General features: G+C 72.4%; 48 protein-coding genes and 1 pseudogene (2 of these 49 cut by a window edge). 27 read left to right on the top strand and 22 right to left on the bottom strand.

Translation table 11 applies throughout. From position 1 onward, the window contains the following. The 3 genes from ACFYMM_RS28870 to ACFYMM_RS28880 all read left to right on the top strand — a co-directional run. Positions 1-1,609, top strand: partial view of an alginate lyase family protein gene (locus ACFYMM_RS28870; RefSeq protein ID WP_388391545.1) — the 3' portion only. It extends 1,511 nt beyond the left edge of the window; only the last 1,609 of its 3,120 coding nucleotides appear in the window; its start codon lies beyond the left edge, outside the window; the stop codon is at positions 1,607-1,609. 27 nt (positions 1,610-1,636) lie between these two features. Further along, the gene (locus ACFYMM_RS28875; protein ID WP_388391547.1) at positions 1,637-2,884 is read left to right on the top strand and encodes an alginate lyase family protein; all 1,248 of its coding nucleotides are present in this window, start codon (positions 1,637-1,639) and stop codon (positions 2,882-2,884) included. Between the two features lie 113 nt (positions 2,885-2,997). Beyond that, positions 2,998-4,605 (top strand): carboxylesterase/lipase family protein, encoded by a 1,608-nt coding sequence (locus ACFYMM_RS28880; RefSeq protein WP_388391549.1) that lies wholly within the window; start codon positions 2,998-3,000, stop codon positions 4,603-4,605. On the opposite strand, the gene ACFYMM_RS28885 is transcribed toward ACFYMM_RS28880, so the two are convergent. Beyond that, the gene (locus tag ACFYMM_RS28885) at positions 4,589-5,665 is read right to left on the bottom strand and encodes a LacI family DNA-binding transcriptional regulator (protein ID WP_388391551.1); all 1,077 of its coding nucleotides are present in this window, start codon (positions 5,663-5,665) and stop codon (positions 4,589-4,591) included. The two genes, ACFYMM_RS28880 and ACFYMM_RS28885, sit on opposite strands and share 17 nt — an antisense overlap. A 126-nt stretch (positions 5,666-5,791) precedes the next feature. After that, complete coding sequence (gene mmuM, locus ACFYMM_RS28890) at positions 5,792-6,715, bottom strand: homocysteine S-methyltransferase (protein WP_388391553.1); 924 nt, start codon at positions 6,713-6,715, stop codon at positions 5,792-5,794. Positions 6,716-6,843: 128 nt separating this feature from the next. Here mmuM and ACFYMM_RS28895 point away from each other — a divergent pair, with 128 nt between their 5' ends. After that, complete coding sequence (locus ACFYMM_RS28895; RefSeq protein WP_388391555.1) at positions 6,844-8,283, top strand: amino acid permease; 1,440 nt, start codon at positions 6,844-6,846, stop codon at positions 8,281-8,283. Here ACFYMM_RS28895 and ACFYMM_RS28900 read toward each other — a convergent pair. Beyond that, positions 8,280-10,397, bottom strand: a complete 2,118-nt coding sequence (locus tag ACFYMM_RS28900) for an autotransporter (RefSeq protein WP_388391557.1) — start codon at positions 10,395-10,397, stop codon at positions 8,280-8,282. The two genes, ACFYMM_RS28895 and ACFYMM_RS28900, sit on opposite strands and share 4 nt — an antisense overlap. A 199-nt stretch (positions 10,398-10,596) precedes the next feature. Here ACFYMM_RS28900 and ACFYMM_RS28905 point away from each other — a divergent pair, with 199 nt between their 5' ends. Further along, complete coding sequence (locus ACFYMM_RS28905; protein ID WP_388391559.1) at positions 10,597-11,661, top strand: family 43 glycosylhydrolase; 1,065 nt, start codon at positions 10,597-10,599, stop codon at positions 11,659-11,661. A 49-nt stretch (positions 11,662-11,710) separates the two neighbouring features. Here ACFYMM_RS28905 and ACFYMM_RS28910 read toward each other — a convergent pair whose 3' ends face one another. After that, positions 11,711-13,390 (bottom strand): rhamnogalacturonan lyase B N-terminal domain-containing protein, encoded by a 1,680-nt coding sequence (locus tag ACFYMM_RS28910; protein WP_388391561.1) that lies wholly within the window; start codon positions 13,388-13,390, stop codon positions 11,711-11,713. 190 nt (positions 13,391-13,580) lie between these two features. On the opposite strand from ACFYMM_RS28910, the gene ACFYMM_RS28915 reads away from it, so the two are divergent. The 5 genes from ACFYMM_RS28915 (at position 13,581) to ACFYMM_RS28935 (ending at position 17,932) form a co-directional block, all read left to right on the top strand. Continuing rightward, positions 13,581-14,648, top strand: coding sequence for a rhamnogalacturonan acetylesterase (locus tag ACFYMM_RS28915; protein ID WP_388391563.1), 1,068 nt, complete (start codon positions 13,581-13,583; stop codon positions 14,646-14,648). Between the two features lie 66 nt (positions 14,649-14,714). Next, positions 14,715-16,460, top strand: a complete 1,746-nt coding sequence (locus ACFYMM_RS28920; protein ID WP_388391565.1) for a DUF2264 domain-containing protein — start codon at positions 14,715-14,717, stop codon at positions 16,458-16,460. Between the two features lie 79 nt (positions 16,461-16,539). Next, a complete protein-coding gene (locus ACFYMM_RS28925; RefSeq protein ID WP_388391567.1) occupies positions 16,540-16,908 on the top strand; it encodes a VOC family protein in 369 nt (122 codons plus the stop codon). Positions 16,909-17,103: 195 nt separating this feature from the next. After that, positions 17,104-17,586: an SRPBCC family protein gene (locus ACFYMM_RS28930; RefSeq protein ID WP_388391569.1), complete on the top strand. Its 483-nt coding sequence runs from the start codon at positions 17,104-17,106 to the stop codon at positions 17,584-17,586. A gap of 22 nt (positions 17,587-17,608) precedes the next feature. Next, the gene (locus ACFYMM_RS28935; protein ID WP_388391571.1) at positions 17,609-17,932 is read left to right on the top strand and encodes an isocitrate lyase/phosphoenolpyruvate mutase family protein; all 324 of its coding nucleotides are present in this window, start codon (positions 17,609-17,611) and stop codon (positions 17,930-17,932) included. Here ACFYMM_RS28935 and ACFYMM_RS28940 read toward each other — a convergent pair. Both ACFYMM_RS28940 and ACFYMM_RS28945 read right to left on the bottom strand, forming a co-directional pair. After that, the gene (locus ACFYMM_RS28940; RefSeq protein WP_388391573.1) at positions 17,863-18,564 is read right to left on the bottom strand and encodes an alpha/beta fold hydrolase; all 702 of its coding nucleotides are present in this window, start codon (positions 18,562-18,564) and stop codon (positions 17,863-17,865) included. The two genes, ACFYMM_RS28935 and ACFYMM_RS28940, sit on opposite strands and share 70 nt — an antisense overlap. Beyond that, positions 18,557-19,141: a TetR/AcrR family transcriptional regulator gene (locus ACFYMM_RS28945; RefSeq protein ID WP_388391575.1), complete on the bottom strand. Its 585-nt coding sequence runs from the start codon at positions 19,139-19,141 to the stop codon at positions 18,557-18,559. The genes ACFYMM_RS28940 and ACFYMM_RS28945 overlap by 8 nt, the downstream gene beginning before the upstream one ends. A 157-nt stretch (positions 19,142-19,298) precedes the next feature. Here ACFYMM_RS28945 and ACFYMM_RS28950 point away from each other — a divergent pair, with 157 nt between their 5' ends. After that, positions 19,299-20,561: an MFS transporter gene (locus ACFYMM_RS28950; protein ID WP_388391781.1), complete on the top strand. Its 1,263-nt coding sequence runs from the start codon at positions 19,299-19,301 to the stop codon at positions 20,559-20,561. An 18-nt stretch (positions 20,562-20,579) separates the two neighbouring features. Here the strand turns inward: ACFYMM_RS28950 and ACFYMM_RS28955 are convergent, their stop codons facing one another. The 10 genes from ACFYMM_RS28955 to ACFYMM_RS29000 form a co-directional block, all read right to left on the bottom strand. Then, positions 20,580-21,380 (bottom strand): ABC transporter permease, encoded by an 801-nt coding sequence (locus ACFYMM_RS28955; protein ID WP_388391577.1) that lies wholly within the window; start codon positions 21,378-21,380, stop codon positions 20,580-20,582. A 5-nt stretch (positions 21,381-21,385) separates the two neighbouring features. Then, positions 21,386-22,189 carry an ABC transporter permease gene (locus ACFYMM_RS28960; RefSeq protein WP_388391579.1) on the bottom strand — a complete coding sequence of 268 codons (804 nt, stop codon included), beginning with the start codon at positions 22,187-22,189 and terminating at the stop codon, positions 21,386-21,388. A gap of 1 nt (position 22,190) precedes the next feature. Beyond that, positions 22,191-23,201: an ATP-binding cassette domain-containing protein gene (locus ACFYMM_RS28965; protein WP_388391581.1), complete on the bottom strand. Its 1,011-nt coding sequence runs from the start codon at positions 23,199-23,201 to the stop codon at positions 22,191-22,193. Between the two features lie 138 nt (positions 23,202-23,339). After that, positions 23,340-26,219 (bottom strand): glycoside hydrolase family 2 TIM barrel-domain containing protein, encoded by a 2,880-nt coding sequence (locus ACFYMM_RS28970; protein WP_388391583.1) that lies wholly within the window; start codon positions 26,217-26,219, stop codon positions 23,340-23,342. Positions 26,220-26,231: 12 nt separating this feature from the next. Further along, the gene (locus ACFYMM_RS28975) at positions 26,232-27,098 is read right to left on the bottom strand and encodes a carbohydrate ABC transporter permease (protein WP_388391585.1); all 867 of its coding nucleotides are present in this window, start codon (positions 27,096-27,098) and stop codon (positions 26,232-26,234) included. Further along, the gene (locus tag ACFYMM_RS28980) at positions 27,095-28,063 is read right to left on the bottom strand and encodes a carbohydrate ABC transporter permease (protein WP_388391587.1); all 969 of its coding nucleotides are present in this window, start codon (positions 28,061-28,063) and stop codon (positions 27,095-27,097) included. Before ACFYMM_RS28980 ends, ACFYMM_RS28975 begins: the two co-directional genes overlap by 4 nt. A 20-nt stretch (positions 28,064-28,083) precedes the next feature. After that, positions 28,084-29,355 (bottom strand): ABC transporter substrate-binding protein, encoded by a 1,272-nt coding sequence (locus ACFYMM_RS28985; RefSeq protein WP_388391589.1) that lies wholly within the window; start codon positions 29,353-29,355, stop codon positions 28,084-28,086. 255 nt (positions 29,356-29,610) lie between these two features. Continuing rightward, entirely contained in the window at positions 29,611-31,455 is a 1,845-nt protein-coding gene (locus tag ACFYMM_RS28990; protein ID WP_388391591.1) for a glycoside hydrolase, read from the bottom strand. An 11-nt stretch (positions 31,456-31,466) separates the two neighbouring features. Further along, on the bottom strand, positions 31,467-32,735 hold the full coding sequence (locus ACFYMM_RS28995) for an ROK family transcriptional regulator (RefSeq protein WP_388391593.1): 1,269 nt from the start codon (positions 32,733-32,735) through the stop codon (positions 31,467-31,469). A 118-nt stretch (positions 32,736-32,853) separates the two neighbouring features. Then, positions 32,854-34,098 (bottom strand): FAD-binding protein, encoded by a 1,245-nt coding sequence (locus ACFYMM_RS29000; RefSeq protein WP_388391595.1) that lies wholly within the window; start codon positions 34,096-34,098, stop codon positions 32,854-32,856. 106 nt (positions 34,099-34,204) lie between these two features. Here ACFYMM_RS29000 and ACFYMM_RS29005 point away from each other — a divergent pair, with 106 nt between their 5' ends. The 6 genes from ACFYMM_RS29005 (at position 34,205) to ACFYMM_RS29030 (ending at position 41,353) form a co-directional block, all read left to right on the top strand. Then, on the top strand, positions 34,205-35,212 hold the full coding sequence (locus ACFYMM_RS29005) for a hydroxyacid dehydrogenase (RefSeq protein WP_388391597.1): 1,008 nt from the start codon (positions 34,205-34,207) through the stop codon (positions 35,210-35,212). Between the two features lie 88 nt (positions 35,213-35,300). Then, on the top strand, positions 35,301-36,368 hold the full coding sequence (locus ACFYMM_RS29010; protein WP_388391599.1) for a LacI family DNA-binding transcriptional regulator: 1,068 nt from the start codon (positions 35,301-35,303) through the stop codon (positions 36,366-36,368). Positions 36,369-36,472: 104 nt separating this feature from the next. Then, the gene (locus ACFYMM_RS29015) at positions 36,473-37,792 is read left to right on the top strand and encodes a radical SAM protein (protein WP_388391601.1); all 1,320 of its coding nucleotides are present in this window, start codon (positions 36,473-36,475) and stop codon (positions 37,790-37,792) included. 210 nt (positions 37,793-38,002) lie between these two features. Next, on the top strand, positions 38,003-39,475 hold the full coding sequence (locus ACFYMM_RS29020) for a cellulose-binding domain-containing protein (RefSeq protein ID WP_388391603.1): 1,473 nt from the start codon (positions 38,003-38,005) through the stop codon (positions 39,473-39,475). Positions 39,476-39,572: 97 nt separating this feature from the next. Next, complete coding sequence (locus ACFYMM_RS29025) at positions 39,573-40,859, top strand: MFS transporter (protein ID WP_388391605.1); 1,287 nt, start codon at positions 39,573-39,575, stop codon at positions 40,857-40,859. A gap of 224 nt (positions 40,860-41,083) precedes the next feature. After that, the gene (locus tag ACFYMM_RS29030; protein ID WP_388391607.1) at positions 41,084-41,353 is read left to right on the top strand and encodes a hypothetical protein; all 270 of its coding nucleotides are present in this window, start codon (positions 41,084-41,086) and stop codon (positions 41,351-41,353) included. 245 nt (positions 41,354-41,598) lie between these two features. Here ACFYMM_RS29030 and ACFYMM_RS29035 read toward each other — a convergent pair whose 3' ends face one another. The 3 genes and pseudogenes from ACFYMM_RS29035 to ACFYMM_RS29045 form a co-directional block, all read right to left on the bottom strand. Beyond that, positions 41,599-42,918, bottom strand: coding sequence for an acyltransferase (locus tag ACFYMM_RS29035; RefSeq protein ID WP_388391609.1), 1,320 nt, complete (start codon positions 42,916-42,918; stop codon positions 41,599-41,601). 133 nt (positions 42,919-43,051) lie between these two features. Next, complete coding sequence (locus tag ACFYMM_RS29040) at positions 43,052-44,077, bottom strand: hypothetical protein (protein ID WP_388391611.1); 1,026 nt, start codon at positions 44,075-44,077, stop codon at positions 43,052-43,054. Positions 44,078-44,231: 154 nt separating this feature from the next. Then, positions 44,232-44,474 (bottom strand): annotated as a pseudogene (locus tag ACFYMM_RS29045) (response regulator transcription factor); the annotation flags it as partial. On the opposite strand from ACFYMM_RS29045, the gene ACFYMM_RS29050 reads away from it, so the two are divergent. The 6 genes from ACFYMM_RS29050 (at position 44,457) to ACFYMM_RS29075 (ending at position 50,320) form a co-directional block, all read left to right on the top strand. Next, positions 44,457-44,702: a Smr/MutS family protein gene (locus ACFYMM_RS29050; protein ID WP_388391613.1), complete on the top strand. Its 246-nt coding sequence runs from the start codon at positions 44,457-44,459 to the stop codon at positions 44,700-44,702. The pseudogene ACFYMM_RS29045 and the gene ACFYMM_RS29050 sit on opposite strands and share 18 nt — an antisense overlap. Before the next feature lie 30 nt (positions 44,703-44,732). Further along, positions 44,733-44,996: a hypothetical protein gene (locus ACFYMM_RS29055; RefSeq protein ID WP_388391615.1), complete on the top strand. Its 264-nt coding sequence runs from the start codon at positions 44,733-44,735 to the stop codon at positions 44,994-44,996. A gap of 389 nt (positions 44,997-45,385) precedes the next feature. Continuing rightward, positions 45,386-46,480 (top strand): ribosome small subunit-dependent GTPase A, encoded by a 1,095-nt coding sequence (gene rsgA / locus ACFYMM_RS29060; RefSeq protein ID WP_388391783.1) that lies wholly within the window; start codon positions 45,386-45,388, stop codon positions 46,478-46,480. A 254-nt stretch (positions 46,481-46,734) separates the two neighbouring features. Next, positions 46,735-47,949 carry an SGNH/GDSL hydrolase family protein gene (locus tag ACFYMM_RS29065; RefSeq protein WP_388391617.1) on the top strand — a complete coding sequence of 405 codons (1,215 nt, stop codon included), beginning with the start codon at positions 46,735-46,737 and terminating at the stop codon, positions 47,947-47,949. A gap of 73 nt (positions 47,950-48,022) precedes the next feature. After that, positions 48,023-49,564: a protein phosphatase 2C domain-containing protein gene (locus ACFYMM_RS29070; RefSeq protein ID WP_388391619.1), complete on the top strand. Its 1,542-nt coding sequence runs from the start codon at positions 48,023-48,025 to the stop codon at positions 49,562-49,564. Positions 49,565-49,867: 303 nt separating this feature from the next. After that, positions 49,868-50,320 carry an ATP-binding protein gene (locus ACFYMM_RS29075; protein ID WP_388391621.1) on the top strand — a complete coding sequence of 151 codons (453 nt, stop codon included), beginning with the start codon at positions 49,868-49,870 and terminating at the stop codon, positions 50,318-50,320. Positions 50,321-50,412: 92 nt separating this feature from the next. On the opposite strand, the gene ACFYMM_RS29080 is transcribed toward ACFYMM_RS29075, so the two are convergent. After that, positions 50,413-51,456: a DUF2637 domain-containing protein gene (locus ACFYMM_RS29080; RefSeq protein ID WP_388391623.1), complete on the bottom strand. Its 1,044-nt coding sequence runs from the start codon at positions 51,454-51,456 to the stop codon at positions 50,413-50,415. 440 nt (positions 51,457-51,896) lie between these two features. Here ACFYMM_RS29080 and ACFYMM_RS29085 point away from each other — a divergent pair, with 440 nt between their 5' ends. Then, on the top strand, positions 51,897-52,730 hold the full coding sequence (locus ACFYMM_RS29085; protein WP_388391625.1) for a GntR family transcriptional regulator: 834 nt from the start codon (positions 51,897-51,899) through the stop codon (positions 52,728-52,730). Here ACFYMM_RS29085 and ACFYMM_RS29090 read toward each other — a convergent pair. Then, positions 52,720-53,487: a hypothetical protein gene (locus ACFYMM_RS29090; protein ID WP_388391627.1), complete on the bottom strand. Its 768-nt coding sequence runs from the start codon at positions 53,485-53,487 to the stop codon at positions 52,720-52,722. The two genes, ACFYMM_RS29085 and ACFYMM_RS29090, sit on opposite strands and share 11 nt — an antisense overlap. Before the next feature lie 167 nt (positions 53,488-53,654). Continuing rightward, on the bottom strand, positions 53,655-55,328 hold the full coding sequence (locus ACFYMM_RS29095; RefSeq protein WP_388391629.1) for a PucR family transcriptional regulator: 1,674 nt from the start codon (positions 55,326-55,328) through the stop codon (positions 53,655-53,657). Positions 55,329-55,682: 354 nt separating this feature from the next. Between ACFYMM_RS29095 and ACFYMM_RS29100 the strand changes: the two genes are divergently transcribed. The 3 genes in view from ACFYMM_RS29100 to ACFYMM_RS29110 are tightly spaced (at most 2 nt apart) and all read left to right on the top strand, a layout consistent with a single transcriptional unit that may run on beyond the window. Beyond that, entirely contained in the window at positions 55,683-56,573 is an 891-nt protein-coding gene (locus ACFYMM_RS29100) for an FAD binding domain-containing protein (RefSeq protein WP_388391631.1), read from the top strand. Continuing rightward, a complete protein-coding gene (locus ACFYMM_RS29105; protein ID WP_388391633.1) occupies positions 56,573-57,157 on the top strand; it encodes a (2Fe-2S)-binding protein in 585 nt (194 codons plus the stop codon). Before ACFYMM_RS29100 ends, ACFYMM_RS29105 begins: the two co-directional genes overlap by 1 nt. A gap of 2 nt (positions 57,158-57,159) precedes the next feature. Beyond that, positions 57,160-57,416, top strand: the beginning of a protein-coding gene (locus ACFYMM_RS29110) for a xanthine dehydrogenase family protein molybdopterin-binding subunit (protein WP_388391635.1). It continues 2,137 nt past the right edge of the window; the window shows 257 of its 2,394 coding nt (coding positions 1-257); the start codon lies at positions 57,160-57,162; its stop codon lies beyond the right edge, outside the window.

Here is a 57,416-nt window from a genome sequence, read left to right on the forward strand (position 1 = left end):
CCACTTCGACGGCGAGCGGTTCCTGCTGGAGGCCTCCGGCACCGCGGACAGCCACCGGCTGGCCCACCTCCCGCTGCGCGGCGACGGCACGGTCACCGCCCGCGTCGTCTGGCCCCTCAGCTCGCAGTACTCCAAGATCGGCGTCACCCTGCGGGCCGGTACGGACCCCGACGCCGCTCATGCCTCCATGCTGATCCAGGGGCTGCCGCTGCACACCTGGAGCGGGGTGTGGACGGTTCGCCCGCGCGCCGGAGCCGCCGTCTCGGCCACCGGCAGCACCCCCGTGCCGCCCACCCAGCAGCAGACGATCACCACCGGTGCCTCCTTCCCCATCTCCGACCTCGGCACGCTCCCCGAGTCGGCGACCCCGTTCGAGGCCCCGTACGTCGAGGGCGCGGGCGACGGCTACCGGCTGCGGGCGCCGTACTGGGTGCGGGTGAGCCGCCGGGGCGACCGCTTCACCGGGGCCGTCTCCCCGGACGGCGAGCGGTGGACCGAGGTGGGCTCGACGATCTGCGAGCTGCCGCGCCTCGCCCACGCCGGTCTCGTCCTGACCTCCTGTCTCGGCGTCGACGCGGACCACGCCCAGAGCGGCACCGGCGCCTTCGACAACCTCACCGTGACCTCGCGGGAGGACGGCGTGGTCTGGCGCGTGCCGCGTCCGGCCCGCACCGCCACCGATCTGCGGGCCACCAGCGGCACCGACGGCATCGAACTGACCTGGACCGACCCCGACCTCTCGGCCCGCTACACGGTCCTGCGCGCCCCGCGCCCCCAGGGCCCCTACACCCCCCTCGCCACCGGGGCCGGCGCCGTCGGCTTCGGCACCCGCGTCCGGTACCGGGACCGTGCCGGCACGCCCGGGACGACGTACCACTACACCGTGGCGAAGACCAACAGCGCCGGGCGCGGCCCCCATTGCGACCCGGTGAGCGCCCTGATGCCGGCCGTCGGGCAGGCACGGGAGACGCGGGAGGCGGCCCCCACCGCTGCCGCGGCACTGCCCGCCCCCTGGACCAACGGCGACCTCGGTGACGTCGTCCGCGACCCGGCCGCCTTCGGCACACTCGGCGTGGTGGCCGTCCTCACGCCCGGGGACACCGGCCACGCCGACGGCACCTTCACCGTGCGGGGCGCGGGCGTCGACCTGGGCGTCAACAACCAGGCGATGACCGGCCAGTTCGTACGACAGTCCGTCACCGGCGACTGCGAGATCACCGCCCGGCTGGTCTCCCGCCACGGAGCCACCGAGGACCGGGTCGGGCTGCTCATGGCCAAGTCCCTGTCGCCGTTCGACCAGGCGGCCGGGGTCATCGTCACCGGCGGGAGCAGCGCACAGCTCATGCTGCGTCCCACCGTCGCCGGAGCCTCCGCCTTCTCCGGCACCACCCCTGTCCGACTTCCTCTGCTGCTGCGGCTGAAGCGCACCGGGACCGCCTTCGCCGCGGCCGTCTCCACCGACGACGGCGCCACCTGGACCCCGCTCGCCACCGGCGAGATCCCCACCTTCGGTGACGCCCCCTACCACGTGGGCCTGGTGGTCTGCTCGCGCGACCCCCTGGCCCTCGCCACCACCGAGTTCGACGGGGTGAGCATTCACCCCGACTGATCCCCCCACGGATTGGAACAGCACGCGATGAGCCGCACTTCCCCCCACCAGGCCCTCCACCACCCCCCGTTGAGCCGCCGCGGTCTGCTCCGGACCGCCGGCGGTCTCACCGCCGCCGCCCTCGGCGCCTTCGCCGCCGCCCCCACCACGGCCACCGCCGCGCCCGCGACGTTCACCCACCCCGGCATGCTGCACAACGCCGGCGACATCAACCGCGCCAAGGTCAGGGTCGCGGCGGGCACCGACCCCTGGCTGTCCGGCTGGCGGAAGCTGACCGCCGACTCCCACTCGACCGCCACCTGGACGCCCCGCGCCACCGCGACGGTCGTCCGGGGAGGCACCGGACAGAACTACCACCTCCTCTACAACGACATCGCCGCCGCCTACCAGAACGCCCTGCGCTGGCAGGTCGGCGGCACCGAGGCGAACGCCGCCTGCGCCGCCAGGATCCTCAACGCCTGGTCGACCACCCTGACCAGCGTCACCGGCGACGCCGACCGCTTCCTCGCCTCCGGCCTCTACGGCTGGCAGTTCGCCAACGTCTGCGAGCTGATGCGCGGCTACGCCGGCTTCGACCTCGCCGCGGCCCAGGAGATGCTGGTCAAGGTCTTCTACCCGCTCAACCACGATTTCCTGACCCGGCACAACGGCGCCTGCGTCACCAACTACTGGGCCAACTGGGACCTGTGCAACATGGCCTCGGTCATGGCCATCGGGATCCTCAACGACGACGGCGCCAAGTACGACCAGGCCGTCACGTACTTCACGTCCGGCGCCGGCAACGGCTCGATCGCGCACGCGGTGCCCTACCTGTACACCGACCCGGCCGGCTACGCCCTCGGCCAGTGGCAGGAGTCCGGCCGCGACCAGGGCCACACCGTCATGGGCATGGGCCAGATGGGCGCGGTCTGCGAGATGGCCTGGAACCAGGGCGACGACCTGTACTCGTACGACGGCCGCCGCTTCCTGAAAGCCGCCCAGTACGTCGCCAAGTACAACCTCGGCGGCGATGTGCCCTACACCACCTACACCTGGGGCACCGGACAGAGCTGCGCCAGAACCTCGCAGACGGTGATCTCGTCGGCGTCGCGGGGCCAGGTGCGCCCGGTGTGGGCGATGCTCCACTACCACTACAACCGGCGTCTCGGCCTCGACGACAAGTACGTCTCCCGGATGTGCTCCTCGGTGGCCCCGGAGGGCGGCGGAGGTGACTACGGCCCCGACAGCGGCGGCTACGACCAGCTCGGCTTCGGCACCCTGATGTACGCGAAGTAACCGTCACCCGCCCCCACCAGCCCTCGACCGGCTCTCGTGCGGCGGAATACCGGACGGTGCTGTGATGCTGTGGTGGTACTGGTGCACGAGCGCTGCGAAGGGCTGGTGGGCGGATGACGGCTGACCGGAGGGACGAACAGGGGGACGACCCGGGGAAGGACCGGCGGGATCCCGTCGTCACGACGCCGTACGGGGCGGTACGCGGCAGGTACGAGCACGGGGTCGCCGTCTTCCGCGGCATCCCCTACGCCGCCCCGCCCTTCGGACCCCGCCGGTTCCGCCCGCCCGAGGAGCCCGAACCCTGGGACGGCGTCCGGGACGCGGGCGCCTTCGGACCCACGGCGCCGAAACCGCCGTACTCGGAGGCGTTCGGGCAGTACCTGTCCGATCCCGTCGTCGCCGGGGACGACTGTCTCAACCTCAACGTGTGGACCCCCGAGCCGGGCCCCGGCGCCCGCCTCCCGGTGCTGGTGTGGCTGCACGGCGGCGCCCTGACCAGGGGATCCTCCGCCGTGCCGGTGTACGACGGGCGCGCCTTCGCCCGCGACGGCGTCGTCTTCGTCTCCGTCAACTACCGGCTGGGCGCCGAGGGCTACGGGCTGTTCCCGGACGCGCCCGCCAACCCCGGACTGCGCGACCAGCTGGCCGCCCTGCGCTGGGTGCACGCCTCGATCGAGGCCTTCGGCGGCGACCCCGGCCGGGTGACCCTGGCCGGCCAGTCGGCGGGCGCGATCAGCGCCGGCGCCCTGGTCGCCGCCCCGCAGGCGCGGGGCCTGGTCCGGCGGGCGGTGCTGCAGAGCGGCGCACCGGAGGTCCTCGAACGCGACAAGGTCCGGCGGATGGTGCGCCGTATGGCGGCCCGGCTGCGGATCCCCGCCACCGCCGAGGCCTTCGCCACCGTCGACCGCGACCTGCTGCTGCGCGCCCAGGCCGAGGTCGGGCGGCTGAGCAGCCCGGTGCTGGGCGGCCCCGCCTTCGGCATCGTCGTCGACGGCGACCTCGTGCCCCGCGACCCCCTCGAAGCCCTGGTCGACCAGGAGGTCGCCCGGGGTGTCGACCTCCTCATGGGCTGGACCCGGGACGAGTACCGGCTGTGGCTGGTGCCCGGCGGGCTGCTGGAGCGCGTCGACCGGCTCGGCCCGGTCGCCCTGGCCGGGGCCATGGCCCGCTGCCACGCCGGCCCCGAGGTGCCGCGCGGCTACCGGGCCCTGCACCCCGACGCCGGCACCGCCGAGACCGTCGGCCAGATGGTCACCGACCACCTGCTGCGCGTCCCCCTGCACCGGCTGGCCGACGCCCGCCCCGGCTCCTCGTACCTCTACGAGTTCGCCTGGCCCTCCCTGCGGCCCGGACTCGGCGCCTGCCATGCCCTGGAGCTCGGGTTCGTCTTCGACACCGGGGAGACCCCGGAGTCGGCGAAACTCGCCGGCCAGGGCGCCCCACAGGAGCTGGCCGACGCGATGCACGGCGCCTGGGTGCGCTTCGTGACCGGCGGCGACCCCGGCTGGCGGGCCTGGGACGCCTCGCATCCGGTGCGGATCTTCGGCGAGGGCGCCCCGCGCACGGCGTACGGCCCACGGGACCGGGAAGTCACCCTCTGGGCGACCGCCGCCCCCCTCCCGGAGCCGGTGCCCGTCACCGACGTCCCGGTCGCCGCCACCGTCGGACGCGCCTCGGCGGTACGCCGGCTGCGCCGCTCGGTTCTCACCCGCCGGCGGTGAGCGAGCCCGGTCCGACGCCCGCCACCGAGTCCCGCACCACCACGTGCGTGCCCAGCAGCAGATGCTCGTCCGGGGAGTCGGCCGTGCGGCCCAGCGCGGTGCGCACGGCCAGCCGGCCCAGCTCCTCGTAGGGCACGTGCACCGTGGTCAGGGCCGGGTGCAGGTCGCGGGCGAAGGGAATGTCGTCGTACCCGGCCAGCGACACGTCACCCGGCACGTCCAGGCCCGCCTCGTGCAGCGCGGTCAGCGCGCCGGCCGCCACCATGTCCGTCGCGGCCGCCACGGCCGTGAACTCCAGCCGCCGCTCCAGTGCCCGGCGCATCAGCCGGTGCCCCGAGTCCCGGGTGAAGTCGCCGTGCAGCACCAGGCCCGGGTCCAGCTCAACGCCCCGGGCGCGATGGGCGGCGGTGTACCCGCGCTCACGGCCCTGGGCCGTGGTGTGGTCCGGCCTGCCGCCCAGGAACAGCACCCGCCGGTGGCCCCGCGCCAGGACGTGCGCCACCAGGGCGTAGGCGCCGCCCTCGTTGTCGTACTCGATCACCGTCACCGGGGCGTCCGGGCCCAGCGGCGGCCGGCCGCACAGCACCAGCCGGGAGCCCGCCGAGGCCAGCGAGTCGGCGATACGGCGGGTGCGCGCCCGGTACTCCGGGGTGTCGGCGCCGCCGCCGACCAGGAGCACCGCGGCGGCCCGCTGGGCGCGCATGACCTCGATGAACTCCAGCTCCTGGCGCGGGTCCCCGTCCGTGCTGCACACCAGGCACAGATGCCCGAGCCGGGCCGCCTCGCGTTCCACCCCGTGCGCCATGTGCGCGAAGGAGGGTCCGGTGATGTCCTCCAGCACGAAGGCGAGCGTCGGGGTGCCCGCCCCGGCGACGGCCTTGGCGCGCGCGTCGGCGACGTAGTCCATCTCGCGCACGGCCCGCATCACCCGGGTCCGGGTCGCCGCGCTCACCGGGTACTCCCCGCCCAGCACCCGCGACACGGTCGAGGCGGACACCCCGGCCCGCGTCGCCACGTCCCGGATGGTGCTCCGCCCGAGGTCCGCGCTCTTCCTAGTCATCGCATCGGCAACCGGTTCCCATGCGCCGAGGCTAGCGCCCCGAAGGGGTGCGGGGAACGGCGCGAGCAACCACGGACAAGCCGCAGTCGGGAGACAACGGGACCCCCACGGCGAGAAGGCGCAGGCTCAGTCGCGCAGTGCCCCGGCGATACCCGCGATGGCCGCGGGACCCACCCTGCAGCACCCGCCGATCAGCCGCGCCCCGGAGGCACGCCACCCGGCCACCTGCTCGGCGGCGAAGGAAGAGCGCCCCGTCCAGGTGCGACCGTCCGCGTCCCAGGCCTCCCCGCTGTTGGGATAGACCACGACCGGCTTCCCGGTGACCCGGGCCGCCGTCTCCACCGCCCGCTCCACCTCGTCGGGGGCGCAGCAGTTGACGCCGACCGCGATGACCTCGTCCACCTCAGCGGCGAGCGCGAACGCCTCCTCCAGCGGCTGTCCGGCACGGGTGCGGCCGCCGGCGACGGTGTAGGAGAGCCAGGCCGGCACCCCCGACCCGCGCACGCCCCGCAGCAGCGCCGCCGCCTCGTCGGCGTCCGGCACCGTCTCCAGCGCCAGCACATCGGGCGCGGCGGCGCACAGCACCTCCAGCCGCGGCCGGTGGAACCGCTCCAGCTCGTCCACGCTGAGCCCGTACCGGCCCCGGTACTCGGAGCCGTCCGCGAGCATCGCCCCGTACGGTCCGACGGAGGCCGCAACCCACAGCGGACGCCCTACGCCCCGGGCATGGGCCTGGCGCACGGCCTCCTGGGCCAGCTCCACGCTCAGCGCGAGCAGCCGGGCCGCCTCCCCGCGGTCGATCCCGCGCTTGGCGAAGCCCTCGAACGTGGCCTGGTAGCTGGCGGTGATCGCCACGTCCGCGCCCGCCTCGTAGTAGGCGAGGTGCGCCTCGGTGACCGCCTCGGGCCGCTCGGCGAGCAGTCGCGCCGACCACAGCTCGTCGCTCAGGTCGTGGCCGGCCGATTCGAGCTGGTTGGACATGCCGCCGTCGAGCACGACGGTCCCGGCGGCGAGGGCGGCGGCGAGACTGGGGGAGGTGTGGCTTGTCATGTCATGACGCTAGTCGAAAGGCGCCGGACGAGGCGCAGTGTGTCCAGTACGTGAACAGATGGACCATCATGTGGGATGGCGGGTTACGATCACGCCCCTCCCCGCCCCGTTCGACCCCGGATGCCACCATGACTGCCACCGATCCCACCGACGCCACCGAGGCCGCCGAGCCCGGGCCGCGCACGGCCACCGCTCCCGCCGCCGCTCCCCGCCGCACCTTCGGCCTGGCCGCCGCCACCGCCCTGGTGATGGGCAACATCATCGGCGGCGGCATCTTCGCGCTGCCCGCCGCCGTGGCCCCCTACGGCACGGTCAGCCTCCTTGCCTTCGTGGTGCTGTCCGTCGCCGCCGTCCTGCTCGCCCTGCTCTTCGGCCGGCTGGCCCGCCGCAGCCCGGTCACCGGCGGCCTGTACGTCTACCCGCGCGACGCCTTCGGCCCGTTCGCCGGATTCCTCTCGGCGTGGTCGTACTGGACGATGTGCTGGGTCAGCATCGCCGCCCTCGCGGTCGCCGTCGTCGGATACGTCGACGTCCTGACACCCCTGCACGGCAACCACCTCCTGGAGGGCCTGGTCGCCCTCGCCGCGCTGTGGCTGCCGGCCGCCGCGAACTTCGCCGGGACCCGCTGGGTGGGCGCGGTGCAGATCGTCTCGACGGTCCTGAAGTTCGTGCCGCTGCTGCTGGTCGCCACGATCGGCCTGTTCTTCGTGCACGCCCGCAACTTCGGCCCGTTCAACGCCTCCGGCGACAGCGCCCCCGGCGCGCTGGCCGCCGCGGCCGCGCTGCTGCTGTACAGCTTCCTCGGCGTCGAGTCGGCGGCGGTCAGCGCGGGCGAGGTGGACGACCCCGAGCGCAACGTCGGCCGCGCCGGCATCCTCGGCACGCTCGGCTCCGCCCTCGTCTACATCCTCGGCACCGTCGCCGTCTTCGGCCTGGTCCCGCACGACGAACTGGTCAAGTCCGGCGCCCCCTTCGCCGACGCGGTGAACGCGATCACCGGCGGGCACTGGGGCGGCACCGCGATCTCCCTGGTCGCCGTCGCGTCGATCGTGGGCTGCCTCAACGGCTGGATCCTGCTGGCCGCGCAGATGCCGTACGCCGCCGCCCGCGACGGACTCTTCCCGGCGCCGTTCGCGAAGGTCGGCAAGGGCGGGGTGCCCGGCTTCGGGGTGTGGGCGGTGGCCGTCCTCGGCACGCTGCTGATCGCCCTCAACTACACGGCGGGCCCGGACACCACCTTCCGCGTCCTGGTCCTGATCACCACCTTCACCGGCTGCGTGCCCTACCTGCTGTCGGCCGCCGCCCAGCTGTACTGGCTCGCCAGGGGCACCCGCGAGCGCGTCCGCCCGGCCGGCCTGGTCCGCGACCTGGTCGTGGCGGCCCTGTCCTTCGCCTTCTCCTTCTGGCTGATCGCGGGCGCCGGTTACGCGGCCGTCTACCAGGGCGTGCTGTTCCTGTTCGCGGGGATCCCGGTGTACGTGTGGCTGCGCGGACGCCGGCCGGACCCGGAGGCCGAGGAGCCCGCGCAGGCCGAGGGGGCCGTCGAGGCGGTGGAGGCGGCGCTCTAGATGTGCTGATCCCGGGCCGCGTGCCGGCCGCCGTCGCGGCGGGTCCGGCCGCGGTGTCCGCGCTGCATGGCCGGGATCACCAGACCGAGGAGCAGTCCGACCGCGAGGAGATACGGCCACCAGGCCAGGGTGTTGCCCGCCGTGTTCGTGGTGCGGGCGTCGGTGGTGGCGGCCGAGCCGGACCCGCTGCGGGCGTCGGCCGTCGTGGCGGGGCCCGCACCGGTCGCGGTCAGGACCACGTCGTCGCCGTCGCCGCCCCGGTAGCTGATGCGATAGGTGGCGTCGGCCAGCCGGACCGCGGTGCCCTCGGCCAGACCGTCGAAGGCGCCGGTGGTCCGCCCCCGGCCCGTGTGCTCCAGCACGGTGATCTCGCGGGCGGGACGGGTGCCGGCCGCCGAGAGGTCCAGGGCCCCGGCCAGCCGGACCGCCCCGCTCACCTTCAACGGCCCTTTGCCCAGCACCAGTTCGCCCTTGCTGCTCTGGGTGTAGGCACCCTGCACCGTGACCCCGCCGACGACCACGCCGTCGTTGTTCACCGCCCCCCGCACGGTGCCCGGACCGCTGAGCGTGGACGCCACCCGCAGCCCCGACGGCCCCGCGTCCAGCACAGATCCCGCCGAGGTGAGCAGGATCGCCCTGCCGTGCATCAGACTGGCCCCGTCGCGCAGGGCCAGCGTGCCCTTGCGCACGGTCGTCGTCCCGGTGTAGGTGATCGCGCCGCCCGTCAGGGTGGTCGTGGCGGCACCGGCCTGGACGAGGGATCCGGAGCCGCTGATCCGGGAGAGCGAGAGGGGGGTCGAGGTGTTCTGCGCGACGAGCGTGCCGTCGTCGACCACGCGCCGTCCCGCCGTGCCCATCAGCAGCGAGCCGTCCCCCCGCGCCGAGCCCAGGCGCAGCACGGCCCCCTTGCGCACGGTGGTCGAGCCGTCGTAGTACTGCGGCGCCGCGAAGGTCACGTCGTTGCCGCGGGTCCCCGCGATCACGACGTCCCCGGCGCCGGGCGCCGCCAGCGTGTCGTGGTACCGGCCGCCGCCGATCGGCGCGCCGAGCGTGACGGGGCCGTCGTAGTCGAAGGTCAGGGTGGAGCGACGGCCGCTCGCCTCGTGCAGGTTGATGTAGACGGTGTCCTTCGTGCCCGGCATGAAGATCTGATGGGTCGTGCCGTCGCCCCACCGCACGTCCGCGCCCTCGATGTTGGTGCCGCGCTTGTTCAACTGATGGGGTATCGCGCGCCAGTTGAGGCCGGGGTCGCTGAGCGAGGGGTCGGTGTCGCCGCCCTGGTCGCTGTAGCTGTACTGGCCGGTGAGGACGACGTGGCTGCCGGGGCGGGTGTGGACGTTGACGTCGCTGCCGTAGGCGCGCTGGTAGAAGTCCTGGCGCAGGGTGATCGTCTGGTTCAGCGGGGTGTCGATGATCCAGGAGCCCTGGTTGAGGACGGCCCGGGCGTTCGGCAGGGCGACCGGGTACTCGGGGCGGCCGGCCGCCGTCCCGGTGCCGTTGTCGATGACCCCCGAGAAGGGGTGGGTGCCGGCCAGGTCCAGGGTGCCCCACATGTTGCGGGGCTGGGTGACCAGGCCCGTGCCGCTGATCGTGCCGATGTTGAAGGTGCGGGTGAGGGACAGGCGCAGGATGCCGTCCACCCGGACGTTGAGCTGGTTCAGCCGGTAGCCCGGGGTGTCGTACGGGAAGTGGCCGAGCAGACCGGTGCCGCCGCCGGTGCCGTACTGCAGGGTCGCCCCGCGCTCCACCGTGATCGCGGGCGGGTCGGGGTTGGTGACCGTCGTGTACGGGTGGTTGCCGCCCTGCGTCCGCACCACCTGCCGCTGCCGGGCCGTGGGGAGCGTGAAGTCGCTGTCCCTGGTGAGGACCAGCGTCCCGCCGCCGCTCACGGTGAGCGTGCCCTCGCCGCGGAACACCCCGTCGTACGTCGTCGTCCCCGCCGGCACCGTGACCACCGTGTCCCCGGTGAGGGTCACGTCCCGGTCGGCGAGCACGTCGGCGGTGACGTCCCGGAGGCCGGCCGCGGCGGACGAAGGGGGAGCGACGGCGAGGAGGGCGGCCACCGCCGCGAGTGCTCCGGCTGCCGCTGTCGTCTTGTGGGTATGGCTGCGCACGTGACCGGAGACGTTCGGGACGGCCCGCCGATAACAGAAACTGGGCGCGTGGCGTGAAGACGGCCGTCACCACCGGAAGAAAGCGCTCTCTCCTTCCTCGTCGAACCCGTTGACCCTCCGGTTACCGGGCCCTTACCTTTTCGGCGTTCGTAATGACAGGTGTCGTTCGTCACCTCGAACGACACGGAGAGGCAGCCGTATGAGCCGCGAGCACGACCTGCCCCACGTCCCCGACCGGCGCCTGGTGCTGAAGGGAGCCGCCCTCGCCGTCGGCGCCCTGGCCCTCACCCCCACCGGGGCCGCCGCCGCGCCCTCCCGGAAGGCCACCCCCTACGTGAACCCGCTGGTCCGGCAGCGCGCCGACCCGTACATCCACCGGCACGGCGACGGCCACTACTACTTCACCGCCACCGTCCCCGAGTACGACCGCATCGTCCTGCGCCGCGCCCGCACCCTGAACGGCCTGTCCACCGCCGCCGAGTCGGTCATCTGGACCAAGCACGCCGACGGGGCGATGGGCGCGCACATCTGGGCGCCGGAGATCCACCGCATCGACCGCAAGTGGTACGTCTACTTCGCCTCCGCGCCCGCCGAGAGCATCTGGGACATCCGCATCTGGGTCCTGGAGAACGCCCACCCCGACCCGTTCAAGGGTGCCTGGGTGGAGAAGGGGCAGATCAAGACGGCCTGGGAGACCTTCTCGCTGGACGCCACCACCTTCTCCCACCGGGGCAGCCGCTATCTGGCCTGGGCCCAGCACGAGCCCGGGATGGACAACAACACCGCGCTGTGGCTGTCGAGGATGGCCGACCCGTGGACCCTGACCGGCCCGCAGATCCGGCTGTCCACCCCGGAGTTCGACTGGGAGTGCGTCGGCTACAAGGTCAACGAGGGCCCCGCGGTGATCGCCCGCAACGGCCGCCTCTTCCTGTCCTACTCGGCCAGCGCCACCGATCACCACTACTGCATGGGCCTGCTGACCGTCGACGCGGACGCCGACCTGATGAACCCCGCGAACTGGTCCAAGTCCCCGACCCCCGTCTTCACCAGCAACGACACCACCAGGCAGTACGGCCCCGGGCACAACTGCTTCACCGTCGCCGAGGACGGCCGCACCGACGTCCTCGTCTACCACGCCCGCCAGTACAAGGAGATCACCGGCGACCCGCTGAACGACCCCAACCGCCACACCCGCGTCCAGAGGCTCGGCTGGAAGGCCGACGGCACCCCCGACTTCGGCATCCCGGTGGCGGACACGGCGTGACGGCGGCACCGGCCGGAGGTGGACGGCGGTGGACGCGCGGGAGCCGGCCTCAGGCCAGCAGGTCGATCGCGTCGACGGCGGTGCCCGCGCTCAGGAAACCCGTCGTCCCCGAACCGCTCACCACGTCGATCCTCAGCACGTTGTACCGGCTGGTGTCCGTCAGCCAGGCACTGGCCGGAACGCTGTAGGTGAACGTGTGGTTGTTGCCCCGGTAGGAGCCCACGGTCAGCGACCGGGTGCTCGGCTGGGCGGGCGGGGAGGGGACGGCGGACGTCCAGGTGTCGTTGACGACGACCCGCGGACGGCCGTTGGCGTAGGCCGTCGTCACCCCGATCCTGAGGGTGTGCGCGGCGGCGGCCTGCGCTGCGGTCAGCTTGAAGTAGACCAGCAGGCCGCTGTTGACGTCCTTCCACAGGTACGCCGGGAACGCCGAGGTCTCGTTCCCGCCGCCGATCACCACGTTCCCGGTCCAGCTCGCCGCCCGCACGTCGGAAGGATGCGCGTACGTCATCAGCTCCGCGTTCTTGAACCCGCTCGGCGAGCCGCTCCAGTCGCCGATCCGCCAGATCGCGGGGGCGTTGGACGGGTCGTCGGAGGAGGGGACGGCGATGGTGTTCAGGGTGGTCGTGGCGCCGGCGGACACGGTCACCGAGGTGGTGTGCACGGACAGCTCACCCTTGTAAACGGTCAGCGTGTACGTCCCCGGCAGCACCCCGCCGATGGAGAAGTGACCGTCCGAGGAGCGCGCCGGACCCCAGTACTGCGCCGCCGGGTTGGCCAGCCCCACGGTGTACGGGAACGCCGTGTCGCGCCCGGAGATGCCGACGCCCGCCACCTTGCCCCGGCCGCCCGCGGCGACGTACCCCGAGATGCCCAGCGCGTCCGCCCACGGGGTCGTCAGCGTGCCCGCGAACAGCGACGAGGAGGGCGCCCCGCCGTCGGTGAAGGCGATGACGTACGGCCCCTGGAGGCCGAACCGCTCCGCCTCGGTCTGGTTCTCGCCGTAGTGCAGGATCTCGTACAGCCCGCCGCCGTCCGCGCTCTGGTGGCGCAGCAGCGAGCGGTAGAACGGGCCGCCGGAGGCCTTCTCGTGGTTGCTGCGCACGATCCACAGGCCCACGCCGCCGCTGGTCCAGCCGATGTAGTCGTAGTCCATGACCCGCAGCCCGGAGTAGTGCTTGGAGCGGGTCTGGCCGTCCGGTTTCGCGAACACGTCCGCGGACTCGACGGTGCTGGTGGTGTACGTGTACGAGTCGGGCTCGTCGTTGAGGAACCTGCCCGCGTTGACGCGCACGATGTACCGGCTCGCGGTGACCGAGGCGTCGGCCTTGTTCGTCCACAGGTAGACGTTGTTCTCGCCGACGCGGGCCGCGTAGTAGTGCTTGAGGGTGCCGTACGCCACCGAGATCAGGATGGTGGACCCGGACTGCCCGATCGTCACCGCGGAGGTGCCGAGGCCGGACTCGACGTGCGAGTTCTTGCCGCCGTAGCCCTGGTACTCGGTTCCCTTGTAGACCAGCGAGGTCAGGTCACCGTTGGTCTTGCTGACCTTGAAGACCAGGTCGGCGCCGGTGTCGACGACGTAGTGGGAGCCGTCGTCGCTCCAGCCGAAGCCCGCCGCGGCCGCGGCGCCGGCGAGCGGGCCGCCCAGGGCCGCCGTACCGGCGGCGGCAGCGGTGCCGAGTACGAAGGTACGGCGTCCTACGGATCTGCCGTTGGATCCGGACATGGGGGTGCCTCCTTCGGGAGGTGAGGGGGTGCGGGTGGTTGGAGAGTGACAGTTGAATCGATTTCGCGAAAGGGCTTTCGCATCCCCCGAGTTGGCAATTTTGTGAAATCGCTTCAGGGACTAGAAAGCGCTTGCCGAGAGCGGTACGGTCCAGCCGCCAGGCCTTGTCGCCGTGACGGAGGAGAACCGAGTGAGACGTTTCAACGGTTCGCGCACTGCGGGTTCGCGCGTCGCCCTGCTCGCCGCGCTGACCCTGGGCGCCACCCTGACCACCGTGCCCGCCCAGGCCCACCCCCGGCAGCCGCCGCTCGGGCTCGGGAACTGCACCGCCACCGCCTGCCACTTCGACGTCCCGCCGGGCACGTACGACGTGACCGTCCGCCTCGGCGGCCCGTCCGCCTCCTCCACCGCGATCAGCGGCGAGACCCGGCGCTCCCTGCTGCCGGAGACGGACGCGGCGGCCGGCCGGCACGTCACCCGCAGCTTCACCGTGAACGTCCGCACCCCCGAGGGCGAGCCGACCGGCCCCGACGGAACACCCGGCCTGGACCTGGCCCTCGGCGGCTCCGCCCCCGCCCTCGCCGGCATCAGGGTGAGGCCGGCCGGGCACGCCCGCCAGATCATCCTCATCGGCGACTCCACCGTCTGCGACCAGCCCGCCGACCCCTACTCCGGCTGGGGCCAGCAGCTTCCCCAGCTCCTGGGCAAGGGACTGTCCGTCGCCAACTACGCGGACTCCGGGGAAAGCACGGTCACCTACCTCCAGAACCCCCAGCTGTGGGCCACCGTCCAGCCGCTGATCCACCCCGGCGACCTGGTCCTCGTGCAACTGGCGCACAACGACAAGACGACGGATGGGACGACGTACCGGGGGAACCTGGAAACCCTGGTGGCGGGCATCCGGGACAAGGGCGGCGAGCCGGTGCTCGTCACCCCGATCGTGCGCCGCTGGTTCAACACCGACGGCACGCTGAACAACGGAACGGCCCTGCTGGTCAACGGCCTCGGCGTCGACCTCCCCGCCGTCGTCCGCCAGGTGGCCGCCGCCGAGGACGTCCCGCTGATCGACCTCACGGCGAAGACCAAGGCGCTGGTGGAGTCGCTCGGTCCGGAAGGCTCCAAGGCGATCTACCTGTACAACGAGAAGAAGGACAACACGCACACGTCCGTGCACGGCGCCACGGTGTACGCGGGTCTCGTCCGTGACGAACTTCTCGCCCAGCACCTGGTGCCCGAGGGCAGGGTGCGGGTGGGATGAAGCCCTGGGGCGTCCCGACCGGAACCGGGGCGCCCCAGGTCACCCCGGGAAGGAAAGACTCTGCCGATGCACCTGCCCGCCGCCGACCGCGCCCTGAGCCCGCACACCGGCTACACCCGCGCCCACTGGGAGTCCGCCGCCGACGCCCTGCTCACCGCCGTCGAGCCGTACGCCACCGCCGACCGCGCCCTCTACCACCTCCCCGGCGACCGCCAGAGCTGGACGGGCCGTCTCTCCGACGGCCTGGAGGGCTACGCCCGCACGCTGCTGCTGGCCGCCTTCCGCCGCGACGAGGGCGCGCTCGGCCGCTACGCCGAGGGACTCGCGGCCGGCGTCTCGGGAGTCTGGCCGCGCATCGAGGACCGCGCCCAGCCCCTCGTGGAGGCGGCCTCGATCGCCCTCGCCCTGCGGCTGACCCGCCCGCTGCTGTGGGACCGGCTGCCGGACGGCGTACGACAGCGCGCGGCGTCCTGGCTCGGTGACGCGCTCACCGCGCAGCCGTGGCCCTGCAACTGGGAGCTGTTCCCGGTCACGGTGGGCGGTTTCCTCCAGGAGATCGGCCACGAGACGGAGGCCTCCGGCAAGGCGATCGAACGGGGCCTCGCACGGATCGAGGACTGGTATCTCGGCGAGGGCTGGTACACGGACGGCGACGGCCGCAAGTTCGACTACTACAACGGCTGGGCCATGCACCTGTACCCGGTGCTGCACGCCTGGCTGGCGGACGACGAGCACCTGCTTGACCTGTACGGCGGCCGTCTGTCCCGGCATCTGGCCGACTACGCCCGCCTGTTCGGCGCCGACGGCGCTCCGATGCACCAGGGCCGCTCCCTGACCTACCGCTTCGCGACGACGGCCCCGCTGTGGCTGGGCGCCCTGTGCGGGCGTACCCCGCTGGCGCCGGGGGAGACCAGACGGCTGGCGTCCGGGGCGTTGAAGTACTTCCTGGAGCGAGGGGCGGTGGACTCCCGCGGTCTGCTGACCCTCGGCTGGCACGGCCCCGACCCCGCGGTGCTGCAGGGCTATTCCGGCCCGGCCTCCCCCTACTGGGCGAGCAAGGGCTTCCTCGGCCTGCTCCTCCCGCCGGACCACCCGGTGTGGACGGCCGCGGAGGAGCCGGCCCCGGCCGAACGCCACGACGCCGTCACGGCGATCACCCCGCCCAACTGGCTTCTCCAGTCGACCGGTTCGGACGGCCTGGTCCGGCTGCACAACCACGGCAGCGAGGACGTCCGCTACGACCCGTACTACACGCGCCTCGCGTACTCGACGGCGACGACGCCCTCCCCGGCAGCCCCTTCGACGTCCGCGTCGACGACTCCTTCGTCGTACGACAACAGCGTGATCGTCGGCGGCGATCCGAGCCGGACGGAGATCGAGCCGCTCGGCGTCGGCGACGGCTGGGCCGCTTCCCGGCACACCGTCCGGGACGGCGTCACGGTGACCAGCCTGGTGGTCGCCGAGGGCGCGGCGGAGGTCCGCGCCCACCTGGTGGCGGGTGCGGCGGCCGGGACGCCGGTACGGGTGACCGGGTGGGTGGCGGGGGAGGGCGTACGAGCCGAACTCACGCCGGTCTTCGGGCTGAACGACTCGCTGGAAGGCGTCACCGGTGACGCCGGGACCCTGTTCGTCGCCCTCGCCCGGCTCACCGCCGAGCCGGATCCCCGGCCCCTCGTGGAACTGGTGACCGTGGAGGTGCGCGACGGACACGGGCTGATGGTGCGCTGGGCCGGGGGTGGTGTCGCGGAGTTCCTCTTCAGCGCCTCGGACGGGCGATCCGAAGCGGTGTCCTGGTCGGTCACGCGCCGCTGAGGGCGCCGACGACCGGTTCGGGTGCGCGGGTCCGTTATCGCGTTGCCCGCTTCCTATTGCGTCCACGACAATCCGGCACATGACTTCCAAGATCCGGCGTGTGACGGTCGACTGCGCCGATGCCTACGCCCTCGCCGCCTTCTGGTCCCAGGCCCTGGACCTGCCCCTGCACGAGGACGACCACCCCGGCGACCCGCAGGCGCTGATCGAGGGGGCGGGCCTGCTCTTCGTCACCGTGCCGGACGCGAAGACCGTCAAGAACCGCGTCCACTTCGACCTCCAGCCCCAGGACCGCACCCGGGACGAGGAGGTCGACCGCCTCCTGGGGCTCGGCGCCACCCTGGTCTCCGACCGGCGCAGGCCCGACGGCACGGGCTGGGCGGTGCTGTCGGATCCCGAGGGCAACGAGTTCTGCGTGGAGCGCAGCGAGGGGGAGCGGGCGCGCTAGGTCCTGTCGTCCGGATCAGGTCGGCTGTAGGTCACGGCGCTTTCCGGGCGACCCGTGCGTGCCAGACCCCGCGACGCCGGGATGATCCAAACGGCAGGGCCTGGGCGCCCGTACGGTCGTGGCCGTGCGACCGATGAGTTCCGCGCCGCCACGCCGTCTGCAGGGGTGTACGAGACGACGAGGAGCGTGCGGACCGTGAACGAGGAGAACGTGAGCGCCACCCTGACGGTCGCCGCGCCCGCCGCGAGGGTGTTCGCGGTGCTGGCGGACCCGACGGCCCATGCCGCCATCGACGGCACCGGCTGGGTCCAGGAACCGGTCGACCGGGAGCCGCTGACCGGAGTGGGGCAGATCTTCCGGATGGCCATGTACCACGCCAGCCATCCCGTCGGTGACTACCGGGTGGTCAACAGGGTCGAGGTGCTCGACCCGCCGCGCGCCATCGGCTGGTGCACCGGGCAGGAGAAGGACGACGGCCGGCTGGAGCTCGGCGGCTGGCTGTGGCGCTACGACCTCGCGCCGCTCGGTCCGTCCCGGACCGAGGTCACGCTCACCTACGACTGGTCGGCGGTGCCGGGGTTCATCCGCGAGCGCGGCATCCGCTTCCCGCCGTTCGGCCCCGAGCACCTCATCAACTCGCTGCACCATCTGGCCGAACTGGCCGCACCGACACCCTGACCGCGTCGGGGACAGGGGCTTAGTGCCGCAACAGGCAACGTTCGCCCCGGGAGTGACCGGCCCCGACCTGATCGGCGCACTGGTACGCCGGCTCGACGTCCCCCTCGACATCCTCTACTCGCCCTCCGGTCCGACCGTCCCCCAGCTCGCCGGCCTCGGCGTGAGCCGGATCAGCCTCGGGTCCCCGCTCTACCGCCGGGCGCTCGGCGCCGCCCTGGACGCGATGGCCGACATCGCGGCAGGACGCGAGGTGAGCGGCGGCCGTGCGACCCCCACCTACGCCGATGTGCAGGCGCTGGCCGGCGGCAGCGCTCCGGCGAGCCGGTCGGCGAACTCGACCGGGTGATCGAGGGTGCCGAGGTGACCGCCGGGGAACTCGACGAAGGCGCACCCGGCGCGCTCGGCCATGAACTCGGTCGTCCGGTACAGCAGCTGCCCGCGCGACCCGGTGCCGGCGGCCAGGGTGAGACAGGCCGCCGGTGACGGCGGTGACGGTCGGTAGGCGGTGAACGGGCTCAGCACGTGCGCGAGGAAGACGCCCATCGGGGTGTCCGGAGCGGGCTGGCCGCCTCCCCGGAGCTGCCCGATCAGCTCGGCCCTCCGCTCCTGTCCGTCCGGCAGCACCGTCACGCACGGTGGTTCGTGCGCGACCACGTGCGCCAGCCGCTCCGGATGCCGGGCCAGCAGGTCGAGGGCGGCGATGCCGCCGGAGCTGGTTCCGAAGACGTACGCGCGCTCGCCCGGCGGCAGCACCGCCTCCAGCACCCGGTGGGCCCCCTCGCTCCAGTCGGCCGGCCGCTGGTCCGTGACCGGCCGGCCGAGGCGGCCGTGGGCCAGGCCCAGCGGGTCGTACGTCACCACCGTGAAGCGCTCGGCGAGACGTTCCGTGAACGGGCCGAGACCCATGGGGTGTCCGGCACCGCCGGGCAGCACGAGCAGGACGGGCCCGCCCCCGGCGGCGTCGTAGTGCTCAGTCATGGCGTGTCCCCTCCCGGGGCCAGTGGGTGAGGGCGATGTGCAGGGCGTCGACCGCCTTGTCCCAGGACGCCTGTACGGCGCGGTCGGCACCGAAGCCGCCGGCGGACTCCAGGACGCAGTAGCCGTGGAAGGTGCTGCGCAGCAGGCGTACCGCGTCCGTGAGGTCGGGTTCGCCGAGGCCGTAGGCGCGCAGCATGCCGTACGTGATCTCGGCCGTGCGGCGCATGGCGGGGGAGTCGGCGATCAGGTCCTGGTCGATACGGATCTGGGTCGCCGCGTACCGGCCGGGCCGCTCGAGGGCGTACTCCCGGTAGGCACCGGCGAAGGCGGTCAGCGCGTCCTTGCCGGCGCGGCCCGCCACGGCCGCCGCGATCCGGTCGATCAGCTCGCCGCCCGCGCGGAGGGCGAGCCGGGTGCGCAGTTCCTGGAGGTTCCTGACGTGCGAGTACAGGCTGGCGTCCTTCACGCCGAAGCGGCGGGCCAGCGCGGACAGGCTGACGTTCTCGAAGCCCACCTCGTCGGCCATCTCGGCCGCCGCCGCCACCAGACGGTCGACGGTGAGTCCCGCGCGGACCATGTGCCGTGCACCTCTCCCTTTGACGCCTTGGGTACCTAGGCTGAATCCTAGGGCATCTAGGACAGGACCGGCGGGAAAATACGGGGCCGGTGCGCAGGGGGGCGGCGTAGGGTTGCCGCGACCGAGGCGGGAGGGGGACCCCGGGGTGACTCATGAGGTGCGGCGCGAGGAAGAGGAGCCGAGGGCGCTCGCGGAGCATGTGTCCGCCCGGCCTCTGTGGCGGCAGCGGAACTTCGGGATCTTCTGGGCCGCCCAGACGCTCTCCGTACTCGGTGACTCCTTCGCCCTGATCGCCCTGCCCCTGCTGGTGCTCCAGGCCACCGGCTCACTGGCCCGTATGGGCCTGCTGACCGCCGTCGGCGGCGCCGCCTCCGTGCTGGCCGCCGTCTTCGCGGGCGTCCTCGTCGACCGGGTGGACCGGCGCCGGCTGCTCATCGTCTGCGACCTCGTCCGCATGGTGCTGTACGGCCTGATCCCGCTGGTCTGGGTCTTCTCGCCGCGGATCTGGCTCCTCTACACGGTCCTGCCCGTCTGCGAGGCCGTCGGCATGCTCTTCGCCGTCGGTTACGTCACGGTGGTGCGCTCTCTGGTCGGGACCGGTCAACTCACCGAGGCCAACGGGCGGTTGAACGCCACCGCCGCCGCGGCCGGCGTCCTCGGCCCGCTGTGCGCCGGACTGGTCGCCGCCTGGACGGGCCCGGCCACCGCCGTCGCGGTCGACGCGGGCAGCTTCGGCGTGTCCGCCGCCTGTCTGTGGTTCGTACGGCTCGCGGAGCGCGGCGGGGACGACCGGCGGCAGGCGGCCGGCCGGGGCACCGGTCTGTGGCAGGACCTGCGCACCGGCGTGTCCTTCCTGCGCGGGCACCCGGTCCTGCGCTCGCTGACCCTGCTCCTCTTCCTCTTCAGCTTCCTCACCCTCGGCCTGACCGACCTGGTCATCTACCACCTCAAGCACGACCTCGGCCACGACGACGGCACCGTCGGCACCGTCATGGCGGCCGGCGCCCTCGGCACCATCGCCGGCGCCCTTCTCGTCGCCCGGGTCCGGAGCCGGCTGGGCTTCGGACCCACCTGGATCGGCTCGATCGCGGTGTGCGGACTGGCCTTCGCGGGACTGGGGTGGGTGAGCCGGGTGCCCTGCCTCGCCCTGCTCAGCGCCACCTTCCTGGCCTGCGTGGGCGTGGCCGGCACCTGCTCGATGTCGCTGCGCCAGGAGGTCACCCCCGAACCCCTCCTCGGCCGGGTCACCTCCGCCTTCTGGACCCTCCAGTACTCCGCGGCGCCCGTCGGCGCGGCCCTGCTCACCTGGACCGCCGAACGCCGGGGCACCGCTCCGGTCGCCCTGGCCGCGGGCGCCGCGTGCGTCCTGATCGCCGCCGCCGGCCTGGCCACGCCGATCCGGCGGGCGGGGCGTTCCTGACCCGCGGACGGCTCACCGTCACCCGTTCACTCCGGTGTAGTGCGCGAGGCTCCACCGCCACAGCAGCCGGGCCCCGAGGTACGCGAGGACCCCGAGCAACGGGGAGGCGGCGGCCAGCCAGTACGGCACACCGGTCGCGTGGCCGTGGCCGGTGAGGACCGCCGCCGGGAAGTACGCGACGAACGCCAGCGGGAGGCCGAAGGTGAGGAAGCCACCCACCGCCTTGGGCAGGACGTTCAGCGGGTAGCTGCCGAAGGTGCCGAGGAGTTCCTCCAGCCAGCGGCCCCAGTAGTCGGCGGCCGGGAAGCGGAGCGCGGCGCAGGCCACCGCCGTGAACAGGGCGGCCTCCAGCAGCATGCCGCCGATCAGACAGACGACCAGGTAGGTGATCCGCCCCGCGTTCCAGTCGAGGTGGCTGCGGGACAGGGCGCCGACCATCAGGCCCACGGCCACGGTCAGGTCGCCGATCGCGTTGGTGGGGAAGTACTGCAGTTGCACCTGGCGGTGCACCGGCATGGGCCGCAGCAGGTAGACGTCGACCAGTCCCTCCTGGATGAACCGGCCGATGCCGTGCACGCGGCCGAGGACCAGCACGAACATCCCGTGCGCGAGCATCCGCGTCGCCGGGATGAGCAGGACGTCCGAGCTGTCCCAGCCGCCCATCCCGGTGAACCGGGTCAGCAGCACGGTCGCGAACACGATCACCGACACCTGCCAGATGGCCCCGATGGCGACCATCAGCAGGAACTCGGTGCGGTACTCCAGCTGGGAGCGGAAGTTCAGGCGCGTGACGCGCCAGGCGATCCGGACGGCGTTCACGAACCTCAGCCTCCCTGGGAGATGACACGGCGGGCGGCCCGCCGCCACAGGAATCGGGTGAACAGGTGGAGCAGCACGACCCAGCCGGCCTGGAGGCCCAACTGCGCGGCCGCGTCCGGCAGTCCGATGCGACCGATGTACAGCGACAGCGGCACGTTGAGGGTCGCCTGGAAGGGCAGGAAGGTACTCAGCGTGCGGAACCACCCGGGGAAGAACCAGAGCGGCGCGTACACCCCGGACATCAGGTTCTGCGCGAAGATCAGGATCAGCATGGCCGCGTTGTTGCGCACGGTCCAGAAGCACATCTGGTCCAGCAGCAGCATGACGTGGTACAGGACCAGCTGCCCCAGCAGCAGACTGAGGACGAACACCCCCGCGACGGCGGCCGACCGGGGCGGCTCCAGCACCCCGGCGGCGAGGCACACCGCGTATCCCGCCAGCGCCCACGCGACCCCGTACACCTGCTCGCCGAGGGCACGCAGGGCGTGGTAGCGGGCGGGCGACAGGGGGCGCAGGTACCAGTACACGATGGTGCCGAAGTGCATGTGCTGGATGACGGTGTCCCGGCCCGCGTACTGGTCCAGCTCCCGCAGCCGGGACGCCAGCACGGCCAGCACCGCGTACGTGATGGCCTGCTCGCGGCTCATGCCCGCGGTGACCGACGTGTGCTGGTACAGGCCGCTCCACAGCGACGCGACCAGGACGACCTGGACGGTCAGCCGCACCAGCACGGCCGTCATCCGGGGCGGGGCGTGCAGCTCCCCGAGCGGGGTGACCCGGGCGGCGCGCCAGGCGTGCAGGACGGCCATGTCAGACCCTCTCCGCGGGCCCGGCGTGGACGTACGCGGCCCGCATCACGTCCTCCAGGTCGGCCTCGTCGATGGCGACGTCCGTCACCTCGTACCGCTCGATGACCGCCTTCAGCGCCTGGTGCACGGTCGGGGCGTCGGGCCCGTCCGGCCCGAAGACCACCTGTGGGCCCTCCCGGCGCAGCACCGTGACGCCCGGCGGCGGCGTGATGTCCGTGTGGGCGTCGGCGAGGGTGGCCCGCACCTGCCAGGACGAGCCGAACGTGCGGCGGATCTCGTCGAGGGTGCCGTCCAGGACCAGCCGCCCGTGGTTGATCAGGACGACCCGCTCGGCGAGCCGCGCCACCTCCGTCATGTCGTGCGTGGTGAGCAGCACGGTACGGCCGCGCTGTTCCACCTGGTGCCGCAGGAACTCGCGGACCTGCTCCTTGACCACCACGTCCATGCCGATGGTCGGTTCGTCGAGGAAGACCACCGGCGGATCGTGCAGCAGCGCCGCCGCCAGGTCGCAGCGCACGCGCTGGCCGAGGGAGAGGTGGCGCACCCGCGTGTCCCAGAAGGCGGACAGCTCCAGCAGGTCGTCGAACTCCCGCAACCGCGCCGCGTGTTCGGCCTTCGGCACGTCGTAGATGTCCCGCAGGATCGCGAACGACTCGCGCACCGGCAGGTCCCACCACAGCTGGGTGCGCTGTCCGAACACCGCGCCGATGTTGCGGGCGTTGCGCTCCCGGTCCTGGTACGGCACCACGCCGGCGACGCGGGCCTCGCCCGAGGTGGGGGTGAGGATGCCGGTGAGCATCTTGATGGTGGTGGACTTGCCGGCGCCGTTCGGGCCCAGCAGGGCGAGGAGTTCGCCGGGTGCCACGTCGAAGTCGATGTCGGAGACGGCGTGCTTGACGGCCCGCTCCGGGTTGACGAGGGAACGGAGCGCGCCGGTGAACCCGGGGCGCCGGACGGTGGTGTGGAAGGTACGGGAGAGACCGCGGACCTCTATGTTACCGGTCACATTCATGGTCAGACCTGTCTCCTTCGGCAGCCGGGGCGGGGGAATCTGTCAGAGGGACAACACCACACCCGCGTACGGCCCCCGCGCCACTCCTTTTCGCGGGAGCGGGGGCGCGGGCGTACGCGGGTGCGGGAGAGGTGCTGGTCAGTGACCTGCCGGGGCGTCCGTCGCGGAGAAGACGAACGAGAACTCGGCGGGCTCGGCACGCAGTTGGTAGCGCGGGAGCACGCCCGGGCCGCAGGACGCGGTGCCGATGCCGTGCCCTCCGTGGTCGAGGTTGACCCACACCGTGTCACCGGGGGTGAGGTCGGTGCGGTGCGCGGCGGCGTCCAGCTGCTCGGTGGTCCAGCGGCGGGCGCTGAAGAAGAACTCCGGGTCGCCCTCCACGCGCAGGCCGCCGATCTCCGCCCAGCGGACGTCGGCCCGGGCGCCGTTCTCCTGGGGGCGGACGTACGGCGTCTGCAGCTCGTCCACCGTGGACTCCCAAAGGCCCAGCCTGGAAGCCGACTTGGTGTCCGGGTAGCCCTCGCCGGGGCCGCCGCCGAACCACTTCACCGAGTCGGCGCGGGCCAGACCGAGGCGCACGCCCAGCCGGGGCAACGGCACCGTCCACTCGCCGTCCGGCCGCACGGAGACGGTCAGCTTCAGCCGGTCGCCGTCGGAGGTCCAGCGGTACACGGTGGCGAGCCCGAACTCCCAGGCGGCGGGCGCCACCCGGGTCCGCACGGTCAGCGCGTCGTCACCGAGTTCCACCGAGTCGAGGCGGTGTCGCATCCGGTGCAGACCGTACTTGCGCCACAGCGCGGCCCAGCGGGTGTCGGTCTGCCACTCGGCGCCCTCGTCGTTGTCGGTGGTCGCCCGCCACACGTCCAGCCGCAGGCCGCTCACCTCGACGCCGCCGACGGCCTGGAGCGCGCCGCTGCGGGCGTCGAAGGAGGCGGGGCCGAGGGTGATCACGCCGTCGTCCGGCACGGGCCGTACGGTCGGGGCGACCACCGGCAGCGGCCGTGCGGAGACCGCGACCTGCCCCCACGCCACCTCGTGGCCCTTCGGTCCCCAGGAGGTGTCCGCCGCCAGCAGCGCCCGCACCGTCCACTGCGTCTCGGCGCCGGCCGGCGGCTGTCCGGCCGGCTCGGGCAGCTTCACGTCGGCCGACTCGCCGGGCGCGAGCGCCGGCACCGACAGGGAGCCGGACTCGACGGTCTCGCCGTCCACCTGGTACGACCACTCGAACGCCAGCGCGGACAGATCGGCGAAGTCGTACCGGTTGGTGACGCGTACGGTGCCGTCCGCGCCGTCGGCCTCGAAACGGACCGGCTCGACCACCTTCTTGTACTCGGCCAGGCCGGGGGAGGGGCGCCGGTCGGGGAAGAGCAGTCCGTCGCAGACGAAGTTGCCGTCGTGCAGTTCCTCGCCGAAGTCACCGCCGTAGGCGTAGTCGTACCGCTCGTCCTTGATGCCGTGGTCGATCCACTCCCAGACGAAGCCGCCCTGGAGCCGGTCGTGGGCCTCGAAGATCCGCTGGTAGTCGGCGAGTCCGCCGGGGCCGTTGCCCATGGCGTGCGCGTACTCGCACAGGATGAAGGGGAGCCGGCGCCGCTTGTGGGTGCCGCCGTCCAGGCCCTGCCCGATCAGCTCGACCTCGGCGTGGTCGGCGTACATCCGCGAGTACATGTCCGTGTCACGGCAGTCGAGGTCGCCCTCGTAGTGCACCAGGCGGCCGGAGTCCCGGCCGTGGATCCACTCGGCCATGGCGGTGAGCCCGCGGCCGGTGCCGGCCTCGTTGCCCAGCGACCAGATGACGACCGAGGGGTGGTTCTTGTCCCGCTCGACCATACGGGCGGCCCGGTCGAGCAGCGCGGGGGTCCAGCGGTCGTCGTCGACGGGGTTGTCCCGCCAGCCCTGCTCGGTGAAGCCGTGGGTCTCCAGGTCGCACTCGTCGATCACCCACAGGCCGTACTCGTCGCACAGGTCCAGGAAGGCCGGGTGCGGCGGGTAGTGCGAGGTGCGCACCGCGTTGATGTTGTGCCGCTTCATCAGCAGCACGTCCTCGCGCATGGTCTCCAGGTCGAGGGCGCGCCCGGTCTCCGGGTGCCACTCGTGCCGGTTGACGCCCTTGAAGAGCACCGCCTCGCCGTTGACCTTGACGAGGCCGTCGGCCAGCTCCACCGTGCGGAAGCCGATGCGCAGCGGCACCCGCTCGCCCTCGGTCACGAGTTCGCCGTCGTACAGCCTCGGGACCTCGGCCGACCACGGCTGGACCGGCACGGTGACCGTGGTCCCCGTCTCGACGTCGATGTCCAGCGCGGGTACGGTCACCCGCCCGTCCACGTCGGAGTCGACGCGCAGGGTGCCCGCGCCGTTGCGGTGGTCGTAGGAGGCGTGCACGAAGTAGTCCAGGACGCTGCCCGCCGGGCGGTGCAGCAGGGTGACGTCCCGGAAGATGCCGGGCAGCCACCACTGGTCCTGGTCCTCCAGGTACGAGCCCGCCGACCACTGGTGCACCCGGACGGCGAGCACGTTGCCGCCCGGCCTCAGCAGATGGCCGACCGCGAACTCGTGCGGCAGCCGCGAGCCCTTGAACTCGCCGATGTCCGTGCCGTTCAGCCAGACCCGGGCGCAGGACTCGACGCCGTCGAAGCGCAGCACGGCACCGCCCTCGGCCGGCCACTCCTCGGGCAGGTCGAAGAACCGCAGGTGGTCGCCGGTCGGGTTCTCGGTCGGGACGCGGGGCGGGTCGACCGGGAAGGGGTAGAGGTGGTTGGTGTAGATCGGGGAGCCGTGTCCTTGCAGCACCCAGTGACCCGGGACCGACACCTCGGCCCAGTCCCCGGCGTCGTAGCCCTCCGCCGCGAAGCCGTCGTCGTGCGCGTCGGCCGTCCGGGACAGTCTGAAGCGCCAACTCCCGTTCAGGGACAGCGACCTGGCGTCGGAGACGGCGTACCAGGCGCGGGGCGCGAGGGCCCCGCTGCCCGGGGAGACGTCCTCGACGTAATCGACGGAGGTCGTGGTGCGGAAGGACATCGGTCTCCTCACTCAGCCCTTGATACCGGTCTGCGCGATCCCCTGCACCAGCCAGCGCTGGAGGAAGAGGAACACGAACACCAGGGGCAGGATGGAAATGGCGGTGGCCATGAAGATCAGATGGAAGTTCACGGTCTGGTTGGTCATGAAGGTGGACAGCGCGATCTGGACGGTCCAGGAACTCGGGTCCTGGCCGATGACCAGTGGCCACAGGAAGGAGTTCCAGGCGCTGATGAAGGTGATCGTGGCGATCGCCGCGAAGAAGTTCAGCGAGTTGGGTACGACGATCCGCCAGTACGCGCCCCAGTAGCCGAGGCCGTCCACGCGTGCCGCCTCCTCCAGTTCCTTCGGGAACCCCAGGAAGTACTGCCGGAAGAGGAAGCAGGTGAAACCACTGAACAGGCCCGGAATGATCAGACCCCGGTAGGTGTCCACCCAGCCGAGTGACGAGACCAGCACGAAGCTGGGCACGAAGGTGACGGCCGTAGGCACCATCAGGGTCGCCAGGACGGCGTAGAAGACCTTGTTGGCGTGCCGGTACGGGATGCGGGCCAGGCCGTAGCCGGCCAGGGAGCAGACCAGCAGGGTGCCGAACGTGGTCAGGACGGCGACGACCAGCGAGTTGATCATGGAGCGGCCGAAGTCGACCGTGGGGTCGTCGAACAGCTCGGAGATGTTGCCCCACTGCCAGGAGGGCAGCAGCTTCCAGTTCTCGCCCGTGATCTCCAGGTCCGTGGAGAGGGAGTTGCGGAGGATCAGGTAGAAGGGGATCAGGAAGAGCAGGGCGGCGACGCCGACGGCGATGTACAGCCCCGTGTTGCCGAAGACGCCCGGGCCCTTCTTGCGCCGCTTGCCGACCTGGGGTGCGGTGGTGGTCACTTGGACTCATCCCCCCTTCCGAAGCCCATGAACTTGCCCTGGACCAAAGTGACGAGGCAGATGAGCAGCGAGAGGATGACCGCGCCCGCGCTGCCGGCGCCGTAGTCCTGGCTCGTGCCGAGGGCCGCCTTGTAGAGCACCATGAGCGGTGTCTGCGCCCAGGTCGCCTTCTGCCCGATGATGTTGAAGAACTCGTCGAACGCCTGGTAAGCGGCGATGAGCAGCAGCAGGATGACGGCGGTCGAGGTGGCCCGAAGCTGCGGCAGTGTGATGTGCCGGAAGGTCTGCCAGCCCGGTTTGGCGCCGTCGATGGCGGCGGCCTCGTACAGTTCGGCCGGGATGTTCTGGAGCGCCGCCAGGAACAGGATCATGTAGAAGCCCGACTGGATCCACAGCCGCAGGGTCACGATGACCAGCCAGTACCAGGGCGGAGTGGGGTTGGACATCCAGGCGATGGTGTCGGCGCCGAACCAGCCGATGACCGTGTTCGCGAGTCCGAAGCGGACGCCGCTGAAGATCGACATCTTCCAGATCAGGGCGGCGGCCACGTACGAGACGGCGGTCGGCAGGAAGAACACCGAGCGGAAGAACGCCCGCATGAACCGCAGCCGGTTGACCAGCAGCGCCAGCCCCAGTGACAGTGCCCAGGTGGTCGGCACGATGAACGCGGCGAACACGGTGAACGTCACCAGCGAGCCGGGGAATTCGCTGTTGGTCAGGATCTGCTTGTAGTTGTCGAAGCCGATGAAATGGCTCGGCGTGACGGTATAGCGGGCGTCGAAGAAGCTGAGCCAGACGCTCCAGACGATCGGCACGAAGACGAAGATCGCCAGGCCGATCAGGAAGGGCCCGGTGAAGAGCCAGAAGTTCAGGGTGGCGTTGCCCCGCAGGCCCCGCCGCGGCCGGGCCGGGGAGGCCTTGGCCGGGGCGGGCTGGGCGACCCCGCGCGCGGTGGTGGTCGACATGTCGTGGTCTTCCCTGGGGCCTATCCGAACAGCTTCTTGAGCTCGACGTTGACCTTCTTGTCGCAGGTGTCGAGTGCCGCCTCGGGGTTGCCGTCCTTACGGACGGAAGCCGCGATCACCTCGGCGAACGCGTTCTGCATGGTCTGGTCGTAGGCGATGTTGTCGAAGTGGCCGTAGTCGGTGAAGAGCTTCACGCCCTCGGCCGCCAGGCCCGACTTGAGCTTGGTGGCCTGGTTGGCTATCGAGGTGCGCGGCGGGATGTGGAAGCCGTACGAGGTGGCCCAGTCCTCCTGGTACTGCTTCTGGTCGATCCACAGCCACTTGACGTACTCCTTGGCCGCGTCGACGTTCTTGCCCTTGGCGTTGACGAAGACCGACCAGCCGCCGTTGTAGACCGACTGCTTGCCCGCGCTGCCGATCTTCGGGAACGGGAAGATGCCGAGGTCGTCGCCGAGTGCCTGCTGCATGGCCGGCATGGACCACATGCCGCCCCACTGGATGGCGCACAGGCCCTGGTTGAGCGAGGACGGGTCCCAGAAGTCGGTCGGGGCGTCGAGGAGCACGTTGCCGCTGGTGAACAGGGTCCGGAGCTTCTTGAGGCCCTCGACGACGCCGTCCGTGTGATAGGCGATCTGGTTCTTCTCGTTGATGGTGTCGGCGCCGGCGGACCAGATGATGGGGTTCTGGATCGCGCTGAAGTCGTTGCCGAGGAAGATGCCCTTGACCTTGCCGGTGGTGAGCTTGGCGGCGGCCTCGATCAGCTCGTCGAGCGTGGTGGGGACGCCGACCTTGGCCTTGTCCAGCATCGACTTGCGGTAGAAGAAGAACTGCGGGTCGTCGATCATCCGGATCCCGTAGACCTTCCCGTCGACCGTGTGGGACTTGATGTCGTTCGGGTTGAAGTCGTCCTTCACCGGGTTGACGATGTCGCTCAGGTCGGCCACCTGGCCGCTCTTGACGAGCTGCAGCTGCGGGTGGAACTCGAAGACGTCGGGCGCCTTGCTGCTGAGCAGGGACGCGAAGAGCGCCGACTCGAAGTTGTTGCCGGTGATCCAGTTGGTGTTGACGTCGGCCTTCTTGTACGCGGCCGCGTACCGCTTGATGGCCTGCTCGGTCCCCGCCTCACCGTAGGCGTGGAAGTACTGGATCAGCTGCTTGCCCGAACCGGACCCGCCGGAGCCGCCGCGGCCGTTGTTGCTGCCGCACGCGGCGAGGGTGCCTGCGGCGGCCATGCCTGCGGCGGCCCGGAAGATCGACCGGCGAGACCAGTTGCTGTTGCTCATTGCCGACATGCTGACGTCCTTGTCTCGAAGTGCGGCTGCGGCTGCGGCTCTCACGGCCGGGGCCTGGTGGCTCAAATCGTGCTGCGGTGCGGGACGTTAACCTTCGGCTAAGGCTTCGGCAAGGGGTTGGACGAAGTCTGTTCGAAGCGTTGTGTCCGGTTCGGAATCCCGAACATTGGACCGAGCAGGGGAGGGGGCGGGGCAGGGAGGGGGTGAGGGCCGCCGGGTCAGGGATGTGGCCGGCGGCCCTCGGTCAGGGGGAGGCTAGACCTTGTTCCAGACCTCGTTGGACCCGCCGTTGCAGCTGTAGAGGATCACCTGGCTGCTGTCGGCGGTGGCCTGTCCGCTGACGTCCAGGCACTTGCCCGAGGCCTCGCTCAGGATCTGGCCGTTGGCGTTCAGCAGCCAGCGCTGGCCCGCGTCACCGGTGTAGGCGGCGGAGGTCGTCAGGCCCGAACTCCCGGCCGTCAGGTAGCCGTTCGGGCCCTTCAGGGCACCCTTCGCGTCGTACGACCACGACTGGTCGGCCGCGCCCGTGCAGGTGCTGATCGCGGCCCCCGAGGCGCCCGCCGTCAGGCACTTGCCGGACTGCTTGCCCTGCCAGGCGCCGGTCACGGCCGAACCGCCGTGCCGCTTCTGGTCGAAGACGTACGTCGTGACGGAACGGGCGGCCAGCGGGGCGGACGCGGTGCCGCCGCTGACCGACGGCCGGGCCACGTCAGCCCAGTCCTCGGTGGCCGACGTGCGCACGGCCCGGGTGGCCCGCACCGGCACCTTGCTGTTGAAGTGCAGGTTCAGCGCGGTGTCGGTCGCGTTGTGGTTGTTGACCACCACGACCCACTTGCCGTCCCGGTCGTAGGAGGACACTTCCACGCCGGCCGGCGCCCCCGTCACGTCGTGCGCGACCGAGCCCGGTGCCACGAACCTGCTGTACTGGCCCAGCGCGTAGTACCGCTTGGTGAAGTACAGCGTCTGGTTGCCGTTCGTCGCGTAGTCGGGGTCGTAGTAGATCAGGCCGTCGTTCCAGCCCGTGTCGTTCCTCTCGGTGGGAGAGGTGCCGTAGCCGCTGGCCAGCGCCACCCACCACTGGAACGCCGAGTCGTGGGAGGAGGCGAAGTCCTTGTAGATGATCCGGGACATCAGCAGGGCGTTGTCGATCGTCGGGTCGTACTCCTGGTTCCAGCCCGTCGTGCCCTTGCCGAAGCAGCAGATCTCGGTGGCCCAGGACGGCTTGCCGACGTTCTTGGCGGTCTCGTAGACATTGCCGAGCTGGCCGTCGTCGGGATTGTTGTACGTGTGGTGCGCCAGCTTGGAGACGTACTGCGCGGTGTCCGGCTGGGAGATCCACTGCGGGAGTTCGCTGGTGAACTGGGTCGTCTTGCTGGACTCGTCCGCGATGATGCCGGTCCGCTGGTGCCGGGCCCGCTGCTCGGCGCCCAGCGCCCTGACGATCTCCGCGCGCTGGCCGACCGGAACCGGCATGCCCTCCTGGCCGCAGTCGCTGAAGCTGTTGTCCGGCTCGTTGAAGGGACTGATGTAGTCGAACCTCGCGCCCTGCCGGGCGAAGTGGGCGGTGACGTCGGCTATGTACTTCGCGAAGTCGGCCTCGTTCTCCGGCTTCAACTGGCCGCCGCAGCTCTGCCCGTTGGTCGTCCACCGCGCGGGCGCGCTGTTGACGAACCCGATCAGGTCCTTGACGCCGTACCGGGCGGCGTACTTGAGGAACGTACGGCCCCCCTTGTCCTTGCTCCAGTCGTAGCTGCCGTCGGAGTTGAGGAAGTCCTCGGCGGCGCGGGCCGGGGTGGTGACCGCGGTACCGCCACCGCCGATGTTGTAGCGGTACGAACTCAGGTTCAGCCCGTCCTTCGAGAACAGCAGCTTCGCCACCCGGGCCTGCACCGCGGGCGAGAAGTGCTGCAGGTCGTTGACCCACCAGGCGCCCGAGGCACCGATGTCGTCGATGGTCTGGGCGGCGTGCGGGGAGACTTCGGCCGCCGTGGGGGTGGCGGCCGAAGCGGTCGGTGCGGATATCAGGGGCCCGGCGACAGCGAACGCGGCGGCGGCTGTCAGGAGGACCGATCTCTTGGTGCGGGGGTGTGACACGTGCATCCCTTCCGTCGTCATGAAGGCGGTGCGGTACGGCTCCTTGCGGGGGTGGCGCGCTTGGTGGTGGTGCCTGTCCTCGGTGCTTGGCCCCGCTGCCCCACCGACTGCAGCGCCCCTTCCAGCGCGAACGTCGCCGCGCCCAGGGACACCGGGTCGGTGGGGATCGGGGAGAGGACGATCTCGGTGGCGGCCAGCGGCCGTCTGAGCGCGTGCCGGGCGACGGCCTCGCGCACCTCGCCGAGCAGCGGCTCGCCCAGCCGGGCCGCGACCCAGCTGCTGAGCACGACCACTTCGGGGTTGAGGAGGTTGATCAGGTCGGAGATGCCGGCCCCCAGGTAGCGGGCGGTGTCCCGGACCACCTTGAGGGCCACGGGGTCGCCGGCGGCCACCGCGCGGGCCAGCGCGTCGATGGTGGCCGTCTGGTCCTCGGGGTGCAACAGCGTGGACCGGGGGCTGAGTTCGCGCAGGTTCTGCATGATGCCGGGGGCGCCGACGTACGTCTCCACACAGCCGTGGTTGCCGCAGTGGCACAGCCGCCCGTCCAGCACGAGCGTGGTGTGCCCCCACTCCCCGGCACTGTTGCTGACGCCCCGGTGCAGTCCGCCGCCCATCGCGAGACCGGCGCCGACACCGGTGCCGAGGTTGACCACCACGGCGTCCCCGTGCCCGCGCGCCGCCCCGAACCACAGCTCGGCGACCGCGCAGGCGCGCAGCGGGTTGTCCAGGTACAGGGGATAGGCGATGTGTTCGGAGAGCAGGTCGAGCAACGGCACGTCGTGCCAGTCCCAGTTGGGGGCGTACTCCGAGATGCCGGTGTCGCGGTCCACCTGTCCCGGCACGCTCACCCCGACGCCGAGGACACGGGCCGCCTCGACCCCGGCCTGCGCGACCACCGAGCCGACGGCGGCCGCGACATGGGCGACCACCTGCTCCGGGCGGCTCTCGCCGGGCCGCATGTCCTCGTCGGCGCGGGCCAGCACGTTCAGTGCCAGGTCGAACAGCTCGACATGGACGTAGGTCTCGGCGATGTCCACGCCGATCAACGCGCCCCCCGACGCGTTGACGGCGACGAGGCCCCGGGGGCGTCCGCCCGCCGAGTCCTCGAAGCCGACCTCGGTGATCATGCGCAGGTCCAGCAGCTCGCCCACGAGCGTGGCGACCGTGGCCAGACTCAGTCCGGTGGCGGCCGCCAGCTCCTGCCGGGAAGTGGGAGACTCGGCGATGATCTGGCGCAGCACCTCGTAGCGGTTCGCGGTACGGATGTCACGTGAAGTGCGCTTCACCGAGCTGCCCCTCCGGTCCCTTCCGGTCCAGGCCGGGGCGAGATCGGCACCGGCGCGGCGCAAGGCTATGGGCTGCCGGTCCCTTTCGACAAGGGGTTAGGAAAGGGGGTTTATAAAGTCAGTCGCCGAGCACCCCGCGGACGAAGACGTTGGCGAATTTACCGCTCGGGTCCAGGGCGCGGGCCAGGGCCCGGAAGTCGTCCAGCCGGGGATGGCGGCGGCGCAGCGCGGCCGCCGGCACGGTGAAGACCTTGCCCCAGTGCGGGCGCGGGTCGAAGGGCTCGAGAACCTCCTCCAGCCGGCCCACCACCGGCAGTACGGCCTCGGTGTCGTCGGTCCAGGTGAAGTGCAGGGCGACCGAGTCCCGGCCGTACGCCGGACTGAGCCACTGCGCGTCGGCCGCGACCGTGCGCACCTCGCAGATCTGCAGCACCGCGGCGACCGTCCCCCGGATGCCGTCGACGGCGTGCAGGGCGTCGACGGCGGCGGACCGGGGCAGCAGGTACTCCGACTGCAGCTCGTCGCCGCTGCTCGGGGTGAACTCGGCGCGGAAGTGCGGCAGCCGCTCGTGCCACGGTCCCGGCACGCCCAGCTGTTCGGTGCAGTTGACGGCGGGCATGCCCGGCACCGGGTGCAGCGGCTCGGTCGCGGGCGCGGCCCACGGGAAGTCCGGGGCCGGCCGGTCGGTGCGCCGTTTGACCCAGACCTGCCTGAAACCCGGCTCGCGCCAGTCGGTGAACAGGCTCACGCTGTACCCGGACCCGGCCACCGCCGCGAAGTCCAGGCCGGTGAGCGGCAGCTCGGTGTAGACGTGCTGCTCCACCTCGAAGGCCGGCTCCAGGTCGAGGGTGAGCGCGGTGACCACGCCGAGCGCGCCGAGCGAGGTCACGGCGCCGTCGAAACGGGCGTCGCCCCGGGCGAGGGTGAGCGTGGTGCCGTCCGCGACGACCAGCTCCACCTCACGCACCGAGGAGGCCAGTGACCCGTTGCCCACGCCCGAGCCGTGGGTTCCGGTGGCCACCGAGCCGGCCACCGAGATGTGCGGCAGGGATGCCATGTTGGGCAGCGCCAGCCCGTGCGCGTGGACCGTGCGGGCCAGCTCCGCGTAACGGACGCCGCCCGAGACCCGTACCGTACGGGCCGCCGGGTCGACGTCGATCACCGGCGGCAGGCCGGCGATCGACAGCAGGACGCCTTCGGCGCCCGGGTCGGCGATGGTGTTGAACGAGTGCCCGCTGCCGAGCACGCGCACCGCCGCGCTCCCGGCCACCAGGGCCCTGAGCGTGTCGAGCGAGTGCGGCCGGTGGAACTCCTTCGCGGTGTACGTGATGTTGCGGGCCCAGTTGGTGACCACCTGAGTCATGTCTGCCCCTCCCGGAGAGTGCTTGTCCATTGACCCTCTCATTCGCCGCCGCCTACCGTAGAGACCGGTTGCTATCCGTGCGTCACCGAGCCGGAAGGTCACTTCCTTGCCCGAGCGTCCCCAGGCACTGTTCGCCATGACAGCCCAGAACATGCCGCACGTCTTCCCGCCGGACGTTCTCGCGGAGCTGCGCGAGTACGTAGAAATCGATCCCACTCTGGTGGCGCACGACCTCGCCGATCCACGGGTCAGGGAGACGCTCGCCCGCACCGAGGTCCTGGTCACCGGCTGGGGCTGCCCCCGGCTGGACGCGGCCGCGCTGGACGCGGCGCCCAAGCTGCGCGCGGTGCTGCACGCGGCCGGTTCGGTCAAGGGCTTCACCACGCCCGAGGTCTGGCGGCGCGGCATCGTGGTCTCCTCGGCCGCCGCCGCCAACGCCCTGCCGGTCGCCGAGTACACCCTGGCGATGATCCTGCTCGCCGGGAAGGACGTCTTCGGCTTCCGCGACCAGCTCCGCACCCGGCGCACCTTCCCCTACGGCGACATCGTCCCCGGTGTCGGCAACTACGGCCGCCGGGTCGGGATCGTCGGCGCCTCCCGCATCGGCCGCCGGCTGATCGAACTGCTGCGCCCCCACGACCTGCGGCCCAGCCTCGCCGACCCCTACGTCGACGCGGCCGAGGCCGCCCGGCTCGGCGTACCGCTGCTGGGCCTCGACGAGTTGCTGCGCACCTCGGACATCGTCACCGTGCACGCCCCGCAGACCGCCGAGACCCGCCATCTGATCGGCGCCCGCGAACTCGCCCTCATGCCGACCGGATCGGTGCTCGTCAACACCGCGCGCGGAGCCCTGCTCGACCACGACGCGCTGGTCGCGGAGCTGCGCGCCGGACGCCTGAGCGCCGTCCTCGACGTCACCGACCCCGAGCCGCTGCCCGTGGACTCGCCGCTGTTCGACCTGCCCAACGCCTTCATCACCCCCCACCTCGCCGGCTCCCAGGGCAACGAGGTGGCCCGGCTCGGGCGGACGGTCGCCGAGGAGGCCGGACGGCTGCTGTCCGGCGGCGAGCTGCGGTACGCGGTCGACGAGGCGGCGCTGGACCGGGCGGCGTGACCGGCATCCGTCCGGCCCGCCCGCGCCGACGCGCCCCGGCCGGCCGTCTCATAGGGTGGCCGACAGGACGAGGAAGGGGAGCCGAACGGTGGCCAAGAGGACGCAGCCGGCCGTGAACGGGGACGCCTCGACCGTCCGGGACGTCGCCGCGCGCGCCGGGGTCTCCGCGTCGACGGTCTCCCGGGTGCTGGGCGGCACCTACCCGGTGGCCACCGCCACCCGCGCCAAGGTGCTCAAGGCGATGCGCGAGCTGGACTACGTGGTCAACGCGCACGCCCGCGCGCTGGGCGGCGCCACGAACAAGACGGTGGCCTTCGTCGTCGACGACGTCACCGGCCCGTTCTACGCGCACATCGCGCGCGGGGTGGAGGAGCAGGCCTCCGCGGAGGGCCGTCTGTGCATGCTGTGCACCACGCACGGCGACCCGCAGCGCATCCTCGCCGTCGTGGAGACCATGCGCGAGCAGCGGGCCGACGCGGTGATCGTCGTGGGCGGCGCCTGGGAGGACAGGGCGTACCAGGACCGGATGACGCACTTCGCGCACGCCCTGGACCGGGCGGGCTCACGGCTGGTCCTGGTGGGCCGGCCGCCGCTCGGCCCGGGCGTCCCGGCCACGGTCGTCGACTACGACAACGAGGGCGGCGCCTTCGCCCTCACCAGCCACCTGCTGTCCGCGGGCCACCGCCGCATCGCCTACCTGGGCCGCGTCGCCGGCCTGTCCACCAGCGCACAGCGCATCCGCGGCTTCACCCGCGCCCATGAACTCCTCGGTCTGACCCCGGACCCCGCGCTGATCGTCGACGCCGCGTTCTCCCGGGCGAACGGCTACCGGGCCACCAGGGAGCTGCTGGACTCACGCCCCGGGGTCACCGCGGTCTTCGCCGCCACCGACATGATCGCCACCGGGGTGCTCCAGGCCCTGCGCGAGGCCGGCCGCCGCGTCCCCGAGGACATCGCCGTGGCGGGCTACGACGACATCCCGGTCGCCCGGGACGTGTACCCCGCCCTCACCACCGTCCACGTCCCGCAGGAGGAACTGGGCCGGGCGGCCGTCCGGCTGGCCCTGCACCGCGCGGAACTGCCGGACAGCCAGCACCTGGTGCTGGGGACGCACGTGGTGCTGCGGGACTCGACCCGCAGACCCGGCGGGGCCTGACCGCCCGGGACACACGCGCGGCACGGGGGGACCCGGCCGGGCCCGCGTCCGGGCGAGGGCATACCGTGAGGAGTCGAACGCCTGAGCCGGGAGGAGAGATCGGGATGGGCAGTCGTACCGCACTGGTCGAGGATCTGATGGAGCGGTTCCCGCACGTACCACGGGAAGCCGTCTTCAAGGAGGACCTGCTGCGGGGTGGCGTCGCCTTCGACCCCTCCGCGCTGAGCGACAACGAGGGCGGCGAGGTCAAGCCCAAGTCGTACTTCATCTTCTCCTTCGACCACGGCACCCTGCCCGAGCTGGGCGAGGCCGCGCTGCGGCGCCCGCCGGAGGAGATCATCCTCACCGGTGGGCCGTACGACCTGCGACGGACCGTCGTGTCGGTGCGGGTCAACCCGTCCTCGCCCTACCGCGTGGCCGCCGACGACTCGGGCATGCTCGGGCTGTACCTGGACGGCAGGCGCGTCGCCGACGTCGGTGTGCCGCCCATGCCGGAGTACTACCGGCACACCCTCTCCAACGGGAAGTCCGTGATGGAGGTGGCCCCCACCATCCAGTGGGGCTACCTGATCTACCTGACCGTCTTCCGGGTCTGCCAGTACTTCGGCGCCAAGGAGGAGTGCCAGTACTGCGACATCAACCACAACTGGCGCCAGCACAAGGCGGCCGGGCGGCCGTACACCGGCGTCAAGGACGTGGAGGAGGTCCTGGAGGCGCTGGAGATCATCGACCGCTACGACACCCAGAAGGCGTCCACCGCCTACACCCTCACGGGCGGCGCGATCACCAAGACGGTCTCGGGGCGGGACGAGGCCGACTTCTACGGCCACTACGCCAAGGCCATCGAGGAGCGCTTCCCGGGCCGCTGGATCGGCAAGGTCGTCGCGCAGGCGCTGCCGCGCGAGGACGTGCAGCGGTTCAAGGACTACGGCGTGCAGATCTACCACCCCAACTACGAGGTGTGGGACGAGTACCTGTTCAAGATGTACTGCCCGGGCAAGGAGCGCTACGTCGGCCGCGACGAGTGGCACCGGCGGATCCTCGACTCGGCGGACGTGTTCGGCGCGCGCAACGTGATCCCCAACTTCGTGGCCGGCGTGGAGATGGCCGAGCCGTTCGGGTTCACGACGGTCGACGAGGCCATCGCGTCGACCACCGAGGGGCTGCGGTTCTTCATGTCCCACGGCATCACGCCCCGCTTCACCACCTGGTGCCCGGAGCCCACCACCCCGCTCGGCAAGGCCAACCCCCACGGGGCGCCGCTGGAGTACCACATCCGGCTGCTGGAGGCCTACCGTGCCACGATGGACGAGTTCGGGCTGTCCTCGCCCCCCGGCTACGGTCCGCCCGGACCCGGCCGCGCCGTCTTCTCCGTGAGCTCCTTCATGGACAGCCTGCCGGCCGCCGAGCCGGCCCAGGCGTGATCCGATCGAGACATTCCGGTCTGAACGTGCGCCGGGTCCCGCTCCGTACAGGAGGCCGGAGTTGTGGGCCCGCGACCGAGAAAACCGCATCTGAATACGCCGCTTGTCAGTTGTGGCGATGACGTGAAAGGCTCGTGCTCTGCCGCGAGGTTCCCCGCAACTCCATTGCCATTATGGTGAGTTGACCTCGCTCGTGGATGCAGGAGTCCGATGTCCGACCTGCCGACCCCCCAGGACGCCGCCGAGGCCGCGCTGTTCTCCGAGTGCTGGGACGCGGTGCTCTCGTACGCCGACCTGTGCACCTCCGGGTCCCTGACGGCCCAGCAGCTGGCCACCGAGGCGTTCACGCTCGGCATGCGCGAGGTCCGTGCCGCCGAGGCCCCGCCCCTGCGTGGCGCCGGCCGCCGCGCCGCCCGGCTGCCGGTGATCCCGACGCTGCTGACCGCCGTACGGGAGACGGCCGCCGCCTGGGAGGCCGTCGGGCAGGGCCACAAACTCGACCCCGACCTGCGGCTGTGGCTCAACTCCGACGCCGCGGCCCGCTACACCGGCCCGCCGCTGCAACGCCCGGTCGCGCTGCGCGGCCTGAGGGACATGCAGGACGCCGACGCCTCCCTGCTGTGGCTGGCCGAGGTCGAGGCGCTGCCGCTGCCCACCGTGGCCCGCCGCCTGGGCCTCGACCCGGCCACCGCGGCCGGTGAACTCGACCAGGTGCGCGCCCTGTTCCGGGACCGCTGCCACCGCGCCCACGTCGACACGCCGATGGACGCGCAGTGCCGCAGCTACGCCCGTCTCCTCGACGCGGTCACCCGCTCGTCGGCCGCCGACACCCCCGAGGACCTCTCCCGGCACCTCGCCACCTGCGTGCGGTGCGCCGAGGCGGCCGCCTGTCTCAGGCTGCACGGCGGCGGCCTGCCCGCCGCCCTGACCGGCGGCGTGATCGGCTGGGGCGGCCTCGCCTACCTGGAGCGCCGCCGCCGCGCCGCCGAGGTCCGCCTCGGCCCCGGCCGCCCCACTGCGGCCGACCCGGACGCCGGCGACCCGAAGGAGGGCACCGGCAGGACCAAGGCGCTGCGCAACGGTCTGCTCGCCGCCGCCGTCCTGCTGTCGCTGCTGGCGCTCGGTGTGTCGATGATGCCGCCCGGCGGCTCCGGCGACGACACCGCCGCCGGCCACGACGACCACCAGCCGGTCGCCGACCGCACCCCCTCCGCGCCCGCCGGCGACCCCCTGCCGACGACCTCGTCCGCCACCACCCCCACCGCCCCCGCCACCACGGCCACAACCACCCGGAAGAACCCCGACCCCGAACCCCAGGGCACCTCCTCCGCCACCACCGGCCCCACCGACGAGCCGTCCGCCACCGCGACCTGCCGGGTCGCCTACGACCTCGTCAACCAGTGGCCCGACGGCTTCCAGGCCACCCTCACCGTCACCACCACCAAGGCCCTCGCCGGCTGGCGCGTCGCCTGGTCCTTCCGCGACGGCCAGCAGGTCAGCCAGATGTGGGACGCCACCGTCAGCCAGCACGGCTCCCGCGTCACCGCCACCGCCGCCGACTACAACCGGTCCGTCGCCGCCGGCTCCACCCTGTCCTTCGGCTTCCTCGCCTCCTGGCACGGCAGCAACTCGGCCCCGTACGCCGTCACACTGAACGGGGACACCTGCACCACGACGAGCTGACCGAAGGCGACCCGCCGGTGACGACCAGGAAAGGCTCGGTCCTGGAGTGGCTGATTCAGGCAGGGCGTCGTCCTGGGCCGCCATAGGGTGCCGGGCCGTGACGGTTTCTTCGGTGGGGGCGCCGCTGTGGCGCGACCGGCAGTTCTGCCTGCTCCTGTGCGCACGGGTCATCTCGGTCCTGGGCAACGGCTTCGCCCGGGTGGCGCTGGCCTTCGCCGTGCTCGCCCTGCCGGGGGCCGGCCCGGGCCGGCTGTCCCTGGTGCTGGCCTGCCAGGCCTTGCCCCAGCTGGTGTTGGTCCTGGCGGGCGGGGTGATCGCGGACCGCATCTCACGGTCGGGGCTGATGGTTCTGGCGGATGCGCTGGGGGCCGGGGCCTATGCGGGTCTGGCCGCCATGGTGCTGACCGGTCATGCGCCGCTGCCGGCGATGTGCCTGCTGGCGGTGGTCGCCGGAGCGGCAACGGCCCTGTTCGGCCCCGCGATGGACGGTCTCGTGCCGCTGATCGTGCCCGCGAGCCGCTTGCAGCGGGCCAACGGGCTGCTGCGGGTCGGCACCAACAGCTCCCTGCTGCTCGGCCTGGCGCTGTCCGGGGTCACCGTGGCGCTGGTGGGCGCCGGCTGGGCACTGGCCCTCGACGCGGCGTCCTTCGTCGTCAGCGCGGCGTTGACGGCCCGGCTGCGGGTGGCCGCACGGCCGCGCAAGAAGGTGTCGGGCTGGACCGACCTGCGGGAAGGGTGGCAGGAGTTCGCCTCCCGGCAGTGGCTGTGGGTCGTCGTCGCCCAGTACGCGGTCGTCGTCGCCGCGCTCAACGCCAACGTCGGGGTGCTCGGGCCTCTGGCGGCCGAGCAACACCTCGGCGGGGCGCGGGCGTGGTCGGTCATCGTGGCGGCACAGGCCGTGGGGACCGTCGCCGGTGCGGGAATCGCCGCCCGCGTGCGGGTGGATCGTCCCGTTCTGGTGGGGGTGCTGTGCACCTTTCCGGCCGCCGTGCCGATCGCTCTGCTGAGCGTCGGGGCCCCCGTATGGCTGACCGCCACGGCCATGTGCGGGGCCGGGGTCGCGAGTGATGTCTTCGGTGTGCTGTGGGCCACCACCATCCAACGGGAGATCCCGGACCGGGTCCTGTCCCGGGTGAGTTCCTACGACTGGTTCGGTTCCCTGGCCTTCGCCCCCCTCGGCCTGCTCGTCGCGGGCCCGGTCGCCACCGCCGTGGGCACCGGCCGGGCCCTGGCCGGCTGTGCCGCCCTGGTCGTCCTGGCCACCGCGGCGGCCCTGCTCTCCCCGCAGGTACGCACCCTGCGCACCAGGGTGGAGGCGCCGTCCGGTGCGCCGGCCTCCCCCGACGGTGCGGAACTCCGGCCGGACGAGGAAGCGGCGGGCTGAGCCGCCGTACCCAGGCGCCACCGGGCTGACCGCCGGCACGATCGACACGAGGTGCGGGGGCTGCCCCTGCCGAGCGCCTCCAGCACATTCGCGAGCTCATCACCCGGGCGGGACGCCACGACATCACTCATGCCCGAGTCCTGGAAAGCTGCGTTCCTCCCGAATCGCGGACGTGGGGATCGGCGACGGCGCACAGTGACAGCCCGGCTTCTGGGGGAGAGGGCGTGGTGCGGGTGGTCGGCAGTGGGGAAGTCGGCGACGGCGCGGCGGATTCCGCGAAGGCACTGGCGCGCGTCCGGGACCGGCTTGAACGGTTCCGTGACGGGGACGGCGACGCCGTGCTCGCGGTGGAGGCTCTGTCGGATGCCGCAGCGGCCGTGACGGGCAGCGCGACACCGGTGACCCCGGATGCCGTCGCGGCGGTGGCCTGGCTGTACCAGTACCGGGCACTGGCGACGGGCGCCTGGATCCCGGTCATCCACTGCACACCCTGATGGCGCGGCGTGTGCAGGCCGAGCGCCTGTTGGAGAGCGACGACGCGGGTGCGCAGGCGCCGGACCGTTCCGCGGACCTGCTGGCGAACGCACTGGCGCAGTGGCCCCCGTTCGGGCTGCGGCGCTACCAGGCGGTGGGGTTGCTCGGTCGGGTGCTGCGGCGCCGCAGTGCCTACGACGCGGACCCAGGGCCGCGCCCTTCACCCGTGGAGCAGGGCATCGTGGCGTTCGCCCGGCCGCCGCGGTCACACACGGTCCGGAGCCCGATCCGCCTCCGGCTGCTCGTGCCGTCGTGCCGCCGTCCGCCGAGTGAGCATCACCAGCGCCGTGCCCAGCGCCAGACCGATCGTCGGCAGCACGGGAAGCCGGCCGTCGGGCGCGAAGCCCCGCACGGCGAAGCGGGTCAGAGCGGCGACGCTCATGGCCAGGCCGAGCCAGAGCGGCCAGGCGCGGCGCAGGCCGGCGTCCGGACGGGTTCGTTCGTACAGCAGGGCCAGCCCGCGTTCCAGTGGTCCGAGCGCGGACACGACGCCGGCCAGGACGACACCGAGTACCAGCAGCCACGGCACGCGCAGCCCCCACCACGCGGCGGACCCGACGGTCGGTTCGGGTGCGAGGCCGGTCAGGTAGAACGCGGCGGCGACGACCAGCACCGGCAGCATGTGCCACAGATACAGCGTCATGCTGGCCGAGCCCACGGGACGGACCACGCGCCACACCCGATCCCGGTCCAGCAGCCGCCGCAGCGGCGGCGCGGCGAGGAGGCACAGCCCGGACTGGGCCACCACCCAGGCCAGCATCGCGGCCGACGGCGGATCGGTGTTGCTCGGGTTCTGCCCGGTCACCAGGATCAGACTGACCGGGAACGGGCCGAGGGCGACGAGCACGGCGAAGGCCGCCCCACCGCCCGCCGCCATCACGAGCGGCACGAGCCGACGCCCGGTCAGCAGCCCTTCCCTCCAGCAGAAGCCCAGCTGGTAGGCAACGCCCCACACGAGCACGTAGTCGAGCAGACCGACATACGGCGTACGCACGGTCACGACGAGTGCGTCGGCCGCCAGGGCGACCGCCCCCATCGCCAGTGGGACACGCAGTCCCCAGCGCCGGTGCGCCGTATGGAGCGCCGGCGTCAGGGCGCTGAGCAGCAGATACACCGGCAGGAACCAGAACTGCATGCCCATCGCCCAGCCCACCAGCGCCAGGGTGTTCCTGTCCACACCGGCCGTCGCACACACACCGACGGCGAGAAGCACCGAACCGCTGTAGAAGCCGACCGGAATCAGCAGCCGCAGCGCCCGCCGCCCCAGCCATCCGGCGGCCGTACCCCCAGCGGCCCGGGCACGCGACCAGGAACCGCCCGCGGCATGGCCGCCGGCCAGGAAGAACAGCGGCATGATCTGGAAGGCGAGGGTCAGCCACTGGGTCCAGGGAACGGTCGCCAGCAACTCCGGGGCGGTGATCTGCCCACCGGGCTCCCGCACCAGGGCTGTGATCAGCCAGTGGCCGAGGACCACCAGCACGATCGCCCACGCGCGCAGGAAGTCGACGTAGCGGTCTCTGCTCATGGACCGTCATGCTGTCGCAGCTCTGCCGCCGTCGTGTCGGTACGCCCAAGCCGCAACCAACCCGTGCCCGCTACGACACCGCCCCTGGGCGATCGGCCCCTCGAGGGATGTACGACCGCCCGGTGCGAGGTGCTCACACCTTGAAGACGACGGCTTCGATCTGCCTTGGCGTCGAGTCGGCCAAACCGCAGAAGAGGTAGTCGGGTTTGGCACCGCTACTGCCACACTGGGTGATCTGCCAGCCGACGTTGGAGGAGACGTAGGTGTTGGCACAGATGGTGCCCGATTTCACCCTGGTCATGAATGCCTTCATGCCCGTCCCCGAGCCGGGGTTTCCGATGACGAGGTTCCTGCCGTTCCCCGCCCCCTTCCAGCCGCCGCCCTGCCAACCGCCTTTCGCCATGTAGGCGTTGGCCTCGTTCCCCGACGTACCTGCCGTGGAGAGCTCGACGGCTTGGATGGGCCCGTTGTTCCCGGTCCCGCCCGCCACGCCGCCGTCGCACACCGGACCCTCCCAGCCGACGCCGGTCACATAGGCCCGGTAGCAGATGTGCCGACCCGGGTGGGCGGCGGCCAGTCGTACGACGGCGGCCGCGGCGGTCGTCGGAGCCGACGTCCTCTGCCCGGACGAGTCCGGGGCCACACCCTGACCGGCGGCCTCGGCCGCCGCCTTCGACGCGCTGGGCTGGTCGGCCGTCGCGTCGGCCTTGGCGGTCTGCGTGGGCGAGGCCGACGGCGAACCGGGCCAGGGCGATGGCGAGTTGGTGGGGCGACCGCCGGGCGGGGGGCTGATCCGCGGGGCCAGGACGGGGTCGCCCTGGGGCGCCGCCAGGCGGGTGCGGGGCTGCTCGCCGTGATGTCCCACCAGTACGACCGACACCGCGATCACCACCACTCCGGCGATGGACGCGGCGGCGAGTGCCCGGCCGCGTCCGGTTACCGCCGCCTTCTCCGCGGCCGGATCCGCGGAGCCGGCCGCGGTCGCCGACGCGGACTCAGCACCCGTCGACGCGGCCCCGCGACTCGGCGGAGCGGACTCGGCACCCGCCGAGGCGGGCCCGGGATTCGGTGGAGCGGCCGACCCCGCGGGGGAGAGGGCGGCCTTGGCGCGGGGCGACAGCATGGCGCCGGGGTCCCCGGCGGCAAGGGTCAAGTTCACGGCACGGCGAACCGGTTGGGAGGCTCTGCCGGTTTCTGGGGAGGTCTCCTGTGACTCTTCGGGCTGACGCGGCATCCTCGGCTGTCTCCTTGTCGTTCTGGGTGCGGCTGAAGCTCTGTCCCACCCGCATCGAGATCGGGGGCGCGCGCCGGCGTCAGATGAGCCCGGAGCGTATGGCATAGGAGACGGCGTGGGCACGGTTTCGCAGTTGCAGCCGTTTCATCACGCCGTACAGGATGTACTTCACGGTCCTCTCCGAATACGAGAGCTTCTGCGCGATCTCGGACAGTTCCCGGCCCTCGGCGACCAGGCGCAGTACATCCACCTCGCGGTGGCTGACCCCGGAGGCCGTCAGCCCACGGGGGGTGAGGACCTCGCGATGCGTTCGCTGGACCTGCATCCGCTGTTCAGGAACGAACGCGACATCGACCGTGCCGTCCGTCAGATCATCTTCAAGGCGGCGGCGACCAAGGCCGACCTGGTGGAGATCATCCCCGGAAAGGGCCGAGGACAGCTCAGGGCCCGCGTTCTGGCGATGCTCGGTCAGCCGCAACTGAAGAAGCTCTACGTCCGATACGAGGTCGACCCCTCGAACGAGGGCCGCATCCTGGTCCGCTTCAGGTGAGCCGTCGGAGCCCGTCACCGGAGGTAGCGCATGACACGATGGGGCACGGCCTTCTCCCGCCGTACGCGGGGCGAGAAGGCCGCAGGCGGTGAGCCGGCCGAGGACGCGGTCGACGACGAGACGCCCGTTGTGGTGGACCAGCGCGACGGACTGCTGCTGATCCGCACCTCCCCGGCCGCCTCGCCCGGACCCGAGGAAGTGGCGGAACTCGCCCGGACGCTGGCCGCCGCGGACGCCGGACTGCCGATCGCGACCGTGGTGGAGACCGGAAGGGGCGACACGGCCGGGGAGTAGCGCCAGGCCCTCGCCCGCGTCGTGAGCGCGGCGGCTTCCGTAGAGGAACGTGAGCCGAGGTTCCCTCCGCGTGGTCTGGATGATCTCCAGCCAGACCTGGTTCGCCGCGGCATCGCGCAGGGGGAGGCCGCGCAGGTAATTCGCTGGCGAGGGCTGCCCGTTGCCTCTAGGGTCGCCTGTGTTCGCGCGGCGGCCGGTTGAGTTGTCGTGGTGGTTCGGTGTGGTTGAGGAGGTGTGACCGATGGCTGTCTCTGCGGTGGGTGCTGCGGGCATCCGGACGTTCATCCAGTTCACCTCCGTGGCTTCCGGCTGACCTCTCCTTTTCCGCGCCGACGTGCGTGTGCCGGGGCCACCCTTCGAAGGGTCACCCCTTGTCTTTCTCCTCTTCCATGGGTTCGTCGTCGTCCTCGCATCCGCTCGTGCCGTACGGCTGGGATGCCGATTGGGAGGCGGCTTTCACCCCCTACGCCGAGCAGGGCCTTGTGCCCGGCCGTGTCGTACGGGTCGACCGCGGTCAGTGCGACGTGGTCACACCGGTCGGGACCGTGCGTGCCGACACCGAGTTCGTCGTCCCCCGTGACCCGATGAAGGTCGTCTGCACGGGGGACTGGGCCGCGGTCGACCCGGAGGGCGGCGACCCGCGGTACGTGCGGACGCTGCTGCCTCGCCGTACCGCCTTCGTGCGCTCCACCTCCTCCAAGCGGTCCGAGGGGCAGATCCTGGCCGCCAACGTCGACCACGCGATCGTCGCCGTGTCCCTGGCGGTCGAACTCGACCTCGACCGCGTCGAACGATTCCTGGCCCTGGCCTGGGAGTCCGGCGCGCAGCCCGTGGTCGTGCTGACCAAGGCCGATCTCGTGCCGGACCCGTCGACGCTGGCCCATCTCGTCGAGGACGTCGGGACGACGGCACCCGGTGTTCCCGTACTGACCGTCAGCGCCCTTCTGGAGGAGGGGCTGGACGTCCTGCTCGCGCTCCTCGGCTCCGGTACCTCCGTGCTGCTCGGGCAGTCCGGGGCGGGCAAGTCCACCCTCGCCAACGCGCTGTTCGGCCAGGACGTGATGGACGTCAGGGCCGCCCGGGACGTCGACGGCAAGGGACGGCACACCACCACCACCCGCAACCTGCTCGCGCTGCCCGGCGGGGGCGTGCTCATCGACACGCCCGGGCTGCGGGGCGTCGGGCTCTGGGACGCCGAGAGCGGGGTCGGACAGGTGTTCTCGGAGATCGAGGAACTCGCCGACCGCTGCCGGTTCCAGGACTGCGCGCACGAGGCCGAGCCCGGGTGCGCGGTGCTGGCCGCCGCCGACTCCGGTGAGCTGCCGCTGCGACGACTGGAGAGCTACCGCAAGCTCAAGCGGGAGAACCAGTGGATCGTGGCCAAGACCGACGCGCGCCTGCGGGCCGAGCTTCGCAAGGACTGGAAGAAGAGGGGAGCGGAAGGGAGGGCGGCGATGGAGGCCAAGCGGGGGCGCTGGCGGTAGCCAGAGGCAGAGGCAGGAGGTGGCGTGCGCCGGCGGCCGGGTTGGCTGGCGTGCGCCGGTTCACGTCGTCCAACGCCTGGCGGCGGCGGGAGACTTGGACGCCCGCCCGGTGGGCGGGGCCGGCCGTCCGCCGCCGCGTGTACTTCCCGCTCGGCCGTCCGGGTGTTCCTGTCCGTGATGTTCCGCCGCTACCCGCCGGACTTGTGGCACGGTCACCTCCGGCGGGCCACGGGCCGGCGGAAGGGCGGGCACACATGGCCAAGGTCGGACGGGTTGTCCTGGCGGCGCTGCTGACGATGATGGGGACGACGGTGACGGCCGTGGCCGAGCCCGCGCCGCCCCTGCCTCCCCAGTGGACCGGCACCTGGGAGACCGCCCCCTCAGGCACCGCCGCCGCCCTTCCCGGCACCGCCGTCCGCAACGTCGTGCACCTCAGCGTCGGCGGTACGGCCCTGCGCATCCGGCTCAGCAACCGGCTGGGCAGCGCCCCCCTGACGCTCGGCGCGGTCACCGTCGCCGTACGGCGGGCGACCGGCCCGGACGCCGTACCCGGCACCCTGCGCACCGCCACCTTCCACGGCGCCCGCACGGTCACCGTCCCGCCGGGACAGGACGTGCTCACCGATCCGGTGCGGCTGGCCGTGCCGGACGCCGCCGACCTCCTCGTCACCGTCCTCGCCCCCGCCGGCGACGGCCCCGTCACCTACCACGGCACCGCCCTGCAGACCAGCTACCTGTCCCACGACGGCGCCGCGCACGCCGCCGACGAGGACGGCGCCGCGTACACCGTCACCACCAACCACTGGTACTACGTCACCGGCGTCGACGTCCTCGGCGCCGCCGCCGGCAGCGTCGTGGCGTTCGGCGACTCCCTCACCGACGGCACCGGATCCACCCCCGACACCGACCACCGCTGGCCGGACCGGCTCGCCGAGCGCCTGCGACCCCGGGGCCTCGGCGTCCTCAACGCCGGTGTCGCCGGCAACCGGCTGCTGCGCGACGGCACCGGACCGGCCGCGCTGTCCCGTCTCGACGCCGACGCCCTGTCCCGGGCCGGGGTGCGGGTGCTGATCGTGCTGGAGGGCATCAACGACATCAAGGGCACCCCGCGGGCGGAGGACGCCGGCGCCTTCGCGGACGCCTACCGGACGATCGTCGCCCGCGCGCACGCCCAGGGGGTCCGGGTCATCGGCGCCACCCTCACGCCGTACGGCGGATACGCCGGCTTCACCGCGACCGGCGAGGCGGTACGGCAGCGGGTGAACGCGTTCATCCGTACCGGCGGCGCCTTCGACGCGGTCGCCGACTTCGACGCCGCCGTCCGCGACCCCGCCCGGCCCGAGCGGATCCTGCCCGCCTACGACCCCGGCGACCACCTGCACTTCGACGACGCGGGCATGCGGGTGCTGGCGGACACGGTCGCCGCCCTGTTCCGCGCCGGGGCACCGCAGCCGGCCGGCCACCCGTGATCAGCCCTCCTCATGGGTGGGATTTTCCCGATGCCCCGTTTTCTTCCGGCCCGCGCGGTGGACAATTGGGGGCATGAGCCAGCAGGGGGGCAGGCCCGCCCGACACGAGGACGACTGGTGGGGGCAGCTGTACGACGACTCCACCGAGGACACCGGCCCCACGGCCGCACCCGACTCCCTCGACGACCGCTTCGCCTCGGCGAAGCACACCGTCGCGGGACGCGCGGGCGGCGGGCGGGAGGCCGAGCCGCAGGAGCCGCCGCCCAGGGAACCGACGGTGCCGGCGCAGCGGTCCGGCGGGCCGTCGGCGCCCGCGGCCTTCCCGCCGGGGCCCATGCCCCCGGGGTTCACCGAGCGGTCCGCGCCCGATGGGCCCCGGCCCCCCGCCGAACCCCCCGCCGAACCCCCCGTCCGGAACGCCACGGCCTGGCCGTGGGACATCGAACCGGACCCCGACCCGGACCCCGGCCCGGAACCTGCCCCGCAACCGGCCCCTCTTTCCGACCCGGTGCCTGCCCCGGCTCCCGCCGCGGCGCCCGCCCCCGATCACGGCCCCGAGCCCACCGCACCGCAGCCGCAGCCCCAACCCCAGCCGCAGGCCCAGCCCGAGACCTCCCCCTCCTCCTTCCCCCCGCCGCCACCCCTCTCCTCCGTCGACTACGTCGGTTCCGGCCCCCCGACCTACGACGCCGAACCCACCGCCCTCCCGGTGGCTGACCCGGACGAGCTGGACGAACTGGTCGCCGACACCGTGCTGGACGGGGCGCGCTACGGGGCCTGCACCCTGCGGGCGGTGTCGCTGCGCGGGGACTCGGCCCGGTTCCGGGGGGAGCCGCGCCGGGACGCGCTGCTCACCGCGCGGTTCGGGACGGGGGAGCAGGCGCTGATCCTGGTCGCGATGGCGACCGGCGCACGGGCCACACCGGGCGCGCACCTGGCGGCGGCCGAGGCCTGCCAGTGGATCGGGAGGGCCGTCGGGCGCAGTCACCAGCGGCTCGCCGAGGACCTGAGGGCGGCCCGGCGCGGCGACCTGAAGGCGGGCCTGCACCGGCTCACCGACCGCAGCCTGGGCAAGCTCCGCGCCAGCGCCGTGGAACAGGGCATCGACCCGGAGGAGTACGCGGCCGGCCTGCGCTGTCTGCTGCTGCCGGCCGACCCGCAGTGCCGTACCCGGGTGTTCTTCGGCGTCGGTGACGGGGGACTGTTCCGGCTGCGCGACGGCGAGTGGCAGGACATAGAGCCGCGCGTCTCGGCCGTCGACGCCACCGGCGGCCCCGTCGTCGGCTACGGCTCCCCGCCGGCCGAGACCCCCGAGGGCGACCGGCTCACCATGGACCTCGGCATCCCGACCCCGCCGAGCCCGTACGAGCCCGCCCCCGAACCGCCCCGCGAACCCTTCCGGTTCCGGGCCTCGGTGGCCCGGCCGGGGGACGCGCTGGTGATGTGCTCCGGCGGACTGGCCGACCCGCTGCGCGGCGAGCCCGCGCTCTGTGCCTACCTGGCCCGGCGCTGGTCGGGCCGCCCGCCCGGCCTCGCGGAGTTCCTCGCGGACGCCCAGGTGCGGGTGAAGGGGTACGCCGACGACCGTACGGCGGCGGGTGTCTGGGAGGCGTGAGCGCCGTGCGGCCCCCGGCGTGAGTGGATTTCGGCCAGGTTCGGCGGCGTGGGGCGGGACGGGTCCGGGTGCCGTGCTGGCGTCCCGTCCCCTCACGCGGCGATTGATCGCCTCTTGTCCCGTTTCGCCCGGCCGGACGGGCGCGGAAAACGGGGTGGCCGAACACCTGGGCGTCAACGATTTGACATGACTGGCCCGAGTACGAACGGGCATGGATCCCCGTGAACGTGTTCGATCAGGAGGGGTAACGGCAACAGCGTGCGGGCGGGGGTCATGAAAAGGCAGGCACGAGGGGGCGGTCCCGTGGCCATCGGGGCCTCCTCGGCGAAACCGGCGGGGGAAGAGACCGACACCATCACGGAACGGGCGCACGCGGCCCAGCTCAGGCGAAGGCTCGGGCGGGCGGACCTGCGGGCGGTGCCCGAGGCGCGCCGGGCGCTGCGCGAACTGCTGCGGCACTGGGGGAAGCCGGGCCGCTCCGAGATAGCCGAACTGCTCACCAGCGAACTCGTCACCAACGCACTCGTCCACACCGACCGCGACGCCCTCCTGACGGCCGTCGTGGGCCCGCACGGGCTGCGTGTGGAGGTACGGGACTTCGTGGCCCGCAGACCGCGCCTGTGCGCACCGGACATCACCGACGGCACGCACGGCCGGGGCCTGGTCCTGGTGCAGTCCCTGGCGGACGCGTGGGGGGTACGGCCGCACGGGGTGGGCAAGTCGGTGTGGTTCGAACTGGGGGCGGAGGCCGCCTGAAAGAGGGCCCGAGAGAGGGCCTGAAAGAGGGCCCGGACGACGGGACGGGGGCGTGACCGCGTGGTCACGCCCCCGTCCCGAGGTGCGGCGTACTAGCCGAACTGCTGCTCAAGATCCTTGAGCTTGCGCTCCAGCGAGTCCAGTCGCGGCAGCGCCATGGTGTCGTCCTCCGCCGTCAGGTCCACCGTGACGGGGTCAGACGCCTTCCGAACGGGCTGAAGGGAGGGCCGAGAGCGTACGGGCAGTTGTTCCGGCGCCGATATGGCAGGCTCCGCGGTGACCTGGGCGGAACCACGTTCCACGGCCTGCACCTCGACCTGGCGGCCGCCGCCCCGGCCGACGATCCCGCGCTGGCCGCGGCTGATCGCCTTGAGCTGGGCGCGCTCGACCCGCTGCTGGTCACGCCGCCGCTGGCGGTTGTCCTCCTTGCGCTGCTTGTCCTCGCGCACCTCCTCGACCGCCTCGTCGAGGCTGCGCACGCCCTCCAGGAGCATCAGCGACCACGCCTTGTAGGTCTCACGGGGGGCCCGGAGCCAGCGCACGATACGGATCTGCGGCAGCGGACGCGGCACCAGGCCCTGCTCGCGCAGCGCCGCCCGGCGGGTCTGCTTCAGCGCGCGGTCGAACAGGACGGCGGCCGACAGCGACATGCCGGCGAAGAACTGGGGCGCGCCCGCGTGGTCCACTCCCCGGGGCGCGTGCACCCAGTTGAACCAGGCCGCGGCGCCCGCGAACGTCCATACGAGTATCCGGGAGCCGAGGGCCGCGTCACCGTGGCTGGCCTCGCGCACCGCGAGCACGGAACAGAACATGGCCGCGCCGTCCAGGCCGAACGGCACCAGGTACTCCCAGCCGCCGGTCAGGCCGAGGTTCTGCTGGCCGAAGCCGACGAGGCCGTGGAAGGAGAGCGCGGCGGCGACCGCCGCACAGCAGAACAGAAGGCCGTAGGAGGCGGTGCCGTAGATGGCCTCCTTGCGCCGGCGGCGCTCCTCGCTGCGCTCCCACGAGTCGTCCGCGCTCGCGTTCTCCCCCGAGGAGCGCTTGCCGCGCGCGAGCACCGCCACCGCCGCCAGCAGGCCCAGGAGCAGTACGGCGCCCGGAAGCAACCAGTTCAGCGATATGTCGGTCAGTCTCATCTGGGGTCCCTTGCATTGGGATAGGGCGTAACGCCCGCCATAGTGACCCAATCCCTCCGGCCCTCAGGGGGTTTCGGGGCAAGAGGCCGCCAAGGAAGTGCAAGGGAATGCCCAGGGCGGCGTTCTGCTCGAACTGCCGCATGAGGGGCGGGAGTTGAGTTCGAATAAGAGTACCCGCACGGATGGTTCCCCGGAAAGTTCCCGTGACGGGTGAGGAAGTTGTGAATTGCCTGTCGACGCACGGGTGTCCGGTTCTCGACGATCTTAGTGGATGCCGGGGTGTGCCTTCGCCCCCTGGGGGACCGCCGCGAGCAAGGTGAGGCTGGCCTCACTATCCTTAATGAAAGGTGAACTGTCGCCTGGTGCGCCTATGGTGCTTGACGGACAGGTAACAACCCGCCGTTAATGACCCAAGTGCCGACGAGCCGGAGGAGAACCCCGTGAACCAGGGCGCGCAGGGCTCCTCCATCGATACCGAGGAGTACCGGTACCGGGTGCCCGCACAGGTGCGGGCCGTCGACGTGACCCGGGAGCGGGACAACGACACGCCGGGCGCGCGGGGCGAGCACACGCACGGCGAGCAGCCGGTGCCCCGGCCCGGTCCCGGTCCCGGGGCCGGCCGGCCCGCCGTGCAGCGCTCCTCGGTGCGCGGGCAGATCCTCGACGCGCTGCGTACGGCCCTGGTCGCCGGGGAGCTGGCGCCCGGCGAGGTGTACTCGGCGCCGGTGCTCGGGGAGCGGTTCGGCGTGTCCGCGACGCCTGTGCGTGAGGCCATGCAGCAGCTCGCGCTGGAGGGGGCGGTCGAGGTCGTGCCGAACCGCGGGTTCCGGGTGGTCGAGCGGGGGACGCGGGAACTGGCCGAGCTGGCCGAGGTGCGGGCGCTCATCGAGGTGCCGGTCATGCTGCGGCTGGCCCGCACGGTGCCGGCCGAGCGCTGGGCGCAGCTGTGGCCGCTGGCGGAGGACACGGTACGGGTGGCGGCCTCCGGCTGCCGGGCCACGTACGCGGAGTCCGACCGGGCCTTCCACCGGGCGGTGCTAGCCCTGTCCGGCAACGAGCAGCTCGTCCGCATCGCGGAGGACCTGCACCGCCGGGCGCAGTGGCCCCTGGTCGGCGGCTCGGGCCGCCCCGGCCGCGCCGACCTGGTGGCCGACGCGGCGGAACACACCGCGCTGCTGGAAGCGCTGACCGCACGCGACCTGGGCGCGGTGCGGGCCCTGGTGGCGGAGCACTTCGCCGGAGCCGCCCAGCCTCTTGTGCCGCCTAGGCCGTAGCCGCCCCCGGTGTGGGCAGCGTCAACTGCTGGGCCAGCCAGGTGGGTACGCCCCCCAGCAGCCGGAACAGCCGCCGCGCCTCCTCCCGCAGCCGGGAAGCCTCCGGTTCGGTCTCCGCCTCCGCCAGGGAGGCCAGCGCGGGAGCCGTCCCCACCAGGTACCCCAACTCCTCCCGGATCCGCAGCGACTCGGCGAAACCGTGCCGCGCCTCCGCCAACTCCCCGTTGCGCAGCGCGAGTCCGGCCAGATGGCGCCAGGTGAAGGACATCAGCAGCGGGTCGGCGTACGCGGCGGCGGCGGCGTGCGCGCGCCGGTACGCGGCGGCGGCGGCCTGCGGGGACCGGGAGAGGTTCTCCGCCAGCAGCCCCCGCCGGAAGTCCAGCAGCGCCCGGCCGGCCGCCCCCGGGGGGATCAGCGCCGCCGCCCGCCCCAGCGCGGCCCGCGCCTCGTCCGCCCGGTCCCGCACCCCGTGCAGTGTGGACGCGTAGGCCAGCTGCCCGCGTTCACAGGCGGCGGCGCCCCGCTCGTCGTCGCTCCGCGCCAGCGCCTCGGCCGTGCGCAGCGCGTCCTCCGCCTCTTCCCAGCCCCGCTCGGTGTACAGGCACCGCTCGACCAGCAGTCCCGCCCGCTGCAGCGCGGCGGCCGCGGTGTCCGGCCGCAGCAGGGCCGCCGCGTCGGCCCAGCAGGCACGGGAGCGCAGCCGCCACACCGCGGTCTGGAGAGGATCGTCACCAGCGGTCGTTCCGTTACCAGACATGGCGGAATGCGCCACGTTTTCCTCCCCGAGCACGCCATCGAGCTTTGAGTGGTGGCGGCATTCCAGCACCATTCGCCGGGCCGGGCCAAGGGGGCGGGTGAAGGATTTCACAAAGTCGTGGGACACCGCACCGGCGCCGACACCGGCCGCGCGCCCCCCTCCTGACCTCAGCTCATGCGCAACGCCAGGAAGAAATCGAGCTTGTCCTCCAGACGCGACAGGTCCCGGCCCGTCAACTGCTCGATCCGGCCCACGCGGTAGCGCAGCGTGTTGACGTGCAGGTGGAGCCGGGTGGCGCAGCGGGTCCAGGAGCCGTCGCAGTCCAGGAAGGCCTCCAGAGTGGGGATCAGCTCCGCGCGGTGCCGGCGGTCGTAGTCGCGCAGCGGGTCCAGCAGCCGGGCGGTGAAAGCGCGGCGGACGTCGTCGGGGACGAACGGCAGCAGGAGCACGTGCGAGGCCAGCTCCTGGTGTCCGGCCGCGCAGACCCGCCCGGGGCGTGCCGCCGCCACCCGGCGCGCGTGCCGGGCCTCCTCCAGGGCGCCGCGCAGCCCCTCCGCCGAGTGCACGGCCGCGCTGACGCCGAGGGTGAGCCGGCCGTCGTCGTTCAGGCCCGCCGACAGCGGGTCCCGCACGGACCGCAGCAGCGCGTCGGCGAGGATGCCGGACTCCGAGCCGTCGTGTTCGGCGGAGACCGCCGGCAGCGGTACGAGCGCCACGGCCTCGTCGCCGGTGTGCGCGACGGCGATGCGGTCGGACGGCTCCGGGCCCGTGGCCAGCGGGTCCACCAGGATCTCCTCCAGCAGCGACTGGGCGACCGGACCGGCCGGCACCTCGCCGCCGTCCCACTCGACGCGGGCCACCACGACCTGCCAGTGCGGGGCCGCCCCGAGCCCGGGCAGCAGCACCGGCGCGGCCACCCGCAGCCGGGCCGCTATCTCGGCCGGCGCCGCGCCCGTCTGCACCAGCTCCAGGACCTCCTGGGCGAGCCGCCGCCGTACGGTGCGCGACGCGTCCCGCCGGTCCCGCTCGACCGCGATCAGCTGGGTGACGCCCTGCAGCAGGTCGAGGCGCTCCTCCGGCCAGTCCCCGGCGTCCGCCTCGACGGCCAGCAGCCAGTCCGACAGGACCGTCTCGCGCACGTCCCGGGCGGCCTGCGGGGAGCGGCCGGAGCTGCGGATCGGGAACAGCGAGTACGTCGTACCGGCCGACGCGAGGCGGTGCGGGCCGCGCCGGCCGGTGCGGGCGGCGGCCAGGTGTTCGGCGGCCAGCCGGGCGCACGTCTCGGCGGGCAGCGCCGGGCCGGCGGCCTTGGAGCCGGCGATCAGCCGTCCGGTGGGGGAGAGCACCCAGGCCCGCAGGTCCAGGTCCGAGCCGAGCAGGTCCAGCACCACGTCCGGGCCGCCGCCCGCCGGGCCCGAGGTCATCATCCGGCGGTGCCGGTCCACCACCGCCGCCAGGTCCCCGGCCCGCTCGCCGGACACCTGCCGTACGACATGCTCGGTGATCGTGGCGAACGCCACCGACTCGTGCACCGCGAACAGCGGCAGCCGGTGCCGGGCGCAGGCCAGGACCAGGTCGTCCGGCACGTCCCCCAGCTCGGCCTCGCCCGCCGCCAGGGCGGCGACCTGGGCCTGCACCAGGAGCCGTACGAACGGCTCCGAGTCCGCCGCGTCCCGGCGCCAGGCCAGCCCCGTCAGCACCAGCTCGCCACCGGCCAGGTACCTGCTGGGGTCGCGCAGGTCGGTGGTCATCACGCCCCGTACGGAGCGGTCCAGCTCGTCCTCGCCGCCGAGCAGCCGCAGGCCCAGCGCGTCGGTGTCCAGCAGTGCGCGCAGCCGCATCTCGTCCGCCGCCGTTCTTTGTCTCGAAAACTACGATGAATCTTGACGGGTGCCGTGGGAGGCGCCCGGCGAGTGGGTGCGCGGGCCGCACTCCTGGCCTGCCGGGCCGTGTCCAGCTGTTTCCCGCGTTTCCACAGGAAAACCGGGGGGTTTCTGATGCCCTCCGTTCATACGAATCTACAAGATGCCCGCGATGGCCAGCCAACTCCTTCATGGTTTCGGTGACTGACCCCCTTGGAGCACCGGGCGGTGTACTGAGTCCACTCCGCGTTAACAGCACATGAACGAGCCGGGCCCGCCGCACACGGATTGGCTCAATCTGTACGACCCACGAGACGAAGAAGAGAGCCGGTCATGGACTTCCTTCGCCCCGCCAGCTGGGAGGAGGCGCTCGCCGCGAAGGCCGAGCACCCCACCGCTGTGCCGATTGCGGGTGGCACCGATGTGATGGTCGAGATCAACTTCGACCACCGTCGGCCCGAGTACCTCCTCGACCTGGGCCGCGTCGGCGACCTGTACGAGTGGGAGGTCGGCGAGGACAGTGTGCGGCTCGGTGCCTCCGTCCCGTACTCGAAGATCATGGAGCACCTGCGTGCCGAGCTGCCGGGCCTGGCCCTCGCCTCGCACACGGTCGCCTCCCCGCAGATCCGCAACCGCGGCGGTGTCGGCGGCAACCTCGGCACCGCCTCCCCGGCCGGGGACGCCCACCCCGCCCTGCTGGCGGCCGGCGCCGAGGTCGAGGCCGAGTCGGTGCGCGGCACCCGCCGCATCCCGATCGACGCGTTCTACACCGGCGTCAAGCGCAACGCCCTCGCGCCCGACGAGCTGATCCGCGCCGTGCACATCGCGAAGGCCGACGGCCCCCAGCAGTACTCCAAGGTCGGCACCCGCAACGCCATGGTCATCGCGGTCTGCGCGTTCGGCCTCGCGCTGCACCCCCGGACGCGGACCGTGCGCACCGGCATCGGGTCGGCCGCCCCGACCCCCGTACGGGCGAAGGCCGCGGAGGAGTTCCTGACCGCGGCCCTCGACGAGGGCGGCTTCTGGGACAACGGAAAGATCATCACCCCGTCGGTCGCCAAGCGGTTCGCGGAGCTGTGCTCCGGCGCCTGCAACCCGATCGACGACGTCCGGGGCACCGCGAGCTACCGCCGCCACGCGGTCGGCGTGATGGCCCGCCGGACGCTCACCTGGACCTGGGAGTCGTACCGCGGCACCGCCGCCCGCTCGGAGGGAGTCGCCTGATGCGCGTCAACTTCACTGTCAACGGACGCCCGCAGGAAGCCGACGACGTGTGGGAGGGCGAGTCCCTGCTGTACGTGCTGCGCGAGCGGCTCGGCCTGCCGGGCTCGAAGAACGCCTGTGAGCAGGGCGAGTGCGGATCCTGCACGGTCCGCCTGGACGGCGTGCCGGTGTGCGCCTGTCTGGTCGCCGCCGGCCAGGTCGAGGGCCGGGACGTGATGACCGTCGAGGGCCTGGCGGACTTCGCCAAGCAGCGTGCCGAGCACGGCGGTTGCGCCTCCGGTGCCTGCGGTACGGCCCTCGGGGACGCCCAGCGGTGGAAGGCCCGGGGGGCCGACTCGCACACCGGCGAGGGCACCGAACTCTCCCCCGTGCAACAGGCGTTCATCGACGCCGGCGCCGTCCAGTGCGGCTTCTGCACCCCGGGTCTGCTGGTCGCCGCCGACGAGATGCTGGAGCGCAACCCGAACCCTACCGACGCGGACATCCGCGAGGCGCTGTCGGGCAATCTGTGCCGCTGCACGGGCTACGAGAAGATCATGGACGCGGTCCGCCTGGCGGCCGCCCGGCAGGGAGAGGCGGTCTGACGATGCCCGTGAACAGCGCCCCCGTCGGCACCCCCACGAAGGTCACCCAGGGTTCCCGGACCAAGGGCGGCATCGGCGAGTCCACCCTCCGCCCGGACGGCACCCTCAAGGTCACCGGCGAGTTCGCGTACTCCTCCGACATGTGGCACGAGGACATGCTCTGGGGCCAGATCCTGCGCTCCACCGTCGCCCACGCCGAGATCGTGTCGATCGACACCGGCGAGGCCCTCGCCACGCCCGGCGTCTACGCGGTCCTGAC

Source organism: Streptomyces sp. NPDC006739 (assembly GCF_042869815.1).
Lineage (GTDB): Bacteria > Actinomycetota > Actinomycetes > Streptomycetales > Streptomycetaceae > Streptomyces.

Excerpts from the sequence above, each read along its gene's own strand:
- ACFYMM_RS28875 (WP_388391547.1), top strand. The coding sequence starts at position 1,637 with ATGAGCCGCACTTCCCCCCACCAGGCCCTCCACCACCCCCCGTTGAGC.
- ACFYMM_RS28880 (WP_388391549.1), top strand. The coding sequence starts at position 2,998 with ATGACGGCTGACCGGAGGGACGAACAGGGGGACGACCCGGGGAAGGAC.
- ACFYMM_RS28885 (WP_388391551.1), bottom strand. The coding sequence starts at position 5,665 with ATGACTAGGAAGAGCGCGGACCTCGGGCGGAGCACCATCCGGGACGTG.
- mmuM (WP_388391553.1), bottom strand. The coding sequence starts at position 6,715 with ATGACAAGCCACACCTCCCCCAGTCTCGCCGCCGCCCTCGCCGCCGGG.
- ACFYMM_RS28895 (WP_388391555.1), top strand. The coding sequence starts at position 6,844 with ATGACTGCCACCGATCCCACCGACGCCACCGAGGCCGCCGAGCCCGGG.
- ACFYMM_RS28905 (WP_388391559.1), top strand. The coding sequence starts at position 10,597 with ATGAGCCGCGAGCACGACCTGCCCCACGTCCCCGACCGGCGCCTGGTG.
- ACFYMM_RS28910 (WP_388391561.1), bottom strand. The coding sequence starts at position 13,390 with ATGTCCGGATCCAACGGCAGATCCGTAGGACGCCGTACCTTCGTACTC.
- ACFYMM_RS28920 (WP_388391565.1), top strand. The coding sequence starts at position 14,715 with ATGCACCTGCCCGCCGCCGACCGCGCCCTGAGCCCGCACACCGGCTAC.
- ACFYMM_RS28925 (WP_388391567.1), top strand. The coding sequence starts at position 16,540 with ATGACTTCCAAGATCCGGCGTGTGACGGTCGACTGCGCCGATGCCTAC.
- ACFYMM_RS28940 (WP_388391573.1), bottom strand. The coding sequence starts at position 18,564 with ATGACTGAGCACTACGACGCCGCCGGGGGCGGGCCCGTCCTGCTCGTG.
- ACFYMM_RS28945 (WP_388391575.1), bottom strand. The coding sequence starts at position 19,141 with ATGGTCCGCGCGGGACTCACCGTCGACCGTCTGGTGGCGGCGGCGGCC.
- ACFYMM_RS28960 (WP_388391579.1), bottom strand. The coding sequence starts at position 22,189 with ATGGCCGTCCTGCACGCCTGGCGCGCCGCCCGGGTCACCCCGCTCGGG.
- ACFYMM_RS28965 (WP_388391581.1), bottom strand. The coding sequence starts at position 23,201 with ATGAATGTGACCGGTAACATAGAGGTCCGCGGTCTCTCCCGTACCTTC.
- ACFYMM_RS28970 (WP_388391583.1), bottom strand. The coding sequence starts at position 26,219 with ATGTCCTTCCGCACCACGACCTCCGTCGATTACGTCGAGGACGTCTCC.
- ACFYMM_RS28980 (WP_388391587.1), bottom strand. The coding sequence starts at position 28,063 with ATGTCGACCACCACCGCGCGCGGGGTCGCCCAGCCCGCCCCGGCCAAG.
- ACFYMM_RS28985 (WP_388391589.1), bottom strand. The coding sequence starts at position 29,355 with ATGTCGGCAATGAGCAACAGCAACTGGTCTCGCCGGTCGATCTTCCGG.
- ACFYMM_RS28990 (WP_388391591.1), bottom strand. The coding sequence starts at position 31,455 with ATGCACGTGTCACACCCCCGCACCAAGAGATCGGTCCTCCTGACAGCC.
- ACFYMM_RS29000 (WP_388391595.1), bottom strand. The coding sequence starts at position 34,098 with ATGACTCAGGTGGTCACCAACTGGGCCCGCAACATCACGTACACCGCG.
- ACFYMM_RS29015 (WP_388391601.1), top strand. The coding sequence starts at position 36,473 with ATGGGCAGTCGTACCGCACTGGTCGAGGATCTGATGGAGCGGTTCCCG.
- ACFYMM_RS29020 (WP_388391603.1), top strand. The coding sequence starts at position 38,003 with ATGTCCGACCTGCCGACCCCCCAGGACGCCGCCGAGGCCGCGCTGTTC.
- ACFYMM_RS29035 (WP_388391609.1), bottom strand. The coding sequence starts at position 42,918 with ATGAGCAGAGACCGCTACGTCGACTTCCTGCGCGCGTGGGCGATCGTG.
- ACFYMM_RS29050 (WP_388391613.1), top strand. The coding sequence starts at position 44,457 with ATGCGTTCGCTGGACCTGCATCCGCTGTTCAGGAACGAACGCGACATC.
- ACFYMM_RS29055 (WP_388391615.1), top strand. The coding sequence starts at position 44,733 with ATGACACGATGGGGCACGGCCTTCTCCCGCCGTACGCGGGGCGAGAAG.
- rsgA (WP_388391783.1), top strand. The coding sequence starts at position 45,386 with ATGGGTTCGTCGTCGTCCTCGCATCCGCTCGTGCCGTACGGCTGGGAT.
- ACFYMM_RS29065 (WP_388391617.1), top strand. The coding sequence starts at position 46,735 with ATGGCCAAGGTCGGACGGGTTGTCCTGGCGGCGCTGCTGACGATGATG.
- ACFYMM_RS29070 (WP_388391619.1), top strand. The coding sequence starts at position 48,023 with ATGAGCCAGCAGGGGGGCAGGCCCGCCCGACACGAGGACGACTGGTGG.
- ACFYMM_RS29080 (WP_388391623.1), bottom strand. The coding sequence starts at position 51,456 with ATGAGACTGACCGACATATCGCTGAACTGGTTGCTTCCGGGCGCCGTA.
- ACFYMM_RS29090 (WP_388391627.1), bottom strand. The coding sequence starts at position 53,487 with ATGTCTGGTAACGGAACGACCGCTGGTGACGATCCTCTCCAGACCGCG.
- ACFYMM_RS29095 (WP_388391629.1), bottom strand. The coding sequence starts at position 55,328 with ATGCGGCTGCGCGCACTGCTGGACACCGACGCGCTGGGCCTGCGGCTG.
- ACFYMM_RS29100 (WP_388391631.1), top strand. The coding sequence starts at position 55,683 with ATGGACTTCCTTCGCCCCGCCAGCTGGGAGGAGGCGCTCGCCGCGAAG.
- ACFYMM_RS29105 (WP_388391633.1), top strand. The coding sequence starts at position 56,573 with ATGCGCGTCAACTTCACTGTCAACGGACGCCCGCAGGAAGCCGACGAC.